This is a genomic window from Bacteroides sp. GM023 (genome assembly GCF_014750685.1).
In the GTDB taxonomy this organism is placed as follows: domain Bacteria; phylum Bacteroidota; class Bacteroidia; order Bacteroidales; family Bacteroidaceae; genus Bacteroides.
Genome location: NZ_JAAXGE010000009.1, coordinates 288,357 through 346,027 on the forward strand (window position 1 = coordinate 288,357; position 57,671 = coordinate 346,027).

The window sequence follows — 57,671 nt, forward strand, 5'->3', positions numbered from 1 at the left end:
AGAATGTGAAGACTTTCAGAAAGACGAAGAATTGGAAAAGTTAGCTCCCCCAAAGCCGGAAGATTTCCCGGTATATATGACAAGAGAAGAAATGCTTGCCGAAGAGAATCTGCCTAAAGGTTTGATGTATGGAGTTGCTGCGGCTCTTATTGGGGCAGTGGCCTGGGGATTGATTTCGGTATCTACCGGTTATCAGATTGGATACATGGCCATCGCTATCGGATTCTTTGTAGGTTTTGCCATGCGTCAGGGAAAGGGGATACGCCCAATCTTTGGAATCTTGGGTGCTGCATTGGCTCTGATTAGTTGTGTGCTGGGAGATTTCTTCTCCATAATCGGGTATATTTCCAAGGATTATGAAGTGTCATTTTGGGAAGCTTTGACAGGAGTGGATTATGGCGAGATATTTACCATCATGCTGAAAAATGTGGCATCCATGACAGCATTATTCTACGGATTCGCCGTTTACGAAGGATATAAATTCTCTTTCCGCGCACAGAATCGGCCGGAGGGTGGCAAGATTTGAATTAAAATTATTAATTTTGCACCCGTTATTTTTGAATATACAATCTATCATATATATAAAACAATATGGAATTAGCAAGTAAGTACAATCCCGCTGACGTGGAGGGAAAGTGGTACCAGTATTGGCTGGACAATCATTTATTCAGTTCGAAACCCGATGGTCGTGAACCTTACACCATCGTCATTCCGCCCCCGAACGTCACTGGTGTGTTGCACATGGGACACATGCTTAATAATACCATCCAGGATATTTTAGTTCGTCGTGCCCGTATGGAAGGCAAGAATGCCTGCTGGGTGCCGGGAACTGACCATGCTTCTATCGCCACTGAAGCGAAAGTCGTAAATAAACTTGCTGCCCAAGGCATCAAGAAGACCGACCTGACCCGCGACGAATTTCTGAAACATGCCTGGGACTGGACGGACGAACACGGCGGTATCATCTTGAAGCAGCTCCGCAAACTTGGCGCATCCTGCGACTGGGATCGTACAGCCTTCACTATGGACGAGAAACGTAGTGAAAGTGTGCTCAAAGTATTCGTAGACCTGTTCAATAAAGGATTAATCTATCGTGGTGTCCGCATGGTGAACTGGGACCCGAAAGCATTGACTGCTCTTTCTGACGAAGAAGTGATCTACAAGGAAGAACACGGAAAACTGTATTATCTCCGTTACAAAGTGGAAGGTGATGCGGAAGGCCGCTATGCAGTAGTGGCAACTACCCGTCCCGAAACAATCATGGGTGACACGGCAATGTGTATCAACCCGAACGACCCGAAGAATGCATGGCTGAAAGGAAAGAAAGTAATCGTTCCGTTGGTAAATCGTGCAATACCTGTGATTGAAGATGACTATGTAGACATCGAATTTGGTACAGGTTGCCTGAAAGTGACTCCGGCTCACGATGTAAACGACTATATGTTGGGCGAAAAGTACAATCTGCCTAGCATCGACATCTTCAATGATAACGGTACATTGAGCGAAGCTGCCGGCATGTATATCGGTATGGATCGTTTCGATGTCCGTAAGCAGATCGAGAAAGACCTTGAAACTGCCGACTTGTTGGAAAAGACGGAAGACTATACGAATAAGGTAGGATATTCAGAACGTACCAATGTTGTGATTGAACCGAAACTGTCTATGCAGTGGTTCCTCAAGATGCAACACTTTGCAGATATGGCATTGCCGCCTGTAATGAACGACGACCTGAAGTTCTATCCGGCGAAATATAAGAACACGTACCGTCACTGGATGGAGAACATCAAAGACTGGTGTATCAGCCGTCAGTTGTGGTGGGGACATCGTATTCCTGCTTACTTCCTGCCGGAAGGTGGCTATGTAGTAGCCGCTACTCCCGAAGAAGCATTGGCGAAAGCTAAGGAAAAGACCAGCAACGCAGCTCTGACAATGGACGACCTCCGTCAGGATGAAGACTGCCTGGATACCTGGTTCTCTTCCTGGTTGTGGCCTATCTCTTTGTTCGATGGAATCAACAATCCGGGCAACGAAGAAATTAAGTATTACTATCCGACGAGTGACCTCGTGACAGGACCGGACATTATCTTCTTTTGGGTAGCCCGCATGATTATGGCAGGTTATGAATACGAAGGACAGATGCCGTTCAAGAATGTTTATTTCACAGGTATCGTTCGTGATAAACAGGGACGTAAGATGTCTAAATCGCTCGGTAACTCTCCTGACCCATTGGAACTGATTGAAAGATACGGTGCCGACGGTGTGCGTATGGGCATGATGCTTTCTGCTCCTGCCGGAAACGACATCCTTTTCGACGACGCGCTTTGCGAACAGGGACGTAACTTCTGCAACAAGATATGGAATGCTTTCCGCCTGATTAAAGGATGGACAAATGCCAAAGGTACTATTGAGATTCCTGCCGATGCACATTTGGCCGTTCAATGGTTTGACCAAAGACTGGATGCGGCGGCAGTTGAAGTGGCCGACCTCTTCTCCAAATATCGTTTGAGCGAAGCATTGATGTTGGTTTACAAACTGTTCTGGGATGAATTCTCTTCCTGGTTGCTGGAGGTTGTGAAACCTGCTTACGGTCAGCCTGTCAATGGGTTTATTTACGACATGGTTCTTGGCTCTTTCGAGCGTCTGCTCGAAATGTTGCATCCTTTCATGCCGTTTATCACAGAAGAATTGTGGCAACAATTGCGTGAACGCAAACCGGGTGCTAGCCTGATGGTGACTCAAATGTTCGAACCGAATGAAGTGAATGAGAAATTCCTGCAAGACTTTGAAGTAGCTAAGGAAATTATCAGTAATATTCGTAGCATCCGTTTGCAGAAGAATATCGCCATGAAGGAACAACTTGAATTGCAGGTTGTAGGCAATCATCCGGTAGAGAACATGAATCCGGTTATCATCAAGATGTGTAACCTTTCTTCTCTTACGGTGGTAGAAAGCAAGTCGGAAGGTGCTGCTTCTTTCATGATCGGTACAACTGAATTTGCCGTTCCATTGGGTAATATGATTGATGTGGAAGCGGAAATCGCCCGTATGGAAGCAGAACTTAAGCACAAGGAAGGCTTCTTGCAGGGAGTAATGAAGAAACTCAGCAACGAGAAGTTTGTCAACAATGCTCCGGCAGCCGTTCTCGAAATGGAACGTAAGAAGCAAGCGGACGCTGAAAGTATCATCAACTCTTTGAAAGAAAGTATTGCAGCTCTGAAGAAGGCATAATCCTCTGATACTTAAATTTATGTAATATAAGGCATCTCAATTAGATTTGAGGTGCCTTTCTTTTGAAAAAAAGAATTTAATACTATCTTTGTCGCTACAACTATAGAGTATCCTTAATGAAACAAACGCTACGGATTATCTTATATCTTGATTTATTCCTTATTATGGAGGGAATCTTATCGCCCGTGTCAGCTCGCTCCGGAAATTCAAATGAAGAAGTATTGGTCTTGAATTCCATTAATTTTAATCTACCATGGGCTAAAAATTTTTACTGGTATATGCATGATACACTTCAGGAACAAGGTATATCTGTCAAGGCTGAATCTCTTAGCGTAGCTGCTTTGGCAAACGAGATGGAAGTGAATGCCGTAGTCGCTCATTTGCGGCAGAAGTATCCGGTGCCGCCTACTGCCATTGTACTGATTGGAGATCCGGGATGGATTGTTTGCCGTGAGTTATTTGATGGTGTGTGGAAGGATGTTCCGGTAATCGTGACAAATGCCCGCGACCGTTTGCCTGCATCCCTGGATATTCTACTGTCCCATGCCCCATTGACAGAAACGAACAGTATCGCCGGTGAAGAATGGAGACGGGGATATAACATCACAATCTTAAAACAACATTATTATGTAAAGGAAACGATTGACCTGATTTATCAACTGATACCTGATATGGAACGCCTGGCGTTCATCTCGGACGACAGATATATTAGCGAGGAAACTCGTGACGATGTAAAAGAAGCGGTAACGGGAAACTTTCCCGATTTACAACTGGATCTTCTTTCCACTACGCATCTGTCCACGGAAATGTTATTGGATACTCTACGCAACTATAAATCGAATACGGGAATTATTTATTATTCCTGGTTTGAATCTCACAACGAGAACGATAACAATTATCTTTTTGACCATATCCAGGAGATTATCACCAACTTTACCCCATCTCCTCTGTTTCTGCTTTCTCCCGAAGATTTATCAAATAATACGTATGCCGGCGGCTATTATGTTTCAACAGAATCCTTTTGCGATTCTTTGTTAGAAACTCTTGAACGTGTTTTGAAAGGAGAGCAGGCACGAAATATTCCCGGTAAAGTGGGCGGGAAAGGAAGTGCTTATCTCTGCTATCCGGTATTGAAATCTCACAATATTCCTTCGTTCCGCTATCCGAAGGATGCTGTTTACATCAATGAACCCAAAACTTTTTTCCAGCAATATCGTGTTGAAATCCTTACGGGTTCTATATCTTTATTTGTATTGATTGTTGCCATAGCCTATTACATTCGTCTTCTTCGGAAAGCATATGGACGTTTGCATGAAGCAATGGAGAAGGCGGAACAAGCCAATCAGTTAAAGTCAGCCTTCCTGGCTAATATGAGCCACGAAATACGTACTCCATTAAATGCGATTGTCGGTTTTTCAAATATGCTTCCTGAAATAGAGGACCGCACGGAAATGCGTGAATACGCAGATATCATCGAAACAAATACGGACCTGTTGCTCCAATTGATTAATGATATCCTGGATTTATCGAAGATTGAAGCTGGAACGTTTGATTTCTGTCCTTCACTAATTGATGTGAATCAGACTCTGACGGAAATCGAACAGAGTATGCAGCTACGTTTGAAAAGGGATACTGTAACTCTCACGTTTGCCGAACGACTGCCGGAATGTGCTTTCTATATAGATAAAAACCGTTTGATGCAATTACTTTCCAACTTTGTAATCAACGCTATTAAGTTCACGCAAGTGGGAACTATCCGTATGGGGTATCGTATGATAAACGCCGGAACTATTTATTTTTATGTATCGGATACCGGCTGTGGAATGTCCCATGAACAATGTACACATGTATTCGAGCGGTTCGTGAAGTACAATCCTTTCATACAAGGCACGGGACTGGGACTTTCTATCTGTCGTACGATTGTTGAACGCTTAGGTGGGGAAATAGGAGTTGATTCGAAAGAGGGGAAAGGTTCTACTTTTTGGTTTACTCTGCCTTACCGGAAAGAATAATTTGTCAAGTCTGCTAATCTTATAAATAAGTATCTGCATGTGAAACGTTCTGTATTCACTTGCGGACTCCCCTTTGCTTTCCCCTAATCTGTTAGTAGATAAGTTCTTGTCTCCCTATTGCAAACTTCCTTCCTCTTAATAGGAAAGTTGTTCTCGACAGTAATCAAACTATAATTGCAAGCTTTGTTTTTATAAATGAAGCTTGCAATTATAAAAATGAAGCTTGCAATTATATAATCAAAGCTTACAATTATATAATCAAAGCTTACAATTGTATAATCAAAGCTTACATTTATAGTTTATATCGTGATAACTGGAAGTTTAGTATTAGGGGAAGTAAAGTTTGCTCCTAATACAAAAGAACTTATCTATTAATGATTTAATAGACAGATAATAGTGTTTGGTAAGTCTTATATACCAGACCTGTTTTATGAGATTAAAAGCGGCAGCAGTAAAGGCAGGTAATCTTTCAAATCCATACGTAGTTGTTTCAATGCCTGCTGAATACGGTAATCTACCGTTTTGGCAGATACTCCTAAAGTTTCGGCAATCTCTTTGTAACTCATATCCCGAAAACGGTGCATCACGAAGGCTTCCCGGTAACTTTCAGGCAGCTTGGCGATAGCATTCTCAATTTGTTTGGTGAGTTCTTCAATTTGATAATAGTCCGTATCTTGCAGCATTTCCTGCATTTCATCATAGAACCGTGTATCGGCACGTTGGGTGGCATCAATATGTGCAAGCTTGTTTAAAGCCCTGCGATATACCATCTTAAAAAGATACGAATTTAATGATGATTCGATAATGAATGTTTCCCGATTTTCCCAAATCCATAAAAGAGAGTCTTCTACAATCTCTTCCGCATCTTCCAAGTCAACAAAACGATGACCATAGGCACACAGTACGGGATAATATCTCCGAAACAGTGCGTCAAATGCTTTCAGATCTCCGCGTTGAACGGCTGATAATAGAAAATCATTATCCGGAGAGTGGTTCTCTTTCATGTATTAGTTTTGATAAATCAACTGCAAATATAGCTTTTTTAAAAGAAAACAAAGATTTTCTGAAAAAAAATGGATTTTAGTTTAGGAATCTCCCGTGTCTCTCCTGTCTTATAATAAAAGGCAATAAAAACAGCATATGGATCATACAGATAAAAATAAAATAGAAGAACTGCTTCCCCGTTATTGTGAAGGACTGGCAACAGAGGAGGAACGCCTGCAAGTCGAAACTTGGATGAATGAATCGGAAGAGAACCGGCGAATGGCAAAACAGGTTCATACACTTTATTTGGCTACGGATACACTTCATATCATGAAGAAAGTCGACACGGAGAAAGCCTTGTCGAGGGTAAAAGGTAGGATGACAGGTAAGAAGAAGACGATGTGGTGGGAATGGGCACAACGTGCGGCAGCCATTCTGTTCATTCCACTTCTCGTCACCTTGATGGTGCAGCATTGGGGAGACGGTGAACAAGAGTTGGCACAAATGATGGAAATAAAGACCAATCCCGGGATGACGACCTCATTAACATTACCTGACGGTACGCTTGTTTTCTTGAATTCGGAATCTACATTAAGTTATCCTTCACATTTCGACAGTGACACGAGAAATGTAACCTTGCAGGGTGAAGCTTATTTTGAAGTAGCCAAGAATCCGGAAAAGAAATTCATAGTTTCCACTTCCCATCAGTCGCAAATAGAAGTACTGGGAACCCATTTCAATGTAGAGGCTTACGAAAAAGAGAACAGAGTTTCGGCAACGTTAGTAGAAGGAAAGATTGGCTTCATCTATACAAGTGACAATACTTCGAAAAAGGTATTGCTGGATCCCGGTCAGAAGCTGGTCTATGACTCTAAGAACAGTAAGGTGCAACTGTATGCCACTTCCGGCGAATCGGAAATAGCCTGGAAAGAGGGTAAAATTATCTTCAGAAACACCCCTCTCGAAGAAGGACTGCGAATGTTGGAGAAACGGTATAACGTAGAATTTATCATTAAAAATAACCGTTTGAAAGAAGACTCATTTACAGGTACATTTACTAATCAGCGTTTAGAACGCATCCTTGAATACTTCCAGCTTTCTTCTCAAATCCGTTGGCGTTATCTTGACTCTCCAAACATAACAGATGAAAAGAGTAAGATAGAAATATATTGATTGAATAACCTTAATACCAAAATGCAATGAAAGACAACCCCCCTTAAACAAAAACATACGGGATGATATTGGCGTATCTTCCCGCATGGAAATAGGTAAATCATTTTGAGCTTGTTTGGCGACAAGCCTAGATAAACTTTTTATTAACTTTAAGTCATTACAAAATTATGCAAAATTATTTTAGCATCCAATTTTTGTGGGTGGTAAAGTCACTTTGGCTAACCTCAAAAAAAATCCCATTATCTATGAGACTATTAGTTTTGTTCTTGGTATGCTCTATCGGACTAAGCTATGCGGCCGATAGTTACGCTCAGAAAGCTATGATTAGTATTGATGCCCGTAACCAGCGGGTGGAGGATATTCTGAAAGAGATTGAAGAACAGTCTGACTTTGATTTTTTCTTCAACAACAAACATGTGGTTCTGAATCGCCGTGTATCCGTCTCGGCTGATAAGAGCAATATCTTCAGCGTACTGAAAGAAGTCTTTGCCGGTACTAATGTGAAATACTCGGTATTGGATAAGAAGATTATATTATCTGTTGAGGCACAGTCACCACAACAAGAAAAGAAAATAACAGTATCCGGTACTATATTAGATGCTCAAGGTGACCCGATTATCGGGGCTAGTGTGTTGGAAAAGGACGTACAAGGCAACGGGACAATAACAGATATTGACGGAGTTTTCACGATTTCAGTATCTTCGTCAAAAGCCCAATTAGCCATCTCTTTTATTGGTTATCAATCGCAGACTGTTACTGTACAGCCGGGAAAAAACATGAAAGTCACATTGCAGGAAGACTCCAAACAACTGGATGAAGTGGTAGTAGTAGGCTATGGTACACAGAGTAAAAAGACATTGACCGGTGCTGTCTCTATGGTAAATATGGGCGATGTAGAAATGAATACTGTACCGAATGTTTCTCGTGCATTGGCTGGTAAAGCTGCCGGATTCCGTGTGAATCAAATGTCGGCACAGCCGGGTGGCGAGGCTAAATTCCGTATTCGTGGAGAAGCTTCTATTAGTGCAGGTAATGAACCTTTATTTGTTATCGACGGTTTTCCAGTATCTTCTACTTCCAGTTTAGGTTCCGGTAATAATGGATTTTATGAATCCGGCAATATTGATAATGTATTGGAATCATTGAATCCAGATGATATTGAATCCATTTCTGTGTTGAAAGATGCTGCTTCTACAGCTATTTACGGTGCGCGTGCCGGACATGGAGTTATTCTGATAACTACAAAACGTGGTAAGAGCCAGAAACCCAGAGTGACATACTCAGGCATGGGGTCAGTGCAGGTGGCACGTTCTAACTATAAGATGCTTGATACCCGTATGTATATGGATATGTATAATAAACAACAGCATGAGGAGTGGTTGAAGCTGAACGGTATGGGAATCTATGAAGGATATGTGGAAAAAAAGGACACTCCACTCACTCCATATAAACCAACTTTCAATAATGATGAGATATTAACGGCTAGCGGTACTGACTGGCTGGATGCAGTGATGCGCAACGGATATACACAACAGCACAATCTTTCCGTGAATGGTGGTACGGAGAAAACCCGCTATCTGGCATCCGTCAACTATATGGATCAAGAGGGTATTGTCAAGAATAATGGTGTTAGCCGTTTTTCTGCCCGTTTGAATTTGGACCAGGAACTTAGTCAATACGTTTCTTTCGGACTGACTGCTACTTACTCACAGAATAAGTATGACAATGTTCCTTTGGGAAACAATGCCAATGAATATTCCGGAGTATTGACCGGTGCTATCCAGTCCAATCCTACTATTTCTATTTATGACTCTGAGGGTAATTATTATATTGATCCGAAACGTCCTTTCGTTGCTAATCCGGTGTCTTTGTTGGATATAAAAGATAACACAGTAAAAGATCGAATCATAGGATCCGCATTCGTATTAGTGAAACCATTGACAGAATTGGAAGTGAAGTTCCAGTTAGGAGTTGACCGTAGTTTCCAGAAACGTTCCAGTTATTTGCCAAAAACAACTTTGCAGGGAAAGAACAAGAATGGAAGTGCAGATATTTCGCAAGAAACAAGTACTACCTATTTGATGGAGTTGACCGCTCAATATTCCAAAAGTTTTGGTGACCATAACGTGAAAGCTATTGGCGGTTATTCGTTCCAGAAATTCAAAAATGACGGATTGAGTGCCGGAAATTCAGACTTTCTAGTGGATGGGTTTGGGTATAATAGTTTGGGAGCAGGTAATTATAAGAAACCGTCCGTAGGCTCATGGGCTTCTATCAACAGTATCGGTTCTTTGTTTGCCCGTGCCAATTATTCTTACAAGGGCAGATATCTGCTGGAAGCTACTGTGCGTGCCGATGCCGCTTCTAATTTTGCTCCGGAAAATCGTTGGGGATATTTCCCATCCGTATCAGCCGGTTGGATGATTAGTGAAGAGAACTTCATGAAAGGAACTGCCGATTGGCTGTCTATGTTGAAGTTGAGAGCGTCTTACGGACAGACAGGTAACTCTAATGTAGGTTATCGTATTTATGACTATTATGGAGTAGGAAGAAACGCTATTATCGGAGGTGCGGAATCAACGGGTGTATATGCTTCCGAGTTGGGAAACCAGAGCCTGACTTGGGAAACAACAACGGAATTTAACGTAGGTGTGGACTTCGGAATGTTCAACAATCGGTTTAAGCTGACAGCCGAGTACTTCAAACGGAAGATTACAGACTTGCTAGTGAAAGATAAACCATTACCTTTCTATAATGAGGTTAATATAATTGCAGGTAATGTAGGCTCAACGCAGAGCCAGGGTGTGGAAATCACATTAAATACAGTAAACATCGTGACTAACGACTTTGAATGGGATACGACATTGACTTTGTCACATTATAATGACCGTTGGCTGACACGCGATCCGAACTGGAAACCATATCCTTATGAAAAAGAAAATGACCCGATCCGTGCATGGTGGGAATATGAAGCGATCGGTATCCTGCAACCAGGAGAAAAAGTTCCGGATGCTCAGAAAGACCTGGTTCCGGGTATGATGAAACTGAAAGATCGTGACGGGAGCGGTACATTGGGAGATGGTGATAAAGTATATATGGGCAATGGTGATCCGAAAATTATCTACGGTCTGAACAACTCATTCAGGTATAAGAATTTCGACCTGAATATCTATTTCTATGGAGAAGCAGGCAGAAAGAGAGCAGCCAGCTATTATGAAGGTTGGACACGTATGGACAATGGTATCAACGTTTCTACTTATTCTCTGAAAGCTTTCAATAGCAATAACCTGACAGCAACTGATCCTACATACGTCAGAGGTGGCAACGGATGGGGTGATTATTACGTGAAATCCATCTATTACATTCGTTGTGGAAGCATTACGCTAGGATATAAAATACCTATCAGTCAGAAGATTGCAAAGAATCTCCGCGTATATGTAGACGTGAACAATCCGTTTGTGATTACTAACTGGACAGGTTTGGACCCGGAAACGGATAATGGAACTTATGCGTATCCGAATGTGACTTCTTATAATTTTGGTGTATCAATATCCTTCTAAATAAGTGTTGAATATGAAAAAGACAATTTATATTGTAATAGCAACTCTCTTGTTCTTCATCTCGTCTTGTACGCTGGAACAGGAAGTATATGATAAAATAAATCCGGGAATGTTTCCCAAAAATGCTGAAGACGTAAAAGCTCTGGTCAATTCGAGTGCTTATTACGTATTCTCTCCGTGGGGAATTTTTGAAGTGGCGGCTGGTTATGTGACGACTTCGGAAATGGTGACCGACTATGTGGAAAACACTTGGGGATGGACTACCGTGTACAACTCATACGAAGCTAATGACTGGCATCTCGATGGAGATTATCGTCGTGTGTATGACTATTCTCAATACTTGGCTTCCATGACATTGACAATGGAACGTATCAAGGATGTGGATATGGATGAAACCACGAAGGCAGGTTATATGGCCGAGTTAAAATGTGGACGTGGCTTTATGGCTTTTCTGATGTACGATATGTATGGCCCGATACCCATTGCCGATTTGGCGACTTTGCAGAAACCGGAAGCGGAGATTGTAATCCCTCGTTTGTCGGAAGAAGCGATGCGTGAATATATTGTTTCCAACTTGCAAGAGGCGGCCGAAGTATTACCATATAAATATGAAGATACGAATTACGGACGTTTCACCAAAGGACTGGCTAATACATTATTACTGAAATTCTATATGATGACCAAGCAATGGGATGAGGCAGAGAAAATAGGACGTGAGTTGACAAAATCAGAATACGGCTATAAACTGGTAGACGATTATCACTCTCTGTTTTCTTTATCAGGCGAAAAGAATTCGGAAGTAATATTCTCATGTGTGGCCGAGGCCGGTATTATGGAACAGAAATGGTTTGCTCACGTCTTGACATCTGACTATCCGCTTCCTGCCGGAATGTCGGTGACTGCCTGGGGTGGCTATAAAATATCTTGGCCTGCCTACGAATCTTATGATCCGAAAGACAAGAGACGTGAAAGAATTATAGGCGAATATACAGGTACGGAGGGGGTAAAGCATAGCCGTGCGCTTGACCGCGACGGTGGCACGACAGGCATACTTTTCTATGGTGCAATTCCGATGAAGTATAAAATAGAAGGAGTAATAGGAGAGAAGTGTGAAATAGATATGCCTATCTATCGTTATGCGGATGTCTTGACCTTACTTTCGGAAGCCATTGTCCGTAATGGAAACAGCATAACTCAAGAGGCGGTTGGTCTATTGAATCAAGTGCGTGTGACTCACGGCGGATTGAAGGCTTACCAATTGAGCGACTTCTCGTCCGTAGAAGATTTCTTGGATAAACTGTTGGAAGAACGTGGGCATGAATTCTATTTTGAAGGTGTACGCCGCCAGGATTTGATTCGCCACGGAAAGTTCATTGAAGCAGCGCTTGCCAAAGCAAGATTTGCCGGGCAACCGACAGGTAAAATAGAAACGAAAGTAGATGGACAATATAAATATGAGAAATTCCCATTGCCTACTCATTTGATTAATGAGGGACAAGGCATTATTACTCAAAACCCCGGTTACTAAAAATAGATCGCATTATGAAACATTTATTATATAGTCTATTAGGAATATTGTTACTTGCAGGATGTAAGGAGGACAAGTACAATGTGATTATTCCGATGTCGGATATTTACTTGAGCGCACCTCAAGATGGAACGAGCATTGATTTGAATGATTTATCAATTGATGAATATAGTTTCTCATGGGAGAAGCCTCTCGAAAAGGGAGCCAAACTGATTCTTGGTATTAACAGAAATTTTAAAGAAAGAGAATTGGTGAAAATTGATGCAGGTAAAGCTACCTCTTTTTCGTTGTCTGCATTGACTGCTGATCAGTATTTTTCTCAGTTAGGAATTAAGGCAGGGCAGGAAGCGGTGTTATACTGGACAGTCAAAGAAACCGGTAACACTGCGGCAGCCGCCTCGGATGCTCGTTCCATTCGTATCAAACGTATGTCTACCAAGTTGATACAGCCGGAAGACCTGACTCCAATTTCTTTGGCTGAAAATGCTCCCGAGACAGCAGTACAGTTTGAATGGGATACCCAGGAATGGCCTGAATCAACATCTTACTCACTTTGTCTCTCACTGGATCCTGAAATGAAACAAACTGTTGCCGAACAGAGTGTGGGAGTTGTGAACGGTAAATCTTCCTTGACTCATGAAGAGCTTCAAACATTACTCGATAAGCTTTCCATCAAACGTTGGACTTCAAATTCTGTGTACTGGAATGTGAAGACGGATGGCGGACAACTGGTATCGCGTTCTTCCGGAGTATTGAATATGACAGAAATGATGCGCTTTATCGATGTTCGCGGTGATGAAAAGATTACTTATCGTGTTGCCCGCATTGTCTTTAGTGATGGGAAATCGCAAGTCTGGTTGGCTGACAATCTGCGTACAACAAAGTATCCTGACGGAACAAATATTGAGACAGATAAATATATGAATACGCCGGCATCTTTGGGAGAAGGAAGAGTGAAAGCTTATGGAGTTCATTATCATTATAGTCTTCGGGATAAAATATCACCAACTGGATGGCATATGCCGACCGTTCAGGAATATCAAAATCTGTTTATCGAAGCTGGACTTGCTGACGGGCAATGGAATGTTTTGAAAGATCCTGAATACTATGAATCAGTAAAAGGAAAGGCGCATTTGAATGAATGGAAATTCAACTTGTGTGCTGCTGGTCAGTGGAATGGTGATGCTGTTCAGAATCATACCGGACAGTATTGTTATCTGTTGGCGGCGGATGAAGAAGATTATAAATGTCTGCTTCATGACGGTGGAGCAACATTGTGGCATCCTTGGACAACAGGTGCTCCTGCACGTTTTATTTACAATGAAAATTAATCAGGTGAATAATTAAAAAAAGTATATCAATCATGTTAATCAATATAAAGAAAACTATGGCCATATTATCTACCTTATTATTAGGTATTATGTGTAGCTTTTGTTCCGATACGATAGATGTATATGTCGGACAATATGGAGAAGGAGAAACGGATGAGACGGAAACTCCGGTTATTGAAGGTAAAATTATTGATATTGAATCGTTGAGAAATCCCGATAGAGGGTTTCATCTGGAATGTAATCTGCTTGCTGACGAGATGAAGAGTCCATATAATGATTATGAGGTTTATGGCAATGAGTTGTATTCGAAGAATGTAGAACAGTTCGGCGCGCAGGAAGACAACTTGACCCTTGTACAGCAGTATATCTATTTAACTAAGTGGGTGAGTAAGGATCTGGATGCTGAAGCTCTGGCAAATATTCGTAAGGTATTCGAATTGATGAAAGCACAGGGATATAAAGCAATTCTTCGTTTTGCATACAACCATGCCGGACTGAATACTTCCGGTGGTGAATCCAAACAATGGATTCTCAGACATATCGAGCAATTGACCCCTCTGTTGAATGAATACATTGGACAAATTGCTACCATGCAGGTTGGTTTTATTGGTGCCTGGGGAGAGTGGCATACTTCTCCCTTGATGAGCGATCAGAGTGCGAAGAATGCAGTTGTCAGCGCTTTATTGAGAGCTTTGCCTGCGCCCTATTGTGTAGAAATGCGTTATCCGAATCATAAGAAAGCGTTGACACTGGAACAGGAAGAGTATCGTGGGCGCATCGGATATGCGAACGATTATTTTACGGCTGGTGAACATCTTCTTGCACCTGGAAATGACTTTATACCCAATACGGATGACTATAAGCAGATCGTAGAAGAAGTAAAAGCGAATAATTTTTATATGAGTGGTGAAATTCCTTATAAAGAAGATACGGAATGGGGATTGGCAAAACTGATTAGCCCGATAAAGTCACTGCGTATATTGCGCGAACACCGTTATTCGGCATTTGATGTGACACAAAACTATGAATTGAATATCATAAGTTGGAAGCAAGTGAAAGTAAATCCTGCTTTATTAAATGATAATCACATTCTATTCGATGAAAGTTATTTTAAAGATGATGAGGGTAATGATGTTATTCGTTCATTCTACCAATTTGTACGCGACCATTTGGGCTATCGTCTGAATCTCCAAAGTGAATCGAAAGTAGAAGCAAAAGGTGGAAATCTGGAATATGATCTGACGATTACCAATACAGGTTTTGCTACGGTGATTAATCCGAAAGAAGTATATCTCGTACTGGTTTCCGAAGACGGTAAGGTAGCGAAAGAATTCAAACTGGATGCGGATCCTAAGACATGGATTCCATCTACCGAACAAGAACCGAATCAGGCTGCAAAATATTCCATCAAAGGAAGTGTGGCAGCCGGTGTAAGTGGGACATATAAAGTCGGAATATGGATGCCGGAAAAAGTAGCCGATTGGAAATACAACTCAGTCTATGCCATAAAGTTTGCTCAAACAGAGAATGTGACTCATTGGTATGACGACGCAGGAAAATATGCTGTCAATCTTTTCGGAACAGTTACATTCTAATACATATTGATAAATACCTCGACCGTACGAAACAGGTTTCATGTTACGGTCGAAGTATTTGAAAACTCACATCCTACTTGAATGAAGATGAATAAAAATCGAAGAACCGTATTTATTATACTTAACTTAATGGTATCATTTCTATTTTTATCCTGTTCCTCCCCCAAGGAGCAGGTTAAAATAGAAAATGGTACTTTTAATATCAACGGAAAAGATATACAGTTGATTTGTGGAGAAATGCACTATCCCCGTATTCCGCACGAGTATTGGCGTGATCGTTTACACAGAGCGCGGGCGATGGGATTGAATACTGTATCAGCCTACGTATTTTGGAACTTCCATGAGCGTCAGCCAGGTGAATTTGATTTTAGCGGCCAGGCGGATATTGCAGAATTTATCCGTACGGCACAGGAAGAAGGACTGTATGTCATTCTTCGTCCCGGCCCGTATGTGTGTGCAGAATGGGATTTTGGCGGCTACCCTTCGTGGCTACTAAAAGAAAAAGATTTGACGTATCGTAGCAAAGACCCGCGTTTTCTGTCCTATTGTGAAAGATATATCAAGGAACTGGGTAAGCAATTGGCTCCCTTGACCATCAATAATGGTGGTAATATTATTATGGTGCAGGTGGAAAACGAATATGGTTCGTATGCGGCAGATAAAGAATACCTTACAGCAATTCGTGATATGATTAAAGATGCCGGATTTAATGTCCCTTTATTTACCTGTGACGGCGGCGGACAGGTAGAAGCAGGGCATGTTGACGGTGCATTACCTACGCTGAACGGTGTGTTTGGTGAAGACATTTTTAAAGTAGTAGATAAATATCACGAAGGTGGCCCTTATTTTGTGGCGGAATTCTATCCGGCTTGGTTTGATGAATGGGGAAGACATCATTCGTCTGTTGCTTATGAGCGTCCTGCCGAACAATTGGACTGGATGCTGAGTCACGGAGTATCTGTCAGTATGTATATGTTTCATGGCGGAACAAATTTTTGGTACACGAATGGAGCCAATACCGGAGGCGGTTATCAACCTCAGCCGACAAGCTATGATTATGACGCGCCTTTGAGTGAATGGGGGAATTGCTATCCCAAATACCATGCATTCAGAGAAGTAATTCAGAAATACTTGCCCGAAGGAACCGTATTGCCGGAAATCCCAGCCGATAATCCGACTACCACCTTCGCTACAGTCGAATTAAAGGAAAGTGCTCCCCTGACTACGGCTTTCCATCAAACCACACAGTCAGAAGAGGTTCTGTCAATGGAAGATTTAGGCATTGATTTCGGATATATTCATTATCAGACAACCATTCAAAAAGCAGGGAAGCAGAAACTTATCATACAGGATTTGCGTGACTATGCAGTTATCCTGATAGATGGCAAGCAAGTAGCCAGTTTGGATCGTCGTTACAATCAGAATAGCGTAATGCTGAATGTTCCGAAAGCACCTGCAACTTTAGAAATACTTGTTGAGAATACCGGTCGCGTGAATTACGGCCCTGATATACTATTCAATCGTAAAGGTATCACCAGCCAAGTTTTGTGGGGCGATGAAAAACTGACCGGATGGTCTATTACTCCGCTACCTCTATATAAAGAAAACGTGTCGGAAATAGAATTTGGTAAAACAATCAAAGGTGTCCCGGCTTTTCATAAAGGAATATTTACGATTCAGAAGAAAGGCGACTGTTTTATAGACATGAGCCAGTGGGGGAAAGGAGCAGTTTGGGTTAATGGCAAATCACTCGGACGTTTTTGGAACATCGGCCCTCAACAAACGCTATATCTACCCGCTCCCTGGTTGAAGGAAGGAGAAAATGAAATCGTAGTCTTTGAAATGGAAGATACAGGTAATCGTTCTCTGCAAGGATTGAATCAACCTATCCTGGATAGTTTGGGCATAGACAAGAACTATCAGAAAGGACAACGTCGTACAAGATTAGGCACTCCGATTCTGGAAGACGGTGATATCGCATTGAAAACTACTTTACAAGAAACCAATGAATGGCAGCCATTTGATTTCCCTGTTGCAACTACACTCCGTCACTTCTGCATCGAGACGCTTTCTTCTTACACGGAAGATAACCAAGCCTGCATTTCAGAAGTCGAACTGATAGACGATAAAGGACAGCCGATTGATAAGAAGAAATGGGAAGTCATTTATGTGAGCAGCGAACAGGCGGATAAGAATTTGGGAATAGCAGAGAATCTGTTTGACGGGGATATATCTTCCTTTTGGCATACGGACGCAAGCGTAGAACCCAATCATCCTCACCGTATTATCGTTGATATGAAAGAAATATATAAAGTTTCAGCCATCCGCTTCAAAGTTCGTAAAGGTTCATTCTTATCAGGAAAAGTGAAAGACGTAACCATCTATGGTCGTCCGCAGTTCTTCTTGTTCCATTGATTAAAATGTGACTGATTGAAAAGAATCTGACTCTTATTTACTATATTTGAAGCATTAAAAATACAACACTATGCATATGCGCTTTTTGTTAATTTTATTACTCGGAACTATCATGTTATGTAGTTGTCAGTCAGAACAACTACCAGTCAATTCTTTAGCAGATCGTGTGACGGAAGGTACTTCGAAAGACCGGATCCTTTTCCAACTTATTGTTGATGAGAATAATCCCTCGAAAGATTACTTTGAAATATCTTCCAAAGACGATAAAGTCTTGATAACCGGAAACTCCGACATATCTTTATCCACCGGACTGAACTGGTATCTGAAATACGTAGCCGATATCCATCTCTCCTGGAATAATCCGTCTCAAAAGTTACCGGAAGTACTACCACTTCCACAAGAGAAAATTCGCCAAGAGACATCCATGCAAAACAGATATTACCTGAACTATTGTACCTATTCCTACTCCATGGCCTTTTGGGATTGGGAGCGTTGGGAGAAGGAAATAGACTGGATGGCAATGCACGGAATCAATATGCCTTTGAGTATTACCGGAATGGAAGTCGTTTGGTACAACCTGCTGAAACGTTTGGGATATACCACAGAAGAAATCAATGAGTTTATTTCCGGCCCGGCTTTTATGGCTTGGTGGCAGATGAATAATTTGGAAGGATGGGGTGGACCCAATCCCGATAGTTGGTATCAGCAGCAGGAAGTACTTCAAAAGAAGATCATATCCCGCATGCGTGAACTAGGCATAGAACCTGTATTCCCCGGATATGCCGGAATGGTTCCTCGTAATATAGGTGAGAAGCTAGGCTATCAGATTGCCGACCCCGGCAAATGGTGCGGCTTCCCCCGTCCCGCTTTCCTTTCTACGGAAGATGAACACTTTGACTCTTTCGCAGCCATGTATTACGAAGAACTGGAAAAACTGTATGGAAAAGCCAAATATTACAGTATGGATCCCTTCCATGAAGGTGGAAATACAGAAGGAATAGACTTGGCGAAAGCCGGAACATCCATCATGGCGGCAATGAAGAAAGTGAATCCGGAAGCCGTTTGGGTGATTCAAGCCTGGCAGGCGAATCCACGGGAAGAAATGATTTCTTCTCTCGATCAAGGAGACTTGATGGTACTGGATTTGTATAGCGAGAAACGCCCTCAATGGGGTGACCCGAATTCAATGTGGTTTCGCGAAAAAGGATTTGGCAAACATGACTGGCTCTATTGCATGCTGCTGAATTTCGGTGGAAATGTAGGCTTGCATGGTCGAATGGAGCAACTGATAAATGGCTACTATGACGCATACGTACACCCCAATGGAAAAACATTGCGCGGAGTAGGAGCAACCCCTGAAGGAATTGAAAACAATCCTGTAATGTTCGAACTGCTTTATGAACTTCCCTGGCGTGAAGAACGATTCTCTTCCGATGAATGGTTGCAAGGCTATTTGAAAGCCCGTTATGGTGGAGAGGTCTTTCCGGAAGTAGCAGAAGCGTGGCGTGCCTTGGAACATACCGTTTACAATGCACCGAAAGACTACCAGGGTGAAGGAACTACCGAGTCTTTGCTATGTGCCCGTCCGGGATTTCATTTGGACAGGACATCTACCTGGGGATATTCCAAACTATTCTACTCTCCGGACTCAACAGCAAAGGCGGCTAATCTACTGCTTTCTATTGCTGGTCAGTATAAAGGAAACAACAATTTTGAATATGATTTAGTGGACATAGTGCGTCAGAGTAACGCTGATAAGGGAAATATATTACTCGAAGAAATATCTCAAAGCTACGACCGGAAAGACACAGAGAATTTCCGGAAACAGACACAGCAATTTCTGGAACTCATATTATCTCAAGATAGTCTCCTGTCTACCCGGAAAGAGTTCTCCGTTTCTTCTTGGCTGACTACTGCACGTTCTTTAGGCACTACCGACGAAGAAAAGAAACTCTACGAATGGAATGCTTCTGCATTAATTACAGTTTGGGGGGATAGTATTGCTGCCAATCAGGGTGGACTACATGATTATTCTCATCGTGAATGGAGTGGACTTTTGAAAGATTTGTATTATCCGCGTTGGAAAGTGTTCTTTGAACAGCAACAACTGGAACTGGACGGTAAACCTGTTGGAGAAGCAATTAATTTCTATGAAATGGAAAAAGCCTGGGCAGAGAAATCCCATGGATATTGATTCAAAATTATGCTATAAGCAAAAGTAAATAAGGTAATGCTAACTCATTTATCCAATCAATATATTAATAGTTGAGTGGTCGAAGATTACTAGTTGAAATGTTGGGCATATATAGCTGATACATTGGACATATAGATCCAGTACATTGGCTATTTATATCCAACGCATTGGAGCTATATGTCCAACAGCCACTAATTGTAGGGTGAATTACCCAATTCGTATTTCGTATATATTCTGAAAGTAGCTATTACTCCTTTATGGTCAGAAGGCCATATACCTTTGGGAGTGATAAAGTAGTCTTTCGTATTTTCTTCAATTCGCTGGCTTCTGACAATGGAACGGGATGGACCGAGAATGATTGAGGATATGGGAGTAATGTTCTGATTCGGATAAAAATAAATAAAATCAATCCGGTCTCTTTCATCCGCATCGGGTGCCCAGGTTAATTTGCTGACGGGCATCTTGTCGTTATCGGAAGGGAAAGTAAATCCCGGGTGGGTGATCGGGTTTGGATAGAGAGTTCGATATATATCCTTGAATCCTTCTTTGTGGAGTATACTTGAACAATCCCAATTGATAACCACTCCGTTATGATCCCATAGATTTTTCGTATCTTCCTGCCAGTCGAGGTGAGAAGGTTCGTTGAAATCTCCTCCTAATAACACAATAGATCCTTTTGCAATGTCTTGTTGTGCACTTTGGATGAATACTTCGATGGCTTCTTCACGAAAAGCAATACGGTTGGCCGCTAAAATAGAATCTGCATTATGAATAGGTTTTGCCATCTTTTTCCAGGTACTTCCATCATAACCACGTGGTAAGTAACAAGCGTAATTCTTATAATCCAAATGGGCTGAATAAGCAGCAATAGTGTGTCCGGCCATGTGGATAGTTGCTTTTAAGATAGAACCACAGCCATTATTCTTTGGGTAGACTACTTCTTGATGGTCTATGCCATATTTGGATAAGATGCCTACATCCAGTGAACTATGTTCTCCATAGTAAGTTCTTCCATGTTTTTTGAGTGCCTCTATTATGCGGGATATAAACGAGGTTCCATTATAATTGCGAACTTCACTAAAGAAAACGATATCAGCATCGACTTGTGCCACTTCATCGGCTATGGCTTCAAATCCTCCTTCTACGATGCTTCCTTCATGCCAGATGTTGAGTTGTAAGACGGTGAGATGGGAAGTTGGGGTCGCACTGCGACCCCAACTTGTTATTCCTATGTTACTTAAGCACAAGAGTAGAATATAAAAAAATAGTTTCATGCCACTCTTATTTATTTTTGTAGAATCCACATTAGCTTGTTTACTTCATCCGAACCGTTGAATTGCCTTTGTACGGCTGCTTCTACATTTGCCTTGTTATAATCATATTCCGCACTGGGATATAACCATCGCATCGGCATTTTGGTAGGTTCGTTAGGATTCTGGTTTGTCGTTGGGTTGATCGGAAATTCCGGATAGCCAGTTCTTCTATAGTCATAATACGCTTGATAAGGTGACTGCATAAAATTGGCCAGGTATTTCTGAGTTATAATCTTTTTGAGGTCTTCCTCGAAATTTCCATTTAGCTGGATGCTAGGTTTTGCTAATGTTTGGGCAATTATATCATTAGTCATTTTGCGTCCATGATGATATTTCTGTTCATCCGGTGTATTGTCGGCAACGAATTGCATACTTGCTTCGATCCCTTTCTTATAATATTCGGATGCATTTCCGGTTATCCATGTGCGTAGTGCTGCTTCGGCGAGAATCAAATTTTGTTCAGCGTAGCCTATACGAATATAAGGCTCTCCGAGTTCATAGGCTGTATATCGATTATTGAATGGACAGAATTCTTTTGTTTTATCAGCTATTAGCTTTAACTCGTCTATCGGATCCGATGGATCAATTCCTACGTATGCATCCCAGTCATTTTCTAGCTTGCCGGAATTTAATTTTCCTTCGGCAGGATTTGCATAATAAAAGAGGCGATAATCTTCATTAGTTTTCAGTGCATCGATAACCAAACCGGATATCATTACATATTGTTTATAGGAATGTAATGACTCATTAAATGGATATAGCTGTCCTTCTTTGGTGGAAAAAGTGATTTGTAAATTATCTGAATTAGAACGTAACAGTAAGTTACGATTGAGTATTTCATTAAATTTAGATTTAATATTGATGTCAGTCGAATTAACCTTTTTGGATAAGTTAATTAGAATTCTCAATTCTAAAGCATTAGATACTCTGTTCCATTGCTCTACCTTTCCGCCAAAGATAGGATCTCCATCAAATGTTGTCTGATTGGCATTCTGGAAGTACTCGTGGGCTTTATCCAGATCATTGAGCAGGAATTTGAAAACATCTTCCTGTGTGTTGTAGGCTACAGTCAGATTCCCTTCCTTGCCTTCGAGGATTCCTTCGTAGGGAATATCGCCTACGTTAAGAGTATATTCGAATAACCGATAAACTTTCAGGAAAAGCGCCAAACCTTTATATGCGTTCTTTTTATCTTCATGCATTGTTTCATCTTTGTCTGTTAATTCCGCCATAAGTTTATAATTGGTCAGCGAAGTGTAACCACTGAAACTTTCGCGTCCGAAGTTGTTATACTGTGTTCCTTCCAATGCTTCCGACCAGCCGATATATTTGCAGGTCATTTGATTATAAATGAAGTTTTTACCTTTGGACGGTTTCATAAGCCCTACTATGGCACCTGTTGCCAGAAGTTTAGGGGATACTTTGGTAATTGAGTCCGGATTCGTGTTGACATCCTCAAAGTTGTCACAAGAAAATAGTGTAATTCCGGCGAGCAGACACGCAATATATTTTATTGTTTTCATATAATTCTTTTTTTAAAAGTCAAACTTAACATTAAATCCCATATAACGGATAGAAGGTGAGCTTAGCGCGTCCTGCACTTTATCGGGATCGCTAAAGCGAAACTCTTTTGCCCACATCAGTAGATTCTGTCCGACAAAACCGACGGAAGCGCCTTTCATACCTATTTTTTGGCAAATAGGCTGTGGTATTGCGTAACTGATAGATAAATCGCGAAGTTTAATAAATGTCTTATCAAACCAGTTCTGGTTTCTTTTGTTATCGCCCGATGCGTATGGATTAGTATTCATCATATAGTCTTGATACGAAATGACTTTATCATTGGGAGCAAATACCCGGTTGTCCATAATCACATTTCCGTCCGCATCCCATTCAGCTTTGCCTGATACCACTTTGACTCCTTGGCCTATGAATGTCTTATTATTGTTTACAACTTCTTCATATCGATATGGGTTGTCACTGTCTATATGCGCGCCTGAATTCCACATGGCCTGGTCTGTCATAGAATAGCCGACACCACCTACACGTCCGTCAATGGTGATACTTAGTGTTATCCCTTTCCAGTTGACTGATGTACTGAGTCCCCATACCCAATCAGGCTCGCTATATCCTTTGGGTGTTGTGAATTTGTTGACAAGAGGAAACCCGTCATTTCCGTGTACGATATTTCCTTCGGGATCTCTTTGATAGTCATAGATTGCCACCCAGTCCCAACGTTTACCTTCGGCTACCCACGGTTTTTGGGTCGAGTATACCGGGTCTATTTTGTGGTAATAGTAGCGGTCGCGTGACCAGTTGAACATGGCCGACCAAGTTAATTCCTTGTTCTTTATAATATCACCGGAGATGGAGATTTCCATTCCTTTTCGTATTTGTTCTTCGTCCATGTTGACTTGCGTATTGCTGTATCCGCTTACAGAACTAAGACCGGCGTTTCTGGTGTTGTTAAATTTGAGTGTATTGTAATATGTATAATCCAGGCGCAAACGGTTTCCAAATAAATGAATGGCTGTACCCAATTCGTATGAGCGTGTTTGAGAAGGTGAAAGCAGACTGTTTCTAATCGTTGTGGGGGAGTAGGCTGCACTCATGTTGTCCCATACGTTGGTACTGATAGAATAAACATCATTGATGGCATATACATCCATATCATGTTTGGTTGTTGTCCACGAACCCCTTATTTTCCAAAAGTCGATAACTTTGGGCATTTTGATAAATTCGGAAAGTACTACACTTCCGGAAACGGCCGGATAGAAATAAGAACGGGTTTCTTCCGGTAGGGTTGACGACCAGTCGTTACGGCCTGTAACTTCTACAAAAACAGCACTTTTATAAGCTAATCCTATTTTTCCGTAGATGGAATTGGTTTGTTTACTATTGTAGGTTTTACTCGTTTCGGCAGGGTCCACAGATGCTTTCAGTGAATAATACCCCGGAATGATTAGTCCGCCGGCAGTATTTGAACCTAAGTAGTCATTTTGATAATAGTAAATATTTCCTCCGACGAATCCGTCTACACTGATATCGCCAAATTTATGTTCGGCAGTCAACATGATATCATTATTGGTACTGAATCCTCTTTTCTGGTATATAGAGTAATATCCTTTTTTCTCTCCTTTGCCGGTCACAGAACCTACAGGAGCTTTGGTCTCGCTTTTTTCCGTATACATATCAGCACCCGAACGCAAAGATAGTTTCAACCAGGAAGTAATATCATAAGAAGCATTGACAAAGGCATTGACTACATCATAATTGTCCGAGCTCGTTAATTCGTTGGCTATATAATATGGATTATCATACCAACCGCCTTGATCCCACCAATTGGATTGTTCATCTTTTATCCGCCAGTAATTCTTATAATCCCGTATGTCATATTCGCTACCTGACCATACCAGAAGATTGTATATATATCCTGTACCATGATAGCTGGAACCACCCATATTGGGATAGAATCTCTTGTTGTAAGTGATTCCGGCTTCAGAACTGAATTTTTTATATTTCATATCTCCCGATACGGTATAAGTTATTTTGTTTAACTTCTCGTTGGGCCATTGTCCTTTATTGTAAACGTGTGTCAATGAAGTACGGATACTCCCATATTTACCTTTCTGAGTGACGCTTACGTTGTTGTTGGTGATGAAACTAAGTTCTTGAAAATTTTTCAGATTATTCTTTCCTCTGGAAGTCAATTCTGTCATTTCCCGTTCTTGAGTGTAGGGGTTGTATTGCATAGCTTCATTGCCGATGTCTAGTTTGGCTCCCCATACATAACTGGAGTTATCGCTATATATACCATTTTTTCCCGAACTATAGGATGTTTGCACTTCTGGCATTTTTAAATATCCGGCATTAAACATCGTACTGCTGTTTACGGTTACTTGCAACCCTTCTTCTTTTCCTCTTTTGGTGGTAATCATGACAGCACCCGAACCACCTCGCGCGCCATATAAGGCGGAGGCTGTAGCTCCTTTCAGTACATCAATAGATTCTATATCATCCGAAGCGATATCCCGCAACGACATATTTTTATAAGGAACCCCGTCAATGACGATCAATGGGCTTTCACCACGCAATTTTAGATTGGGAGCTTCATTAAATTCCGTACTGTTTTCTACCTTCAATCCGGCTATTTTACCGTTTAGTCCGGAAGCCACATCTACGCTTTTAATGGTGGTTAGTTGATCGCCGCTAACTTTCTGTACAGCGTATCCCAATGCTTTTTCTTCTCTTTTGATACCCAAGGCTGTTACTACAACTTCATCCAGGGCTTCGGCATCATCCTGGAGTTTAATGGTAAGTGATTTGTTGCTTGTGACCCTTATTTCCTGGTTCTTATATCCGATATAGGAAATCAAGAGGATAGAATTGGCAGGGACTTCCAGTGTGAAGCGGCCGTCAATATCTGTGATTGTTCCGGTGCCGGTTTGGTTTTTTACGGTTATATTAGCACCGATAACAGGGACTTCTGCCTGATCGACAACTGTGCCTGTAATCTTGATTCTGTTTTGTTGGTTGATTGCAGTGTGTGCTTTTTCAGTCGGATGCTCTATGGCTTCTGCCTGTGCCGTGATACCAAAAGAAAATAGTATCGCCATTGAGAGTTGCATTATTCCGGATAATGCACCACTCTTTTTTGAGTTGGGAACGCATGACGTTCGTTGGGTGTTGTTCTTCATAAGTTTATAATTTAAAAATTAGTTATAAGTATGGTTTATAATTATAATTCTTTTCGGATGATTAATGATAGTGCAAAGATTGCTTATTTATAGATAGGTATCCAAGGAAGATTGTACCGAAAGTAGGGTAATTTTGTCATGAGGTACAATTGTATATGCTTTATTTTATGGGGATAAACGCAACAGAGGCCGAAAATGATAACATCTCCGGTCTCTGTTGCGTAAAGGAATGGATAGGGGGGACCACCCTTTATTCTGTGTTAAGTTCTGATTTTAATATTCTGTGAAAAGCTTATCTTATACCTTTTGAGTTCTTATATCTGTGGAGTGCTTCCAAAAAGTAATAATCGGCATATACCAGGGGTACATCAATTTCGTTTTTATGTGGGATACTTCCCACGCAATGTTTTAATAGAAAGTTCCCGTTGGTTCCCGGAGTCGCCAGATAACTTGGTGAAGCCAATGATTCCAGAGTTTTCACAGCTGCCCGGTAGTATTTCTCTCCTGTTTTCTTATCCACATATTGGCAAAGTTCGAATAATGCGGAAGCTGTGATAGCTGCTGCTGAGGCATCTCTTGGTATCTCTTTGAAGTCTTTTGCGTCATATTCCCATTCGGGGACGTATCCTTCTTGTCCGGCATTGAAATCCCAGTAGGGCACCATGTCTTTGGGTAGATTGGGATGATTGAGCCAGAATTCGGCGGTATGTTGTGCCATTTCCAAAAACTCAGGTTTCTTTGTTTCTCTATAAGCCATTGTGTATCCATAAATAGCCCATGCTTGTCCACGTGCCCATGCGGAATTGTCAGAGAATCCCTGGCAAGTTTGTTTATGGAGTGCCTTTCCTGTCTCCGGGTCATAGTTGACTACATGATAGTTGCTGTAATCTTCACGGAATTGTTCCCGTGCGGTGGTGATAGCGTGCGAATTGGCTATTTCAGCATAATGTGGGTTACCGGTCATTTTACTGGCGAAATAAAGTAATTCCAGATTCATCATGTTGTCTATGATAACGGGGTAAAACCATTCATCTTTACCATTCCATGATTTCCGGTAATTCCATGATTTGATACAACCTGTCTTCGGGCTGAAACGGCTGCAGAGTGAGTTTGCTGCCTCTATGATGATATGTTTGTATTCTTCGTTTTTCGTAAGGCGGTATGCATTTCCGAAACTACAATAAATAAGGAAGCCGATATCATGATGTTCTTTCTGTTTCTTTAGCGGTTCCAAGGCTTCCGTCCAGCGGATTGCTTCTTGTTTCCACGTCTTTTGCCTGTTGTTTTCATAGATATACCAAAGGCTGCCGGGGTAGAAGCCTTCCGTCCAGTCATTTAGTGGGGTGGTGCGCAGCTTTCCGTCGTTATCGGTAGTGCGTGGATAAGCAATTGGCTCAGGTAAGGCTTTCAGCATGGCGGTATATTGTTGCTCTGCCCGGTTGAAGGATCGGGTGATGGCTTCATTATCTTCTTTGCCATGCAATGATGAAAAGTTTGACAATAAGAAAAAAGAAAATAGAATAGACACTAGCTTCATATATTTTAAGTTTTTCGTTAGTTAATGGTGCAAAGATTGCGTATTTGTTACTTGTAGGGTATACAAAATCGTCCCGAATGTAAAGTGATATTGTCCTCGGGAATGATAAATTATGTTTTATTGGATTTAGGCAGGCGTATCCGGTGTAGCGGAATTGGATTTCCGATATGTGAGCGGTGCTATTCCGAAGACGGATTTGAAGCATTTACTAAAATATTGGGTAGTTGAGAATCCTAATCTGTCGGATATTTCAGAAATATTCAGTTCCGGATTATTTTTGAGTAAGCGCATACTTTCTTCGAGCTTCATTTTAAGTGTAAATTCGTTGGGAGTCAGACCTGTAATCTCTTTCATGCGTGTATATAGCTTGTTGCGTCCCAGTCCCAGTTCGGTGGCGAGCGTATTCATATTGAACTCTTGGTTTTCAAAGTTTTTGGAGATGATTTCTGTAGCCTTCTTAATCAGTTCCTGGTCGGCTTGATTGATGGCAATATCCGGCATGGGTGCTGGCTGTTGACTTCTGAACTTCTCAATAAGTTTTCTTCGGCTTTTTACCAGATTATTGCAGCGTGAAACGAGTAATTTTACGTTAAATGGTTTCGTGATATAGTCGTCCGCTTCATACATATATCCTTCTATCGTATATTCTACTGATGTCTGTGCTGTCAATAGTACGACAGGTATATGTGACAGGTTAACCGTGTTCTTTATCTTATAACACATTTCTTTCCCCGACATTTCAGGCATCATGACATCGCTTAGTACAATATCAGGCTGTATTGTCAAAGCCTGTTCAAATCCCTCTTTTCCGTCTTTGGCAGTATGTACTTCATAAATGGGATTAAATATTTCTTTCAACATTTCCAGGATATCGTCGTTGTCTTCTACTATCAGTATGACTGGCTTTTCCCTGAATGTGTTTTCTACTGTTTCTTCTTCCTGTGGTTGTTCTTCCAGTGAAATCAATTCAGTACTAATCATACATGTAGATGTATTTTCTGTTTGCAGTTCATTCGCTTCAAAATGACTGTTACCTGTTTTCAGAGTTACGGTAAAACAGCTCCCTTCGTCTACTTTGCTTTCTACACGGATAGTTCCTTTATGCAATTCCACAATGTTTTTACTCAAGGTCAGTCCGATACCTGTTCCTAAGGATAATTTGGATCTTTGACCGTCTATCTGATAGAATTGGTCGAATATTTTATGAATCGACTCTTGTGGGATACCGACTCCGCTATCCTTGATTTGGAGTAATACTTGTTGAGAATGCGTACGAATACTGACTGTGATATTCCTTCCGCGAGTATACTTGAAAGCGTTGGATAGCAGGTTGATAATAACTTTCTGCATCTGCATCGGGTCGAACCATAGATTAATGTTTGGCTCGGAAGTTTCGAAACGGTATGTGATGTGATGTTTGAGTGCGTATTCGTAGAATGACATATAAACTTCCTTGGTGAAGGCGACGATATCCCGGCATTCTACTTTTAGTTTCAGATATCCCTGTTCTTGTTTGCGGAAATCCAACAGCTCGGAGATGAGCGTGCGCATATGGTTGGCATTCTTATAGATACGCAGCAAACGGTTATACATGGATGGAGAGAGTTTGTTTAATTGTAATAGGTTCTCTATTTGTCCGATGATAAGCGTTAGTGGGGTACGGAACTCGTGTGAGATATTTGTGAAGAAATGTAGCTTAACCTGGTTCAGTTCGTTAATTCTTTCTTTTTCTTTTTTCTCAAATTCCAGCGATGCTTTCAGTTTTGTCTGTCGGGTATTAAAACGGATGATGGCATACAGTACAATACAGAGAATCAGTATATATAATATATAGGCATAGAAATTAGCATAGAATGGAGGACGGATATATATGTTAAGCGAACGCTCACCGCAGATAGTTTGTGAATCGTTCTTCTCGCGTACAGTCAGTTTATAATGTCCCGGGTCAAGGTTTGTATATACTATTTTCGGGGAATGTAATGGGAGCCATGTCTGGTCGAATCCTTCCAGTTGATATTCGTATTTATACTTGTTTTGTGTATAATTGGATGTAGCTACTTCCAGAATGAGACTATTCTGGTTGTGTGTCAGCCTGATAGATTCTGTATAGGGCATAGTTTGTGATAAGATGTGCGATTCATCTTCGGGGTGTATCACTTTATTGTTGATAATCAGTTGGTCAAAGTAAAATTGGTGATCGTTCGATGTAGGAAGATTTTGCATCCTAGGCAAAGAAATCAAGCCGTTGGTTCCTCCGAGAAACAGTTCTCCGCTTTGGGAAAAATAGATACTTGAGCCTTGTCCGAAGCTCATGTGTGGAATGACATATGTGTATGTAAGTTCTTTCTTATCGGAATTCAGGCAGGAGATACCTCGGTTGTGGAGTACGAACAACTCGTGTGAAGGAGATTCGGCAACATAATAACAATAATTACTCATCAAGAGATTGTCCTCCATGGCGAAACGGAAGAAAGAATCTGTTTCCGGTTCATATTTGAATAGCCCGGAACCTGCTGTGCTGAAGAATAACTCGCCTGAATGGTTCTCAAAGATATGTAACACCTTGAAACGTCCTATGTTTTGTTCCTTTTTGAGATCGTGTCGGTAATTCTGCCTTTTTCCGGTCACCAGATTCACTCGGGTCATTCCACCGTTGCCATTGGCTAACCAGATGTTGTCATTCCGGTCGATGTGAAATGTTACATAGATATAATCTTCTATAAGACTCCGGATGTCCGGCTGTGTGGATAATGGCTCGAAATTCTCCGTTTCAAGATTCATGGCTGTGATTCCTGCCTGAGTAGAGAGAACGAGCCTTCCTTTATAGTGTTGTAAGTCATTTATCACATTGTTGGGTAAAGAGTTGGCTTTGTCAGGAATATTTCTGAGCGTATGTGCCGTTTTTCTTCGGGTGTCAAAGACGGTAAGTCCTCCTGTGTGCGTGCCGATATACAATTGTCCTGTTTCCTGACGTAACCAGATACATTTCAGATTATTGTGCCCGATTCCGGATAAATCTCCCTTCTTGTGAACATATCGGGTGAATTGCCGGGTTGGTCGGTCTAAGAAATTCAGTCCTCCACCTTCAGTACATATCCATAAATTATGTTCGGAGTCTTCCTGCATTTTGCCGACAACGGGAAAGCTAAGTGCATGGGGGATGTCAGGATTGGCTTCGTAATATCTGGTATGCTCATTGGTAGGGTTGTAATAGTTGACACCTCCGAAATAGGTTCCTATCCAAATTCCTCCTTGTGTATCTTTGTAGAGTGCGAAGATAGATGAGTGGCTCAAACTGTGGGATATATTATTCTGATGGACATAGTTCTCCCATATCTGTGTTGACGGGTTATATTTATTGAGTCCATAGAATGTGCCGAACCATAGATTCCCTAAATCATCCTCAATGGCACAGCGTACATCATTGTTTGATAGTGAATTGGCGTTGTCGGGAATGTTGCAGAAGTTGAGAACGGAACCGTCGGGAGCCAGTCGATACACCCCTTGCCGGGAAGTACATATCCATAAGTTCTTTCGGGAGTCCTGATAAAGGCTTTGTACTTTGATGCCAGGTAGGAGGGATTGCCGGCGTTCGGGCCGTGTACGGTCGATTCGCATGAGTCCCTTGTTCATACCTATGTATATATATCCGTCATCAGTGCTACAGATAGGTGCAGAGGTTCTTGTGTTTTCTTCAAAAGTGGTGAGCAGGTGAATGGCAGAGTCTCCTTCCACTCGGAATTCTAGTTTATTACGTCCGGCAATCCAGAGCGTATCGTTGTGGAAGTATATGTTAGAGACATTGTTGGTGCATAATTTATGAAACTGCTGTGTGCGGGTATTGTAGCAAACCAAGTCATGCAGTGCTTGTATGTATACATTTCCTCTCTTATTGCCGCAGATGGCCATTATTTCGTTCTCGGTCAAACCTATATCACCTTGAGAGGGGTGGAATACAGTAACAGACTGCCCATTATACCGGTTGATTCCTTCAAAAGAACCAAACCATAATGCTCCTGTTTCGTCTTGATAAATAGATATTATATTAACCTGTGACAGGCCATCCTGTACACTCAGATGCTTGAAATACGCGGTGTTTGCATAGGTCGGTATAAGCAGAAGTAAAAAAGAAGCTAATAACAGAATCTTTTTTATTGCCATATATTAGAACTTTACTTTTCCAACAACTCTTTCAGAAAATCATCCAACTCTTTATCCAATCCTTTCAGTAGCTCATCATTTACCAATATCGTATCATCATCCACCAACAGCAACTCTGCCACCGTTTCCTTATCTTCGTCCACCAACACGAACGAGTAAGGTTTCAGGATTGTAACCTTGTCGAAGTCGCCTGCATCCTTCATTCGGCAGAGGATATTGCGTAAGGAAGGTTCCACGATTTCCAGGAAATCATCACTGTCATACGTAGTCCATTCTTCTACCATGATGTTTGCCAATTCTTCATCATCATCGTTGTAAACAGTCAGTTGTCCCGAAGTCTGATCCGGTTGAAGATGAATGTCAGTAACAGCGGTTTGTTCACAGTTACATGTATATTTAGCGACAGCCTTTTGGATAGCCGCTTCGATAATCGATAGTGATTGTTGGCTCAATTTCATGGGTTGCTTCTTTTTGTTAGTCAAAGGTATAAAAAAAATAAGATTTGATACAAGATTTCCTTAAAAATCATCATTAAATCGGCTCATTTGCATCTTTAGCTTGGGTAATTGAGCATTTCTCTCCTTCAATTCCGCCAAATAGAGACTGGTAAGATAATAATTCGGCACATCGTCGATCGTGGCGTGCATATTATCAGATACATTTTTTTTCTCTATTTTCTTGGCTAACTGTTGTGCTTTTTCAGCCCATTCCTGCGCTTGGGGCAGACTGTCTTTCATCTCATAGTAAACAGCGATATTGAGCGCAGCCCGCATTTTTTTCTTTTCACTCTTTGTACCCTCGAAAGCCTGATGCCAAAGTTTATAGGCATTATCCCATGAATTTTCGCGTACATACACAGCAGCATCCCGCATCGGCACCGAACCACCGGTATACAAATACCGCGTTCCTTTTTTCCATATCGGAACAATATGCTTCACCGGAATCGTGCCTGCAAATTCGGCAGCTTCCTGCAACATCTCCTTATCTGGAATCATATGCGTGGCAGCTTCTACGGCCGTAACTCCGAACTCTTCCCAAAAGATACTGTCGTTAGGATGAAGCGTATTCATCGGCCTGCTCCGTTCGGGCAGATAAATTCTGACAGTAGGATAAGCCTTGACATCTACTGCCCCCTGAAAACAATTGAACTCATCCAGGTAACGGACAGTCTTGGTCGCTTTGAGTTGCAGATTTTCTACGGCAATAATTAAATCCACATTCAAATCGGAAGCCAGTTTGCGGACTTCTTCCTGACTTAATGTACTCTCCCGAGCCAACTTATCATTTGCCCGCAAAGCTGAATCGCAAATCACCACCTCATCGAAATAGTTCTGATGTGCTATTTCTTCAGCCAGTGATTCTGTTACCACTTTGGTATCCCCATTCGCATAAGCCGTTGCACGACTTACTATCGGTGAGTTCTCCTTGATTTTTTCAGCTTGTGTTATCAGTTTGTTATCCGGCGTATTGCTGGTATTATTCACGACTGCTACTTTCCTGAGTTGGGGAGGGAAGCTAAGGTCGGCAGGTTGCAGGTAATCAATGGAAATCTGCTCCAAGCTTTGGCAACTGCTCAATGCCAGCAGGAACAAAGAAACGAAAGCCAGTGAATAAGATTTTGCCATAGTTCTAATCTATTTAGTAATTTGAACAAAAGTACTATTTTGAAAGAATAAAAGAAAGTCTCAAACAGTTTTTAACCGTTTGAGACTTTCTTTTATAAATAGAGAATTAAGAAATAGAAAACTCTTGTTTCTCAATTTTTAATTCTCAATTCTCAATTTCTTCAAGCGTTTTTACCGTGACAGTTTTTGTACTTCTTACCGCTTCCGCATGGACAAGGATCATTACGTCCTACAGTCTTTTCCGCACGAATCGGTTCGCGCTTCTGCTGTTCGCGAGTATCCTGGTTGGCAGCAGCCTGCTGGTTAGGATCATTCAAATCCTGCTTGTTCTCACGATACTTGCTCATGTCCTGACGTTGCTCGGGAGCAGCCTGGCGTACTTCTACACGGCGTGCAGCTTGTTCGTCCGGAGCTTCCTGTACAGGAATTTGTCCGCGCATCAAGATAGATACAGTCTGGTTATTAATCTTGTTAACCATAGCGTCAAACAAAGTCACAGACTCCAATTTGTAAATCAACAGCGGGTCTTTCTGTTCGTAGCTGGCATTCTGTACAGAATGTTTCAGTTCATCCAGTTCACGCAAGTTCTCTTTCCATGATTCGTCGATCACGTGAAGCAGGATTGATTTCTCGAATGATTTCACCACCTCTTTAGATTCCGATTCGTAGGCCGCTTTCAGATTACAGGAAATGTTGTACATACGTTTGCCATCCGTGATAGGAATCAAGATGTTCTCATACATATGTCCCTGGTTCTCATATACCTGTTTGATAACCGGATTAGCGATTTGAGCCAAACGTTCTGTCTTGCGTTTGAAGTTCTCCATCGCAATGTTGAAAGTCTGTTCCGCTAATTTCTCCTTCTTCTCGTTGCGGAACTCTTCTTCAGTGAACGGAGTTTCCATAGCCAACGTCTGAAGCAGTTCCATCTGACAACCTTCGAAATCATTGTTTTCGATAGCGTTGGCGCAACGGTCCCAAATCATATTCACGATATCCATACCGATACGTTCACCCATCAAAGCGTGGCGACGTTTCGTATAAACAACCGTACGTTGCTTGTTCATAACGTCGTCATATTCCAACAGACGTTTACGAATACCGAAGTTGTTTTCTTCCACCTTCTTCTGTGCACGTTCGATAGAATTGGAAATCATCTTGTGCTCGATCATCTCGCCTTCCTGGAAACCGAGTTTGTCCATAACACTTGCGATACGGTCGGAAGAGAACAGACGCATCAAGTCATCTTCCAGTGACACGAAGAATACAGAAGAACCCGGGTCACCCTGACGTCCTGCACGACCACGCAACTGGCGGTCTACACGACGTGATTCGTGACGTTCCGTACCGATGATGGCCAAACCGCCCGCAGCTTTCACTTCCGGACTCAGCTTGATGTCGGTACCACGACCTGCCATGTTGGTAGCAATCGTTACCGCGCAACTGAAACCGGCTTTCGCAACAATCTCAGCTTCTTTCTGGTGCAACTTCGCATTCAAAACGCTGTGATCGATCTTACGCATGGTAAGCATCTTGCTCAGCATTTCGGAGATTTCTACCGAAGTAGTACCTACCAGTACCGGGCGTCCTGCCTGAACCAACTGCTCGATTTCTTCGATTACAGCTTTATATTTTTCACGTTTAGTCTTGTAAACGCGGTCATTCATATCCTTTCTTGAAATCGGGCGGTTAGTCGGGATAACGACAACATCCAGTTTGTAGATGTCCCAAAGTTCGCCTGCTTCCGTTTCGGCAGTACCGGTCATACCGGACAACTTGTGATACATACGGAAGTAATTCTGCAAAGTAATCGTGGCAAAAGTCTGCGTGGCAGCTTCCACTTTTACATTTTCTTTAGCTTCAATAGCCTGATGCAAACCGTCAGAGTAACGGCGACCTTCCATGATACGACCCGTCTGTTCGTCTACGATCTTCACTTGTCCGTCGATAACTACATATTCGTCGTCTTTTTCGAACATCGTGTAAGCCTTCAGCAACTGGTTGATAGTATGTACACGCTCCGATTTAACCGCATAGTTAGTCAGTAACTCATCCTTCTTTTGAAGTTTTTCTTCGTTAGTCAGGTTTGGCACATTTTCCAGTTCCGAGAGTTGTCCGGCGATGTCAGGAAGTACGAACAAGGTCGGATCTTCTGAATTACCGGTAATCAGGTCTACACCCTTATCTGTCAGGTCTACACTGTTCAGCTTCTCGTCGATAACGAAATACAACGGGTCAGTAACTTCGTGCATACGCTTGTTGTTCTGCTCCATGTAGATCTCTTCCGTCTTGAGCATACCGGCCTTGATACCCTGTTCACTAAGGAACTTGATTAAAGCCTTGTTCTTCGGCAGACATTTATGGCTACGATATAAGGAAAGGAATCCTTCTTCCACCTCTTTCTTGTCATTCGATGCGATCAGTTTCTTGGCTTCTGACAGGTATTTGGTTGCCAATACCTTCTGTGCTTCTACCAGGCGTTCTACCAACGGACGAAGTTGCTCGAACAGTTGGTCGTCACCCTTCGGCACAGGACCGGAGATAATCAACGGAGTACGCGCGTCGTCAATCAATACGGAGTCAACCTCATCGACGATAGCATAGTTGTGCGGACGCTGTACCAAGTCTTTCGGACTGATAGCCATATTGTCACGCAGATAGTCGAAACCGAATTCGTTGTTCGTACCGAAAGTAATATCAGCCATATATGCCTGACGGCGTGCGTCGGAGTTCGGCTGATGACGGTCGATACAATCCACGCTCAAACCGTGGAACATATAAAGAGGACCCATCCATTCGGAGTCACGTTTTGCCAGATAATCATTCACGGTTACCACGTGTACACCGTTTCCGGTCAATGCGTTCAGGAATACCGGGAGAGTAGCCACCAACGTCTTACCTTCACCGGTTGCCATTTCCGCAATCTTACCTTTATGCAGAACAACACCACCAAACAACTGTACGTCATAGTGAACCATGTTCCACACTGTGTCGTTGCCGCCGGCTAGCCAGTGATTCTGATAAATCGCCTTGTCACCTTCGATGCGTACAAAATCCTTTGTAGCAGCAAGCTGACGGTCGAAATCCGTAGCAGTCACTACGATTTCTTCATTTTCTGCGAAACGTTTGGCAGTTGACTTCACGATGGAGAAAGCAACGGGCAGAACTTCGTCCAGTGCTTTTTCATATTTTTCCAGAATTTCCTTTTCTGTCTTGTCTATTTGTGCAAAGACTTCTTCGCGGTCTTCCAGTTCGATGCTTTCGATACCCGCTTTCAGTTCTTCCACTTTCGCACGTTCGGCGGCAGCCGATTCATAGATGTATTTTTTGATTTCTTCCGTTTTAGCACGGAGTGCGTCGTTGTCCAGTTTTTCAATCTCCGGGTAAGCAGCTTTAATTTTCTCTACCCAGGGTTTGATTTCTTTCATGTCTCGCGTGGATTTGTTTCCGAAAATCGAGCTTAAAATTTCATTAAATCCCATTTGTATAAGTATGTTTATTATTTATCTATTTAAAAATTCTTGCGCAAAGTTACATTAAAATGCTGATTTATTAATGTTTTGCACCCTGTTTTTGTGAGTAAACTTTTACCGTAAGTCGGTAATGGGTGCAGCCGAACAGGCATTGGGAGCCCGAATGCGCATGAAATGTGCCAGTGTAGGCGCGATATGTTCAATAGTTACAGGAGTCTGTATGATAGCCGGTTTCACCGAGTGACCGATGAAAATCAGCGGTGAAGGAATAAAAGAATGGCGTACTACCTTGTTTTCGCTGCTGTTTTCGTCCACCATGGTCCATCCGGGAAGGACGTCGATCACCAGGTCGCCCGAACGTTTGCGATGGTATCCATTGCGAATCTTATAAATTTCCGGAGTCCATGAACCCAGTAAAAGTCTGTTGGCAGAATATGCTTCGTTCACTCCGCTGAATTGCATAAGGAATTCGGCAGACTTCTCTTGTATTTCCGTCAGGTTCAGTTGTTTTTGTTCCAGCAACTTATGGTTCAGATAGATTTGCTGATTATGATACGTCTCCACATACTTGCCGTCGCCATATGTAGCCATCAGATACATATTCAACAAAGCTGCGCAACGGTTCAGGTAAAACTCTCCGCCGGGAATCTTATAAAGTCCCGAATCAGCCGATTCGCTGTCCGTATATCCGGTAGAAGTGATGAAGACAAGTACATTCTGTAAGCCAACTTTCTTGTCGAGCAATTCGAGTAAGTCAGCGATGCTGCGGTCGAGACGTACGTACGTATCTTGCATCTCCATGGCACATTCCTGTACGGATTTATGCGCATAGTTGCCGGCATAATAGGTGATTGCCAATAAGTCAGTAATGTCATCCATGCCGATTGAGCTTTTGTTCAGTGCTTCTTCGGCAAGCGCATTTACTTCATCGTTCACAAAAGGACTGGTGATGAAGCGTCTGTACTTATTGTTACGGTCGTCGTCAAATTTATATTTAAAAACCATATCCCGCCAATCTGGCAGGAAAGTGTACATTCCACGAGGGTAAATTGGTTCCCAAGTCATATTGGCAATACGGAAATCAATGGCTTGGCGGTCATTGTACTGGCTTGCCCACCAGGGAAATTCTCCGTAATAAGTTGTCCCGCTCCATTTTCCTGTGTTGGGATTCAACCAGAAAGCAGCATTTCCGGCATGTCCGGCGGCAAGAATAGCCGCGTCGCATTTGGGGGCGATGGCATATACAAGCCCTTTGCCTTGTGTCGCTATTTTAAGTTCATCGGCAATGGTAGAAGTTAGTAATTTGCTGGGCGAACACGTTTGGTCGGTATAGTAGCCCATGAATGCCGTATCGTCCGTGCTGTTGACAGGACGCAGGGTTGACGCATCCATCCATCGTTTGGAGATGATTCCGTTCATGGAAGGAGTCGTACCGCTGTAAATGGCAGCTATGGCCGAGGAACGGTCTACACCGCTGAAAGTATATTGGGCATTATAGAACACTCTTCCCTCTTTCCAAAGGCGCTTGAAGCCCTTCTCGCCGTAGAGTGACGAAAATGCTTCCAAGTAGTCCGTACGCAGTTGGTCAATTGTCAGCCCTACCACAAGTTTAGGCGCGGTAGGCAGCGACTGTGCTTGCAGCCCTGTGAAGGTGAGTACGGTGATGAGGGAAGTTAGTAGTCCTTTCATTATTTCTTTTTAGATGTCACTATTAAGTTGCTCGCTGAACGTATCAGCAAACAGAGTGCCAAAGGTACAACAGCAAAGTCAAATCTCTGCGGAATTAGTGGAAAAAGCGCTATAAAAAGTGTTAAAACGACTAGATTCAGGGTCAAATACCAACATTTCTTCCCTTTTCGGACACAATAAATGATGTAGGGAAGGAAAAGAAGTTGTCCAGGATGAAACACCAGCAACAAGAAATTGGAGCTGACAGCCGGATGTTCAGAGAAGAGGGCAAGAAAAGCAAGAACGCATCCCACGATACCTGCCGCACCGAAGAGAAGCAAATCTACGCCCCATAATCCGGTTCTTCGCCGGATACCGTAGATAGTAGCACCGGCCGTTAGTATAAATAAAAGTAACGCGCACTGTAGAGGAGTGGGTATCCATCCGCTTTCATCCTCTTCGGGAGTCGCGTCTACGATCAATTCACTGGATTCTGTAAGCGGACGCTGGATAGAGTCATTCTTAATCTGCGCTCCGGCAAAGGCATCCATCAGATAAAAAGGCGCAAACATCATCTGTCGTTGCGTGATAGGCTGGTCTGCTTCGCTTCCGATACATAAGTCAATACCGAAACGTGCCCACGGATGTCCTTTGCAATATTGATGTACAATATCACGGAAAGAACGGGAACCATCCTGCGGTTCTGTGGGATAAATCACTTGCCCCGCAATGCTTTCCTCTATCTTGTCACGAGGACGGGTAGCACAATTATCGTAAAAGAAATTATAACGGTACACCCTGTTTTCAGGACGGTGATTCTCTTGCAATAACCGGATTAGGTCGATTTTTTCTTCATTAGTCAGGTTCAATGTCTGTTGCCACACACTACGTCCGAAAAAAGCATATTCCCCTGCAAAATGGGAGTAATTGGTAGCTCCCAATTGATAATCAGTCTCTCCGAGAGAGAAACGGAAAATGAAGTTTGGGGTATCGAAGCTGAATAAGCCGTAGTTGAAAACAACATCTACGCCTTGTGAAGGATTTTCGTAACGGATGGCTGTGTGTCCGAACAAAGAATATATCTCTTCTCCGGGAGCACAGGTCAGCAGGCTGAGACGGATGGAGTCATTGCTGTTGGCATAAGTGTGTCCAAAGGGCAGGAGCAACAGGCAAAAGGAAAAAACTACATATAAAAAAGACCGTTTCATTAGTAGGCTCGTTTTATTTTGGCAGCGAATATACGAAGATTTGTCGGAATAGGGAAATAGAGCGTCTGTTTTATCTGAATAGAGCCTCTGTTTGGGGTAAATAGACGCTCTGTTTGAGTGAAACGGAACCTCTGTTTTTATGAAAAATAGACACAAAATAGTGGAACACTAAGTGGAACGCTGATATTTCGTCACAATGTGTTGCTAATCAAAGATTTGATGTGTAAAGAAAAAAGCTGCTTGAACGCACAGTGGAACACATAATAAATAATAATAATAAATTATCTATTTAAAAATAGATAGTTCGATTTTCTTTCTTTTTTGAATTATTCAAAATGAAAAAATAAGATATTTCCTTCTATATGCTTCATCTTTTCTTTTTTTACTATACCTTTGCGCCCGCTAAAGATAAAAACGCATTGAATTTAATTATCGACATAGGAAATACGATGGCGAAAGTCGCTCTCTTCAATAATGGGGAGATGGTGGAAGTGCTTACCGAATCCAATCAATCGCTGGATTGTCTGAAAACACTTTGTTCCAAGTACCCGATAGAACAGGGGATTGTGGCTACTGTCATTGATTTAAGCGAACGGATACTTGCCGATTTGGCAGCTTTGCCGTTTCCTTTACTGTGGCTCAACTACAAAACGCCTTTACCGGTGGACAATCTGTACGAAACTCCCGAAACGCTGGGGTACGACCGTATGGCTGCTGTGGTAGGTGCTCATGAACAGTTTCCTCACAACGATATATTGGTCATTGACGCAGGGACTTGTATCACTTATGAATTTATTGACTCGAAAGGGCAGTATCATGGTGGTAATATTTCTCCCGGCATGCAGATGCGTTTCAAGGCACTTCACCAGTTCACCGGACGCTTGCCGCTTGTGGACACCAACGGGCGTAAACTCCCGATGGGACGGGACACCGAAACCGCTATACGCGCCGGAGTGTTGAAAGGCATGGAATACGAAATTTCAGGTTATATTGAGTCTATGAAGCATAAATATCCTGAACTTTTGGTTTTTTTAACGGGCGGAGATGATTTTTCTTTTGATAGCAGCGTAAAAAGTATCATCTTTGCAGATAGATTTTTAGTGTTGAAAGGATTAAATAGAATTTTAAACTATAATAATGGTAGGATTTAAACACACACTATGTGCGCTTTTGCTCACGATGGTTACCGGAATGGCAATTGCTCAAAATAATACAAACTCTCCTTATACACGATATGGCTATGGCGATTTGTCCGATCAAAGTTTCGGAAATAGCAAGGCGATGGGAGGAATTGCTTTTGGACTCCGGGATGGAGCACAGATCAATCCATTGAATCCTGCTTCGTATACAGCCATTGATTCGTTGACTTTCCTATTTGAAGGGGGTGTCAGTCTACAAAATATGAATGTTAATGGCGGCGGTGTGAAACTGAACGCCAAGAACTCTAGTTTTGACTACTTGGCTATGCAGTTTCGTTTGCATCCCAGAATAGCGATGAGTGTAGGTTTGTTGCCATTCTCTAATGTGGGATACAGTGTGTCTGATAGTGGGTCTAAAAACGGTGTCAGTCAGACTCGGAGCTTTACTGGTGACGGAGGTTTGCATCAGTTGTATGCCGGACTAGGTGTGAAGGTGCTCAAGAATTTATCAGTAGGTGTAAACGCTTCTTATTTTTGGGGAGATATCACACGCACGACGACTATTCTTTATCCGGCGACTTCAGAATCTTACTCTTTTATACAGCAAAGAGGAGTTTCGATTTCTGATTATAAACTGGATTTCGGTGCGCAGTATACATTGAATTTTAATAAGAAACATTCAGTGACAATTGGAGCCGTATTTTCTCCGAAGCATAAACTGAATAATGATTATACAGTAGTGACTCAAAACAGTACGACGGTCTCTAATGATTTTGATGCAACTTTTGAACTGCCTAATATGTTTGGAGGAGGATTAACATATAACTATGACAAACGTCTGACTGTTGGTGTGGATTATAGCTTGCAACAATGGTCAAAAACAAAATTCGGTATCAATGCAGTTGGCAATGAAGGTGTAAATGAAGATTTTAACGAAACTTATGCATATTGCGACCGTCATAAAATCTCAGTGGGTGCGGAATACATTCCTAATTTAATAGGACGTTCTTACTTATCCCACATCAAATACCGTCTGGGAGCTTATTATACGACTCCGTATTATAAGATTGACGGCAAAAAGGCTGCCCGCGAATATGGCGTAACTGCCGGTTTTGGTTTGCCTGTACCCCGTTCACGTTCTATCCTTAGCATCAGCGGACAGTTTGTTCGTGTAAGTGGACAGGAAACAAATTTTGTGAACGAAAATATCTTCCGTGTGAGTATCGGATTGACGTTCAACGAACGTTGGTTCTTCAAACGTAGGGTAGAATAATTAAGTTGAAACAAAGTGAGAGAGAATAGACGACTTTATAATAACAACTAAAATTTAAATACAATGAAGATTAAAACGCTTGTGGCTATGTTGGTCCTTTCAGCAGGGGCAACCACTGCAATAGCACAGGATGCGTCTAACTGTAATTCGAACAGTAGTATTTCGCATGAAGCTGTGCGTGCAGGTAATTTTAAAGATGCGTATACTCCTTGGAAAGCTGTGTTGGAAAACTGTCCGACGCTTCGTTTCTATACCTTTACTGACGGATATAAAATTCTGAAAGGCTTGATGGCTCAAATCAAGGATAAGAATAGTCCTGACTACAAAAAATATTTTGATGAACTGATGAATACGCATGATTTGCGTATCAAGTATACGGAAGAATTTTTGGCTAAAGGCACAAAAGTGTCTTCTGCTGACGAAGCTTTGGGTATCAAAGCAGTAGACTATATCGCTTTGGCTCCGCAGATCGATGTAAATCAGGCTTATCAATGGTTGAGCCAGTCCGTAAACGCTGTGAAAGCAGAATCGGCAGGTGCAACTATCTTCTACTTCCTGCAAATGTCCTTGGATAAGCTGAAAAACGATCCTAACCATAAGGAACAGTTCATTCAGGACTATCTGTTAGCTTCTGAATATGCTGATGAAGCAATTGCTGCTGAAACCAACGAAGCTAAGAAGAAAGCTATGTCAGGTATCAAAGACAACTTGGTTGCTTTGTTCGTAAACAGTGGAACTGCTGACTGTGAATCACTGCAAGGTATCTATGGTCCGAAAGTAGAAGCTAACCAGAAAGATTTGGAATACTTGAAGAAAGTAATCGACATCATGAAAATGATGAGATGTACTGAAAGTGAAGCATATTTGCAGGCATCTTTCTATGCTTATAAAATGGAACCGACAGCAGAAGCTGCTACAGGTTGTGCTTATCAAGCATTCAAGAAAGGCGATATTGACGGTGCTGTGAAGTTCTTTGACGAAGCAGTGAACCTGGAAACAGACAATGTGAAGAAAGCTGAGAAGGCATATGCAGCAGCAGCAGTATTGGCTTCTGCCAAGAAATTGTCTCAAGCTAGAGCTTACTGTCAGAAAGCTATCAGTTTCAACGAAAACTATGGTGCTCCTTACATCTTGATTGCTAACCTTTATGCAATGAGTCCTAACTGGAGTGATGAAAACGCTTTGAACAAGTGTACATATTTTGCAGTAATCGACAAATTGCAACGTGCAAAACAAGTAGACCCAAGTGTAGCTGAAGAAGCTAACAACTTAATCGGTAGATATTCAGGTCATACTCCGCAAGCTAAAGACCTCTTTATGTTAGGTTACAAGCAAGGCGACCGCATCACTATCGGCGGTTGGATCGGAGAGACTACAACGATTCGATAAATGTATGTTGCGAAAACGAAGTAAACGTTTATTGCATAAAAGCATGAGCATAACAATTGTCCTTGGGACAATTGTTATGCTTCTTTTATTTCCCTCATGCGGCGGTAAGACGAAAGCAGTGGGTGAGGCTATCACCGAGCGCGATTCTCTTCCCGTAATGCAGACATTAGGGGTCACTACCCTTATATCCGATTCCGGAGTGACACGTTACAGGGTGAATACGGAGGAGTGGCAGGTTTACGATCGTAAAAATCCTCCTCATTGGGCATTTGAAAAAGGAATATATCTCGAACAGTTCGACTCTATTTTTCAGGTAGAAGCCAGTATCAAAGCGGATACTGCCTATTATTACAATAAACAAGGACTTTGGAAGCTGATAGGTAATGTTGATATACAAAACCAGAAAGGAGAACGCTTTAATACGGAATTGCTTTATTGGAACGAGAATACTAAAAAAGTCTATTCGGATAAATTTATACGTATTCAGCAACCAGATAGGATCATTACTGGGCAAGGGTTCGACTCGAACCAGGAAATGACAATCTATGTTATTCATAATATACAAGGTATTTTCTATGTAGACGATGAAGCAGGTACTACTCAACCGGAAATAAAAGCCTTGCCGGACTCCGTGAAAAAAGATTCTGTGAAATAAACTATGAATATTTATATCTCTCTAATAATCACCATGGTCTTCTCCGCTTTCTTTTCAGGAATGGAGATTGCCTTTGTCTCGGTAGACAAACTGCGTTTTGAAATGGAACGTAAGGGGGGAATCACCTCTCGTATCCTATCCATCTTTTTCAAGAATCCGAATGAATTTATCTCTACCATGTTGGTGGGGAATAATATAGCCTTGGTAATCTATGGTATCCTGATGGCACAAATTATCGGTGACAATCTGTTGGCAGGATTCATTGATAACCATTTCCTTATGGTGCTGGCGCAGACCGTTATTTCTACCTTAATTATATTGGTGACCGGAGAGTTCTTGCCGAAAACATTGTTCAAGATCAATCCCAATGTGGTTTTAAATGTTTTTGCCGTTCCGCTTATTATTTGTTATGTCATATTGTATCCTATATCAAAGTTTGCTTCCGGTGTATCTTGCCTGTTCCTTCGTCTTTTCGGAATGAAAGTGAACAAGGACGCGTCCGATATTGCTTTTGGGAAAGTCGACCTGGATTACTTCGTACAAAGTAGCATCGACAATGCCGAGAATGAAGAAGAACTGGATACGGAAGTGAAAATCTTTCAGAATGCACTTGATTTCTCGAATATAAAAATCCGTGACTGTATCGTTCCGCGCACGGAAGTGGTGGCCGTTGACCTGACTACTTCGCTGGACGAACTGAAAAGCCGATTCATAGAGTCCGGTATATCCAAGATTATCGTATATGACGGCAATATCGACAATGTGGTCGGTTATATCCATTCGTCGGAAATGTTTCGTGCTCCGAAAAACTGGCATGATAATGTAAAACAGGTGCCGATTGTGCCTGAAACGATGTCTGCCCACAAACTGATGAAACTGTTCATGCAGCAGAAGAAAACGATTGCCGTGGTAGTGGACGAATTTGGTGGAACATCCGGCATTGTCTCGTTGGAAGATTTGGTGGAAGAGATTTTTGGCGATATAGAAGACGAACACGATAACACTTCCTATATCTGCAAGCAGATTGAGGAACACGAGTATGTGTTATCCGCCCGTTTGGAAATAGAGAAAGTGAATGAAACATTCGGACTGGATTTGCCCGAGTCGGACGAATATCTGACGGTGGGCGGGTTGATTCTCAATCAATATCAGAGTTTCCCGAAGTTGCATGAAATCATTCAGGTAGGGCACTATCAATTCAAGATAATCAAGGTCACGGCGACAAAAATAGAACTTGTGCGCTTGAAAGTCTTGGAATAATAGCGATAATCAAGAAATTTTTGGCTAATAAATAGATGCATATTAGCATTTTTTGTATCTTCGTGCGCTAAAACGACAAAAGAAAGAAATAATAATAAACATAAATCGTATTAATCAAAATGGCAACGTTACAAAACATTAGGTCGAAAGGACCTCTATTGGTGATTGTTATCGGCTTGGCGCTGTTTGCTTTCATTGCGGGTGACGCATGGAAGGTGATGCAGCCGCATCAGGCACATGACGTAGGTGAGGTGAACGGAGACGCTCTTTCCGCTCAAGAGTATCAGAATTTGGTAGAAGAATATACCGAAGTGGTGAAACTCATGCGAGGAGTGACCGCCTTGAACGACGACCAATCCAATCAGGTGCGCGACGAAGTATGGCGTTCCTACGTAAACAATAAACTGATTGAAAAAGAAGCTAAAGCATTGGGACTGACTGTTTCTACTGCTGAAATTCAGGACATCCTGAAGGCTGGAGTTCATCCTTTGCTGCGTCAGACTCCTTTCCAGAATCCGCAAACAGGAAACTTCGACAAGGATATGTTGAACAAATTCCTCGTTGAATATGCTAAGATGAGCGAATCACAGATGCCGGCACAGTATGCAGAACAATACAACAACATGTATAAATACTGGTCATTCATCCAAAAGACATTGATTCAAAGCCGTTTGGCTGAAAAATACCAGGCGTTGGTTTCTAAGGCTCTTATTTCTAATCCGGTAGAAGCACAGGATGCTTTCGACGCGCGCGTGAACCAATACAATGTATTGCTGGCAGGCGTTCCTTACTCTTCAGTAGTAGACTCTACTATCGTAGTGAAAGAATCGGAATTGAAAGACCTGTACAACAAGAAGAAAGAACAGTTCAAGCAATATCAGGAAACTCGTGACATCAAATACATTGATGTTCAGGTGACTGCCAGCGCTGAAGACAGAGCTGCTATTCAGAAAGAAGTAGATGAAGCAACTGCACAGTTGGCTGCTACAACAGATGATTACACATCGTTTGTTCGTTCGGTAGGTTCTGAAGCTCCTTATGTAGACCTGTTCTATAACAAGACAGCATTCCCGTCAGATGTAGTAGCTCGTTTGGACTCTGCTTCCGTAGGTACTGTTTACGGCCCTTACTACAATGGTGGTGATAATACTATCAACTCTTTCAAGATTGTAGCTAAAGCTGCCGCAGCCGACTCTATAGAATTCCGTCAGATTCAGGTATATGCTGAAGATGCATTGAAGACTAAGGCTTTGTCAGATAGTATCTACAATGCTCTTAAAGGTGGTGCAAACTTCGCAGACCTGGCTAAGAAATACGGTCAGACAGGTGACTCTAACTGGTTGACTGCTGCACAGTATGAAGGCGCACAGATCGACGGTGATAACCTGAAATTCATCTCTGCTATCAACAATACAGGTGTGAACGAACTGGTAAACTTGCCGATGGGACAAGCTAACGTAATTCTTCAGGTGACTAACAAGAAGTCTGTAAAAGACAAATATAAAGTAGCTGTTATCAAGCGTGAAGTAGAGTTCAGTAAAGAAACTTACAATCGTGCTTACAACGACTTCAGCCAATTTATCGCTGCTAATCCTTCTGTTGAGAAGATGGTAGCTAGCGCTGAAGAAGCCGGATACAGACTGTTGGATAGAGCTGACTTGAATAGTTCTGAACACGGTATCGGTGGTGTGAGAGGAACAAAAGAAGCTTTGAGATGGGCATTTGATAAAGCTAAACCGGGTGAAGTTTCAGGTTTGTACGAATGTGGCGAAAGCGATCATATGATCGTAGTGGGTCTGGTGAACATCAAACCGGAAGGATACCGTCCGTTGAAAGCCGTACAGGATCAGTTGAGAGCTGAAATCGTTAAAGATAAGAAAGCAGAAAAGATCATGGCTGACATGAAGGCAGCTAATGCAGCTTCTTTCGATCAGTATAAGTCTATGGCTAACGCTGTAAGCGACTCTTTGAAGATGGTTACATTCGCAGCTCCTGCTTACGTATCTGCATTGCGCAGCAGCGAACCGCTGGTAGGCGCTTATGCTTCTGTTTCTGAAGTGAATAAGTTGAGCGCTCCTATCAAAGGTAACGCCGGAGTATTTGTTCTGCAAGTATATGGCAAAGACAAACTGAACGAAACATTCGACGCAAAAACAGAAGAAGCTACATTGGCTAACATGCATGCACGTTTCGCCAGCCGTCTGATGAACGACTTGTATCTGAAAGCAAATGTGAAAGATACACGTTTCCTGTTCTTCTAAGAATTAATCGTATAAACGATAACTGCAAAAGGTCGTTCCTCTTTCGGGAACGACCTTTTTTGTTAACTTTTACATTATCGCTATACGGAAATCGACTTTATTTCCTTACATTTGCAAATATAAACCATGAACGGAAAGAATAATGTCTAAATATCCTCTTTTAGGAATGAACCTTGTGGAGCTTCAATCGCTGGTGAAAAGACTGGGTATGCCCGGCTTTACCGCCAAGCAGATTATGGAATGGCTTTACGAGAAGAAAGTGACTTCGATTGATGAAATGACTAATTTGTCATTGAAGAACCGGGAGTTGCTCAAGCAGAACTATGAGGTAGGGGCAGCGACTCCGGTAGATGAAATGCGTTCTGTGGACGGCACGGTGAAGTACTTGTATAGAGTTGGCGATAATCATTTTGTAGAATCCGTTTATATTCCCGATGATGACCGGGCGACGCTCTGTGTCTCTTCACAGGTAGGCTGCAAGATGAACTGCAAGTTCTGTATGACCGGAAAGCAAGGCTTTACAGCACACCTGACCGCCAACCAGATAATCAATCAAATCCATTCATTGCCCGAACGCGACAAACTGACCAATGTGGTGATGATGGGCATGGGCGAACCGCTCGACAACCTCGACGAAGTATTGAAGGCATTGGAGATACTGACCGCTCCTTACGGGTATGCATGGAGCCCGAAGCGCATCACTCTTTCTACAGTCGGACTACAGAAAGGACTGCAACGCTTTATCGAAGAAAGCGACTGCCACCTGGCTATCAGCCTGCACTCCCCGGTGACTGCACAACGTTCCGAACTTATGCCGGCGGAAAAGGCGTTCTCCATCACTGAAATGGTGGAACTGTTAAAAAACTATGATTTTAGTAAACAGCGCCGACTTTCGTTTGAATATATTGTTTTTAAGGGGCTTAATGACTCGCAAGTCTATGCCAAAGAGTTGCTGAAACTTCTTCGCGGACTGGATTGCAGGGTGAATCTGATTCGTTTCCATGCCATACCGGGAGTCGAACTCGAAGGGGCGGATATGGATACGATGACCCGTTTTCGTGACTATCTGACGTCACACGGGCTTTTCACCACGATCCGTTCTTCAAGAGGAGAAGATATTTTTGCGGCTTGCGGCATGTTGTCGACAGCGAAACAAGAAGAAAATAATCAGAGTTAATATATAAAACCGAACATCATGAAAAAGTACTTTTTTTATTTGAGCATCACTTTGGTAGCCTTTGTTGTTGCTTCTTGTGGTCTGAAAGGAAACCACACTTCTAGTGGACGTGCATACGAACTTTTGGTAGTAGTAGATCACGGTGTTTGGGATCGTGCGGCCGGAAGGGCTTTGCATGATGCACTCGATTCTGACGTGCCCGGCTTGCCGCAATCGGAACCTTCTTTCCGTATCATGTACACTTCACCGAAAGATTATGATTCTACGCTGAAGCTGATACGTAACATTATTATTGTAGACATACAGGATATATATACGAAAGGCTCTTTCAAGTATGCGAAAGATGTGTATGCCAATCCGCAGATGATTTTGACTATCCAGGCTCCGAACGAAGAAGAGTTCGGGAAGTTCGTGGAAGAAAATAAAAAAACGATTGTCGATTTCTTTACCCGTGCGGAAATGAACCGTCAGATCACTTTGCTCGAAGACAAGCATAGCAATTTCATCTCAAACAAGGTGGATAGCCTGTTCGGATGCAACATTTGGCTGCCTTCCGAGTTGACTAACTCCAAGACCGGTGAAGATTTCTTCTGGGCTTCTACCAACACAGGTACTGCCGACCAGAATTTCGTAATGTACTCTTATCCTTATACCGACAAGGATACCTTCACCAAAGAATACTTCGTTCACAAACGTGACTCTGTGATGCAGGCCAATATCCCCGGATTCAAGGAAGGCGTTTTTATGTCAACTGACAGTCTGTTGACAGATGTACGCCCAATCAACGTACAAAACAGCTACACATTGGAAGCACGCGGACTATGGCGCATGAAGGGTGACTTCATGGGTGGCCCGTATGTATCACACACTCGCCTGGACGAGAAAAACCAACGGATTATTACAGCAGAAATATTTGTTTATTCACCTGATAAAATGAAACGCAACCTGGTTCGCCAGATGGAAGCATCTCTTTACACACTGAAACTTCCGAATGAAGTTCAGCAGAATCAGATTCCATTGGGCGGTGTATCTAAGGAAGCGGAAAAAACTAATAAGTAAAGAAATGGAAGATAGCAAAATAAGAATCGGCATCACCCAGGGAGATATAAACGGGGTAGGCTATGAAGTGATTTTAAAGACATTTTCAGACCCTACCATGTTGGAACTTTGTACTCCGATTATTTACGGTTCGCCGAAAGTGGCTGCTTACCATCGGAAAGCGTTGGATATTCAGACTAACTTCAGTATTGTCAATACGGCTTCCGAAGCGGGATATAACCGTTTGAGCGTAGTGAATTGTACGGACGATGAAGTGAAAGTGGAATTTTCCAAACCCGATCCCGAAGCGGGCAAAGCAGCTTTGGGAGCATTGGAACGTGCCATCGAAGAATATCGTGAAGGGCTGATTGACGTTATCGTGACGGCTCCTATCAATAAACATACCATCCATTCGGAAGAATTTTCATTCCCCGGACATACGGAATATATCGAAGAACGTTTGGGCAATGGCGACAAGTCATTGATGATTCTGATGAAGAATGATTTTCGCGTGGCTTTAGTGACGACCCATATTCCCGTAAGAGAGATTGCAACTACGATTACCAAGGAACTGATTCAGGAGAAATTGATGATCTTCCATCATTGCCTGAAACAGGATTTCGGTATCGGTGCTCCGCGCATTGCAGTGTTGTCCCTCAATCCTCATGCCGGAGACGGTGGTTTACTGGGAATGGAAGAACAGGAAATAATTATTCCTGCGATGAAGGAAATGGAAGAAAAAGGAATCCTCTGCTACGGTCCTTATGCGGCCGACGGCTTTATGGGTTCAGGCAATTATACTCATTTCGACGGTATCCTGGCTATGTATCACGACCAGGGACTGGCTCCGTTCAAGGCGTTGGCGATGGACGACGGAGTGAACTATACGGCAGGTCTGCCGGTAGTGCGCACTTCTCCGGCTCATGGTACTGCCTATGACATTGCAGGTCAGGGAGTGGCAAGTGAAGATTCTTTCCGTCAGGCAATCTACGTTGCCATTGATGTGTTCCGTAATCGCCAGCGGGAGAAAGTAGCCCGTGCGAATCCGTTGCGGAAACAATATTACGAGAAACGGGACGATAGTGATAAACTAAAACTGGATACAGTAGACGAGGATTAAAAGAGTGATGACAAGAGCGGAGATACAACAAGTGAAACAGCGTTTCGGTATTATTGGCAATACCGAAGCATTGTCACGTGCCATCGATGTTGCCATTCAGGTAGCTCCTACCGATTTGTCCGTGTTGATAACCGGAGAGAGCGGTGTCGGAAAGGAGAGTTTTCCACAGATCATTCATCAATATAGCCGGAGGAAGCACGGGCAGTATATTGCTGTCAACTGCGGAGCTATCCCGGAAGGTACGATTGATTCCGAACTGTTCGGTCATGAGAAAGGCGCGTTTACCGGTGCTATTGGCGAACGGAAAGGATATTTCGGTGAAGCCGACGGTGGTACTATTTTCCTCGATGAAGTAGGGGAGTTGCCGATGCCTACCCAGGCGCGTTTGCTTCGTGTGCTGGAGAGCGGTGAATTTTTGAAAGTAGGTTCGTCAAGGGTACAAAAGACCGATGTGCGTATTGTGGCAGCTACCAATGTCAATCTAGTGCAGGCTATTTCAGAGGGGCGTTTCCGTGAGGACTTATATTACCGGTTGAACACCGTGCCCATTCAGATACCGCCTTTGCGTGAACGGGGAGAAGACGTGCTTCTGCTGTTCCGTAAGTTTGCCGCGGACTTTGCTGAGAAATACCGGATGCCGGCTATCCAGTTGACAGAGGATGCGAAGAAGGAGTTGCTGGCTTATTCATGGCCGGGCAATGTGCGCCAGTTGAAGAATATCACGGAGCAGATTTCGATTATCGAAACGAACAGGGAGATTAACGCTGCTATCTTGCAGACTTATCTTCCGACACAAAATATGCAACGCCTTCCGGCATTGATGGGAACGCGTGAAAGTAAAGGCTTTGAAAGCGAACGGGAAATACTTTATTCCGTCCTGTTCGATATGCGTCAGGAAGTGGCCGAACTGAAGAAGATGGTACACAACATGATGGCTGAACGTGCCGGACAGGTAAGCCAGGTGGGAACGGTGGTTACTACTCCGGTGGTGACGGCTCATCAGCCTTCCGTACCTGCCATTATTCATGCCGTGCAACCCACTCAACCGGCTGTTCGCAGGGACGATGACGATATACAGGATACGGAAGAATATGTGGAAGAACCTCCATTGTCGCTGGATGAAGTAGAAAAAGAAATGATACGCAAGGCACTTGAGAGACATCACGGAAAACGGAAGAGTGCGGCAAAAGATTTGAATATATCAGAGCGTACGCTTTATAGAAAAATAAAAGAATATGATTTGGATTAAGAAGATAACACGCCCTCTGTTACTGGTTGTTTTGCCGGTTGTGGTCATAGCGTGTACTGTTTCCTATAAGTTTAACGGTTCATCTATCAACTATGATAAGGTGAAGACTATCTCCATTGCCGACTTCCCGATTAAGTCGGAGTACGTATATGCTCCGTTGGCGACGAGGTTCAATGAAGACCTGAAAGATATATTTGTCCGTCAGACCCGCCTGCAATTGCTGAAACCGAATCAGAATGCAGATTTGCAGATCGACGGAGAAATCACGGGATACAATCAGTACAACCAGGCAGTATCCGCCGATGGTTATTCTTCGGAAACGAAGTTGACCATAACAGTCAATGTACGCTTTGTCAACAACACAAATCACGCCGAAGACTTCGAACAACAATTCTCCGCTTTCCGTACCTACGACTCCACTCAGTTGCTGACTGCCGTACAGGATGGATTAATTGCCGAAATGTCTAAAGAGATAACCGACCAAATATTCAATGCAACCGTAGCAAACTGGTAATATAAATGACTTCTGTTAACTTTCAACAATGGATTCAGCATCCTGAGACGCTGAATAGGGATACCTTGTACGAACTGCGCAATCTTCTTGCAAGATATCCGTATTTTCAGTCGCTCCGCTTGTTGTATCTCAAAAATCTGTATATTCTCCATGATATTAATTTCGGCGGGGAACTGCGGAAAGCCGTTCTTTACATTGCCGACCGGCGGAAGTTGTTTCAACTGATAGAAGGCAGCCGTTTCGATCTTCAGTCCCGGAAAAAGGGAGTGGCGCTGACGGAAGTGCTGAAAGATGAGCCATCCGTAGACCGCACACTGGCATTGATTGATGCTTTCCTGTCCACAGCTCCCGAAGAGGTGACCGCACAGACCGGATTTGACTATTCGATGGACTATACCTCTTATCTGCTCGAAGAGACTCCCGCTACGGACGAAGTAGCAGAGGAAACGCCCAAGCTGAAAGGCTTTGAACTGATTGACGACTTCATCGAAAAGAGCGAAAGCGACTCTCCTCTCTACATGAAACCTTTGCGGGAAGAAGCGGAAGCATCCGCTGTTCCTTCGAACGAAGCAAGTGCGGAAGAAGAGGAGGATGATAGCTGTTTTACAGAAACTTTGGCAAAAATCTATGTTAAACAGCAACGATATTCAAAAGCTCTTGAAATAATTAAAAAATTAAGCTTGAAATATCCAAAAAAAAATGCTTACTTTGCAGACCAAATCAGATTTTTGGAGAAATTGATTATTAACGCTAATTCAAAATAACTAAAGATGTACTTATTATTCGTTATCTTAATGGTGATTGCAGCCTTGTTAATGTGCTTCATCGTGTTGATTCAGAACTCAAAAGGGGGCGGACTTGCTTCCGGTTTTTCTTCATCTAACGCTATTATGGGCGTACGCAAAACTACAGATTTTCTGGAAAAAGCAACATGGGGTCTGGCTATCTTCATGGTTGTAATGAGCATTGCTACCGCTTATGTTGTTCCCCGTTCGGCTGTTGCTACAGACGCAGTGTTGGAACAAGCGCAGAAAGAACAACAGACTAACCCGTATAACTTACCCGCAGGTACGGCTGCGCCTCAATCTGAAGCTCCTGCTACTGCACCTGCTACAGAAACTCCGGCACCGGCTGCTGAAACTCCTGCTCCTGCAGCAGAGTAATTCACTCCGGACACTGTAAGACTATTTGGGTAAAACCATTTAAGAGAAGATGGGCTGAAGCCGCACTTCTCTGATATTTAAGTGCGGATTGCGCAGATTACACGGATTTTCAATGTTCCGCGTAATCAGTGTAATCCGCACTTAACTTTTTCTTGTAAAAACAATCTCTTTGTGATGAAAACAAACAAGATTTAACTACCTTTGTTGGCTGTATAAGATTATTAATCACTTTTTAAATATAACAATGACAGAACAATTGAAAAAGAAGTTGAATGACTCCGCAGTGCTACGCTGGAGTGTTCTAGCATTGGTCGCGTTTACTATGTTATGCGGCTATTTCCTCACCGACGTAATGTCTCCGCTAAAACCCATGCTCGAGAAAGAATTATTATGGGATAGCCTTGATTACGGTTTCTTCACAAGTGCTTACGGCTGGTTTAATGTATTCCTGGTGATGCTGATTTTGGGTGGTATCATCCTGGATAAGATGGGCGTCCGTTTCACCGGAATGGGAGCTTGTCTGTTGATGGTGCTGGGCTGCGGATTAAAATATTATGCGATTTCGACTACTTTCCCGGAAGGAGCTATGCTTTTCGGATTCAAGATGCAGGTCACTTTGGCGGCATTGGGATATGCGATCTTCGGCGTTGGTGTGGAGATTGCGGGTATCACTGTTTCCAAGATTATCGTGAAGTGGTTTAAAGGCAAGGAAATGGCATTGGCCATGGGGCTTGAAATGGCTACGGCACGTATCGGAACAACCCTGGCAATGGTGTTGACAGTACCTTTGGCAGACTTCTTCGGATATACGGACGAGAGCGGTGCGTTCCATACCAATATTCCTGCTCCGATTCTGTTTTGTCTGATTATGTTGTGTGTAGGTACGATTGCTTTCTTCATTTATACTTTCTATGATAAGAAGCTGGACGCGTCTTTGGATGCGGAAGGTTTGGAGCCGGAAGAACCGTTCCGCATGAAAGACATTGTTTATATTATCACGAATAAGGGATTTTGGCTGATTGCATTATTGTGTGTATTGTTCTATTCGGCAGTATTCCCGTTTATCAAGTATGCGGCGGATTTGATGGTGCAGAAATACAATGTAGATCCGAAGTTGGCGGGAACAATCCCCGGACTGTTGCCGATTGGCGCTATTATATTGACTCCGTTGTTCGGTTCGCTCTATGACCGTATCGGTAAGGGAGCTACGTTGATGGTGATTGGTTCTGTCATGTTGATTTTCGTACATACGATGTTTGCTTTGCCTATTTTGAATATATGGTGGTTTGCTACCATTATTATGATTATCCTGGGTTTTGCTTTCTCATTGGTACCTTCGGCTATGTGGCCTTCTGTTCCGAAGATTATCCCGGAAAAACAGTTGGGTACGGCTTATGCTCTGATATTTTGGGTACAGAACTGGGGATTGATGGGTGTACCTTTGTTGATTGGATGGGTGTTGAACTCTTATTGCAAAGGCCCGGTAGTAGACGGTGCACAAACTTATGACTATACGCTGCCGATGAGTATTTTTGCTCTCTTTGGTGTATTGGCTTTGATTGTTGCTTTGATGCTGAAAGCAGAGAACAAGAAGAAGGGTTACGGTTTGGAAGAAGCAAATATTCAGAAGTAACGGTTCGTATTTGCAAATAATCATTCGTATTTGAAATAATCAGTATTTATACTGGGATAAAAATAAAAAACTATGGCTGCCAAAGAGAAAATAAACCTGTTAGAGGTCATTCCCTGTCGCAGTGAACATATTACAGCAGAACGGGAAGGGGAGACAATTATGCTCTCCTTTCCCCGTTTTAAGTATTCGTGGATGCAACGCTTCCTTGTGCCAAAGGGGATGTCGAAAGACCATCATGTGCATTTGGAGGAACACGGTACGGCTGTATGGGAACTGATAGACGGAAAGCGCACGGTTCGTGAGATTATAGAAAAACTCGCAGACCATTTTCAGAATGAAGCGGGCTACGAGTCGCGTATATCTGCTTATCTTTTTCAGATGCAGAAAGATGGATTTATAAAGCTAATCACTATTATTTGATAAAGATTGCCCAAAGTATCACGGCAATCACAATCAGTACACCCATGATGATGAGTGTTCCCCATACGAAATAGTTGCTGTCTTTCTCCTTTTTCTTTTCGGAGTTTTTGATGATGCGTTCCATTTCTTCCGGGGTAGTGTCGGGCAGTGAGTAATGGTCGTTGGCCCGGTTCATATGCTTCAACTTCTGGCTGGTACGTTCGTGCCATAGGCGGGATGCTTCCCGCCCTTCGCTTAACCGGCGTATCATGTCGAGCATGTGTCCTTCACCGCCCATATTCTTTTCTTTTTAAAGGTTCTTTATTTGCCTTCTTCTCTGTCTACTTTAAGCAAGCCACCTGTATTCGGGTCGAAGTACACTTTGATAGTAGAGTTCTTGTTGAACAATACCGGAGCCAGGTATTCTATTATACCGAATTGAGTGACAGGAAGTTCACCCTCGTATAGTTTCTTCTTGCCATCGGTCAGGGTAACCAATGCTTGTCCGGGTACGTTGTAGGCAATTCCGTCCAGATCTTTCTTTTTCTTTCCGTCCTCTTGTGGCATCTTGACAGTCTTCAAGTCTTTCAGGCTGATATAGAACGGAGTTCCTGCCAGGTCATTGTTGGCAACCACACCCAGTTTCTTGGAGAAGCGGAAAGCCACTTCATTATTAAATTCCTTGTCAGGAGTGAGACGAACGGTGAATGTCTTTTCTTCCTTATCCTGTATGCCGGAGAACATTTTGGTCATGGCATCTTCCTGAACGTTCAGATTGTCGAGCATGATTTTAAGCTGTGCACCGTCTGACGGCATATTGTCTGCCTGTCCGCGTAATAAGGCATTTTTGCTTTCACGGATATTGTAGATTTCTTTGGCTACCAGTTCCGCCATCTTGGCGGTAGAGCTTGCCATCAGTATTTCCTCGGTCAAAAAGTCGCGGGGATTCGCGCTCTTTTGGAGAGCGGGAGTCGTTGAAGCGCTTTTCTGCGTGGAGTTGTTTTGGCTGTAAGGCACGTTGATAGATTTCACTATACCGTCTTCAGTCAATTCCATGAGAGGAGCTACGGTTTTATCTTTCAGCTTTACGAAGTAAGTAGCTTCGCTGTTCGGTACTCCTACTGATTTTACTTTTACGCCAGTCAGTTCCCAGTACACTTCGGGGTCGGCGGAGACATTGCTCAATCGCAGATAGCGGTCGGCATATTTGCTGAATTCACCCGGAGTATAGTTGACTTTATTGGCTTTTATCTCTAGTTCTATTTGAGTTTTGGGAAGGCTATATACGACTCCGTAGTCCTTTCCACGGGTAACGCCCGTCAGCACTTCGGTTTGTGCGTAAGCGGAAGTTGCCATAAGTAGGCCCGCTGCTATAATCAACTTTTTCATATTCGGTTCTCTTTTAACTGATTTTGAAAACAAAGTTAATGAAGTTATTGAAAAAACTGTAAGTTCTTAACTTTTATTCGCTTACGAGTCGCCAGGCTGTGGGCAGGCAGGTGATAATATCACTTGCTATCAGTCCGATCATTCCTTGCTTCTTTTGGGCGATATCTCCGGCTAATCCGTGGATGTAAGTACCTATTTTCGCAGCTTCTTCGGTGGGATAGCCTTGTGCCAGTAAAGCAAGGATAACCCCGGTCAGAACATCGCCGCTGCCACCGGTTGCCATTCCCGGATTTCCTGTCGGGTTGAAGTA

Annotated in this window: 39 protein-coding genes (2 of these 39 cut by a window edge); 25 read left to right on the forward strand and 14 right to left on the reverse strand. The window is 42.6% G+C overall.

What is annotated here, in order from left to right:
* From HC965_RS19330 to HC965_RS19340, 3 genes are all read left to right on the forward strand, one after another.
* Positions 1 to 526: the 3' portion of a hypothetical protein gene (locus tag HC965_RS19330; RefSeq protein WP_191032986.1), read on the forward strand. The gene continues 113 nt to the left of window position 1, outside the view; 526 of the gene's 639 nt are visible here — the last part of the coding sequence; its start codon lies off the left edge, out of view; the stop codon is at positions 524 to 526.
* Between the two features lie 65 nt (positions 527 to 591).
* Positions 592 to 3,228, forward strand: a complete 2,637-nt coding sequence (locus HC965_RS19335; RefSeq protein ID WP_191032987.1) for a valine--tRNA ligase — start codon at positions 592 to 594, stop codon at positions 3,226 to 3,228.
* Positions 3,229 to 3,344: 116 nt separating this feature from the next.
* Positions 3,345 to 5,240 (forward strand): ATP-binding protein, encoded by a 1,896-nt coding sequence (locus tag HC965_RS19340; RefSeq protein WP_191032988.1) that lies wholly within the window; start codon positions 3,345 to 3,347, stop codon positions 5,238 to 5,240.
* A gap of 428 nt (positions 5,241 to 5,668) precedes the next feature.
* On the opposite strand, the gene HC965_RS19345 is transcribed toward HC965_RS19340, so the two are convergent.
* Entirely contained in the window at positions 5,669 to 6,244 is a 576-nt protein-coding gene (locus tag HC965_RS19345) for an RNA polymerase sigma-70 factor (RefSeq protein ID WP_191032989.1), read from the reverse strand.
* A 136-nt stretch (positions 6,245 to 6,380) separates the two neighbouring features.
* Between HC965_RS19345 and HC965_RS19350 the strand changes: the two genes are divergently transcribed.
* From HC965_RS19350 to HC965_RS19380, 7 genes are all read left to right on the forward strand, one after another.
* A complete protein-coding gene (locus tag HC965_RS19350; protein ID WP_191032990.1) occupies positions 6,381 to 7,397 on the forward strand; it encodes a FecR domain-containing protein in 1,017 nt (338 codons plus the stop codon).
* Positions 7,398 to 7,564: 167 nt separating this feature from the next.
* Positions 7,565 to 10,957, forward strand: a complete 3,393-nt coding sequence (locus HC965_RS19355) for a TonB-dependent receptor (RefSeq protein WP_191032991.1) — start codon at positions 7,565 to 7,567, stop codon at positions 10,955 to 10,957.
* Positions 10,958 to 10,970: 13 nt separating this feature from the next.
* Positions 10,971 to 12,485: a RagB/SusD family nutrient uptake outer membrane protein gene (locus tag HC965_RS19360; protein WP_191032992.1), complete on the forward strand. Its 1,515-nt coding sequence runs from the start codon at positions 10,971 to 10,973 to the stop codon at positions 12,483 to 12,485.
* Between the two features lie 14 nt (positions 12,486 to 12,499).
* Positions 12,500 to 13,816 carry an FISUMP domain-containing protein gene (locus tag HC965_RS19365; RefSeq protein WP_191032993.1) on the forward strand — a complete coding sequence of 439 codons (1,317 nt, stop codon included), beginning with the start codon at positions 12,500 to 12,502 and terminating at the stop codon, positions 13,814 to 13,816.
* Positions 13,817 to 13,848: 32 nt separating this feature from the next.
* A complete protein-coding gene (locus HC965_RS19370; RefSeq protein WP_191032994.1) occupies positions 13,849 to 15,411 on the forward strand; it encodes a DUF4874 domain-containing protein in 1,563 nt (520 codons plus the stop codon).
* Positions 15,412 to 15,498: 87 nt separating this feature from the next.
* Positions 15,499 to 17,826: a beta-galactosidase gene (locus HC965_RS19375; RefSeq protein ID WP_191032995.1), complete on the forward strand. Its 2,328-nt coding sequence runs from the start codon at positions 15,499 to 15,501 to the stop codon at positions 17,824 to 17,826.
* A gap of 70 nt (positions 17,827 to 17,896) precedes the next feature.
* Positions 17,897 to 20,020 carry an alpha-N-acetylglucosaminidase gene (locus HC965_RS19380; RefSeq protein WP_191032996.1) on the forward strand — a complete coding sequence of 708 codons (2,124 nt, stop codon included), beginning with the start codon at positions 17,897 to 17,899 and terminating at the stop codon, positions 20,018 to 20,020.
* A gap of 191 nt (positions 20,021 to 20,211) precedes the next feature.
* Here HC965_RS19380 and HC965_RS19385 read toward each other — a convergent pair whose 3' ends face one another.
* The 10 genes from HC965_RS19385 to HC965_RS19430 all read right to left on the reverse strand — a co-directional run bounded on the left by HC965_RS19385 (position 20,212) and on the right by HC965_RS19430 (position 39,702).
* Entirely contained in the window at positions 20,212 to 21,294 is a 1,083-nt protein-coding gene (locus HC965_RS19385) for an endonuclease/exonuclease/phosphatase family protein (RefSeq protein WP_191032997.1), read from the reverse strand.
* Between the two features lie 11 nt (positions 21,295 to 21,305).
* Positions 21,306 to 22,856, reverse strand: coding sequence for a SusD/RagB family nutrient-binding outer membrane lipoprotein (locus HC965_RS19390; protein WP_191032998.1), 1,551 nt, complete (start codon positions 22,854 to 22,856; stop codon positions 21,306 to 21,308).
* A gap of 12 nt (positions 22,857 to 22,868) precedes the next feature.
* Positions 22,869 to 26,030, reverse strand: a complete 3,162-nt coding sequence (locus HC965_RS19395; RefSeq protein ID WP_191032999.1) for a SusC/RagA family TonB-linked outer membrane protein — start codon at positions 26,028 to 26,030, stop codon at positions 22,869 to 22,871.
* Between the two features lie 292 nt (positions 26,031 to 26,322).
* Complete coding sequence (locus HC965_RS19400) at positions 26,323 to 27,567, reverse strand: glycoside hydrolase family 88 protein (RefSeq protein WP_191033000.1); 1,245 nt, start codon at positions 27,565 to 27,567, stop codon at positions 26,323 to 26,325.
* Between the two features lie 126 nt (positions 27,568 to 27,693).
* Positions 27,694 to 31,728, reverse strand: coding sequence for a two-component regulator propeller domain-containing protein (locus tag HC965_RS19405; protein ID WP_191033001.1), 4,035 nt, complete (start codon positions 31,726 to 31,728; stop codon positions 27,694 to 27,696).
* Positions 31,729 to 31,739: 11 nt separating this feature from the next.
* Positions 31,740 to 32,186, reverse strand: coding sequence for a hypothetical protein (locus tag HC965_RS19410; protein ID WP_191033002.1), 447 nt, complete (start codon positions 32,184 to 32,186; stop codon positions 31,740 to 31,742).
* 60 nt (positions 32,187 to 32,246) lie between these two features.
* Positions 32,247 to 33,353, reverse strand: a complete 1,107-nt coding sequence (locus tag HC965_RS19415; RefSeq protein WP_191033003.1) for a DUF6340 family protein — start codon at positions 33,351 to 33,353, stop codon at positions 32,247 to 32,249.
* Between the two features lie 161 nt (positions 33,354 to 33,514).
* Positions 33,515 to 36,835, reverse strand: coding sequence for a preprotein translocase subunit SecA (gene secA / locus HC965_RS19420; protein WP_191033004.1), 3,321 nt, complete (start codon positions 36,833 to 36,835; stop codon positions 33,515 to 33,517).
* Positions 36,836 to 36,940: 105 nt separating this feature from the next.
* Positions 36,941 to 38,515 carry an alkaline phosphatase family protein gene (locus HC965_RS19425; RefSeq protein ID WP_191033005.1) on the reverse strand — a complete coding sequence of 525 codons (1,575 nt, stop codon included), beginning with the start codon at positions 38,513 to 38,515 and terminating at the stop codon, positions 36,941 to 36,943.
* Positions 38,515 to 39,702: a DUF4105 domain-containing protein gene (locus tag HC965_RS19430; RefSeq protein ID WP_191033006.1), complete on the reverse strand. Its 1,188-nt coding sequence runs from the start codon at positions 39,700 to 39,702 to the stop codon at positions 38,515 to 38,517. Before HC965_RS19430 ends, HC965_RS19425 begins: the two co-directional genes overlap by 1 nt.
* A gap of 362 nt (positions 39,703 to 40,064) precedes the next feature.
* Between HC965_RS19430 and HC965_RS19435 the strand changes: the two genes are divergently transcribed.
* The 15 genes from HC965_RS19435 to HC965_RS19505 all read left to right on the forward strand — a co-directional run bounded on the left by HC965_RS19435 (position 40,065) and on the right by HC965_RS19505 (position 55,993).
* On the forward strand, positions 40,065 to 40,853 hold the full coding sequence (locus HC965_RS19435) for a type III pantothenate kinase (protein ID WP_191033007.1): 789 nt from the start codon (positions 40,065 to 40,067) through the stop codon (positions 40,851 to 40,853).
* Positions 40,840 to 42,114, forward strand: coding sequence for an outer membrane protein transport protein (locus tag HC965_RS19440; RefSeq protein ID WP_191033008.1), 1,275 nt, complete (start codon positions 40,840 to 40,842; stop codon positions 42,112 to 42,114). Before HC965_RS19435 ends, HC965_RS19440 begins: the two co-directional genes overlap by 14 nt.
* Before the next feature lie 63 nt (positions 42,115 to 42,177).
* Entirely contained in the window at positions 42,178 to 43,503 is a 1,326-nt protein-coding gene (locus HC965_RS19445; RefSeq protein ID WP_191033009.1) for a hypothetical protein, read from the forward strand.
* 43 nt (positions 43,504 to 43,546) lie between these two features.
* A complete protein-coding gene (gene lptC / locus HC965_RS19450) occupies positions 43,547 to 44,158 on the forward strand; it encodes an LPS export ABC transporter periplasmic protein LptC (protein ID WP_191033010.1) in 612 nt (203 codons plus the stop codon).
* A 3-nt stretch (positions 44,159 to 44,161) separates the two neighbouring features.
* Positions 44,162 to 45,418 (forward strand): hemolysin family protein, encoded by a 1,257-nt coding sequence (locus HC965_RS19455; RefSeq protein WP_191033011.1) that lies wholly within the window; start codon positions 44,162 to 44,164, stop codon positions 45,416 to 45,418.
* Positions 45,419 to 45,537: 119 nt separating this feature from the next.
* Positions 45,538 to 47,679, forward strand: coding sequence for a peptidylprolyl isomerase (locus HC965_RS19460; RefSeq protein ID WP_191033012.1), 2,142 nt, complete (start codon positions 45,538 to 45,540; stop codon positions 47,677 to 47,679).
* 142 nt (positions 47,680 to 47,821) lie between these two features.
* On the forward strand, positions 47,822 to 48,856 hold the full coding sequence (gene rlmN, locus HC965_RS19465; protein WP_191033013.1) for a 23S rRNA (adenine(2503)-C(2))-methyltransferase RlmN: 1,035 nt from the start codon (positions 47,822 to 47,824) through the stop codon (positions 48,854 to 48,856).
* Positions 48,857 to 48,874: 18 nt separating this feature from the next.
* Positions 48,875 to 49,915: a DUF4837 family protein gene (locus tag HC965_RS19470; RefSeq protein ID WP_191033014.1), complete on the forward strand. Its 1,041-nt coding sequence runs from the start codon at positions 48,875 to 48,877 to the stop codon at positions 49,913 to 49,915.
* Between the two features lie 4 nt (positions 49,916 to 49,919).
* On the forward strand, positions 49,920 to 51,014 hold the full coding sequence (gene pdxA / locus HC965_RS19475; RefSeq protein ID WP_073347862.1) for a 4-hydroxythreonine-4-phosphate dehydrogenase PdxA: 1,095 nt from the start codon (positions 49,920 to 49,922) through the stop codon (positions 51,012 to 51,014).
* A 7-nt stretch (positions 51,015 to 51,021) separates the two neighbouring features.
* Positions 51,022 to 52,263, forward strand: coding sequence for a sigma-54-dependent Fis family transcriptional regulator (locus HC965_RS19480; RefSeq protein ID WP_191033165.1), 1,242 nt, complete (start codon positions 51,022 to 51,024; stop codon positions 52,261 to 52,263).
* Positions 52,250 to 52,777, forward strand: a complete 528-nt coding sequence (gene lptE / locus HC965_RS19485; RefSeq protein WP_191033015.1) for an LptE family protein — start codon at positions 52,250 to 52,252, stop codon at positions 52,775 to 52,777. Before HC965_RS19480 ends, lptE begins: the two co-directional genes overlap by 14 nt.
* A gap of 5 nt (positions 52,778 to 52,782) precedes the next feature.
* Positions 52,783 to 53,541 (forward strand): tetratricopeptide repeat protein, encoded by a 759-nt coding sequence (locus tag HC965_RS19490; RefSeq protein ID WP_191033016.1) that lies wholly within the window; start codon positions 52,783 to 52,785, stop codon positions 53,539 to 53,541.
* Between the two features lie 6 nt (positions 53,542 to 53,547).
* The gene (gene secG, locus HC965_RS19495) at positions 53,548 to 53,940 is read left to right on the forward strand and encodes a preprotein translocase subunit SecG (RefSeq protein ID WP_191033017.1); all 393 of its coding nucleotides are present in this window, start codon (positions 53,548 to 53,550) and stop codon (positions 53,938 to 53,940) included.
* Between the two features lie 244 nt (positions 53,941 to 54,184).
* Positions 54,185 to 55,573, forward strand: coding sequence for an MFS transporter (locus HC965_RS19500; protein WP_191033018.1), 1,389 nt, complete (start codon positions 54,185 to 54,187; stop codon positions 55,571 to 55,573).
* Between the two features lie 72 nt (positions 55,574 to 55,645).
* Positions 55,646 to 55,993 carry a PqqD family protein gene (locus HC965_RS19505; protein WP_191033019.1) on the forward strand — a complete coding sequence of 116 codons (348 nt, stop codon included), beginning with the start codon at positions 55,646 to 55,648 and terminating at the stop codon, positions 55,991 to 55,993.
* On the opposite strand, the gene HC965_RS19510 is transcribed toward HC965_RS19505, so the two are convergent.
* The 3 genes from HC965_RS19510 to HC965_RS19520 form a co-directional block, all read right to left on the reverse strand.
* Entirely contained in the window at positions 55,986 to 56,270 is a 285-nt protein-coding gene (locus HC965_RS19510) for a hypothetical protein (RefSeq protein ID WP_191033020.1), read from the reverse strand. The genes HC965_RS19505 and HC965_RS19510 overlap by 8 nt on opposite strands.
* Positions 56,271 to 56,293: 23 nt before the next feature.
* A complete protein-coding gene (locus HC965_RS19515; RefSeq protein WP_191033021.1) occupies positions 56,294 to 57,361 on the reverse strand; it encodes a DUF4831 family protein in 1,068 nt (355 codons plus the stop codon).
* Between the two features lie 73 nt (positions 57,362 to 57,434).
* On the reverse strand, positions 57,435 to 57,671 hold the 3' portion of the coding sequence (locus tag HC965_RS19520) for an NAD(P)H-hydrate dehydratase (protein ID WP_191033022.1). The gene runs 1,275 nt beyond the window's last position; 237 of the gene's 1,512 nt are visible here — the last part of the coding sequence; the start codon falls outside the window, past its right edge — the gene reads right to left on this strand; it ends in the stop codon at positions 57,435 to 57,437.

Coding starts and splice junctions, on each gene's coding strand:
- HC965_RS19460 (WP_191033012.1), top strand. CDS start 45,538: ATGGCAACGTTACAAAACATTAGGTCGAAAGGACCTCTATTGGTGATT.
- HC965_RS19435 (WP_191033007.1), top strand. CDS start 40,065: ATGCTTCATCTTTTCTTTTTTTACTATACCTTTGCGCCCGCTAAAGAT.
- HC965_RS19440 (WP_191033008.1), top strand. CDS start 40,840: ATGGTAGGATTTAAACACACACTATGTGCGCTTTTGCTCACGATGGTT.
- HC965_RS19415 (WP_191033003.1), bottom strand. CDS start 33,353: ATGGCAAAATCTTATTCACTGGCTTTCGTTTCTTTGTTCCTGCTGGCA.
- HC965_RS19470 (WP_191033014.1), top strand. CDS start 48,875: ATGAAAAAGTACTTTTTTTATTTGAGCATCACTTTGGTAGCCTTTGTT.
- HC965_RS19400 (WP_191033000.1), bottom strand. CDS start 27,567: ATGAAGCTAGTGTCTATTCTATTTTCTTTTTTCTTATTGTCAAACTTT.
- HC965_RS19425 (WP_191033005.1), bottom strand. CDS start 38,515: ATGAAAGGACTACTAACTTCCCTCATCACCGTACTCACCTTCACAGGG.
- HC965_RS19355 (WP_191032991.1), top strand. CDS start 7,565: ATGCAAAATTATTTTAGCATCCAATTTTTGTGGGTGGTAAAGTCACTT.
- HC965_RS19480 (WP_191033165.1), top strand. CDS start 51,022: ATGACAAGAGCGGAGATACAACAAGTGAAACAGCGTTTCGGTATTATT.
- HC965_RS19490 (WP_191033016.1), top strand. CDS start 52,783: ATGACTTCTGTTAACTTTCAACAATGGATTCAGCATCCTGAGACGCTG.
- HC965_RS19375 (WP_191032995.1), top strand. CDS start 15,499: ATGAATAAAAATCGAAGAACCGTATTTATTATACTTAACTTAATGGTA.
- HC965_RS19410 (WP_191033002.1), bottom strand. CDS start 32,186: ATGAAATTGAGCCAACAATCACTATCGATTATCGAAGCGGCTATCCAA.
- pdxA (WP_073347862.1), top strand. CDS start 49,920: ATGGAAGATAGCAAAATAAGAATCGGCATCACCCAGGGAGATATAAAC.
- lptE (WP_191033015.1), top strand. CDS start 52,250: ATGATTTGGATTAAGAAGATAACACGCCCTCTGTTACTGGTTGTTTTG.
- HC965_RS19405 (WP_191033001.1), bottom strand. CDS start 31,728: ATGGCAATAAAAAAGATTCTGTTATTAGCTTCTTTTTTACTTCTGCTT.
- HC965_RS19360 (WP_191032992.1), top strand. CDS start 10,971: ATGAAAAAGACAATTTATATTGTAATAGCAACTCTCTTGTTCTTCATC.
- HC965_RS19390 (WP_191032998.1), bottom strand. CDS start 22,856: ATGAAAACAATAAAATATATTGCGTGTCTGCTCGCCGGAATTACACTA.
- HC965_RS19340 (WP_191032988.1), top strand. CDS start 3,345: ATGAAACAAACGCTACGGATTATCTTATATCTTGATTTATTCCTTATT.
- HC965_RS19345 (WP_191032989.1), bottom strand. CDS start 6,244: ATGAAAGAGAACCACTCTCCGGATAATGATTTTCTATTATCAGCCGTT.
- HC965_RS19380 (WP_191032996.1), top strand. CDS start 17,897: ATGCATATGCGCTTTTTGTTAATTTTATTACTCGGAACTATCATGTTA.
- HC965_RS19430 (WP_191033006.1), bottom strand. CDS start 39,702: ATGAAACGGTCTTTTTTATATGTAGTTTTTTCCTTTTGCCTGTTGCTC.
- HC965_RS19515 (WP_191033021.1), bottom strand. CDS start 57,361: ATGAAAAAGTTGATTATAGCAGCGGGCCTACTTATGGCAACTTCCGCT.
- HC965_RS19335 (WP_191032987.1), top strand. CDS start 592: ATGGAATTAGCAAGTAAGTACAATCCCGCTGACGTGGAGGGAAAGTGG.
- HC965_RS19505 (WP_191033019.1), top strand. CDS start 55,646: ATGGCTGCCAAAGAGAAAATAAACCTGTTAGAGGTCATTCCCTGTCGC.
- HC965_RS19455 (WP_191033011.1), top strand. CDS start 44,162: ATGAATATTTATATCTCTCTAATAATCACCATGGTCTTCTCCGCTTTC.
- HC965_RS19510 (WP_191033020.1), bottom strand. CDS start 56,270: ATGGGCGGTGAAGGACACATGCTCGACATGATACGCCGGTTAAGCGAA.
- secG (WP_191033017.1), top strand. CDS start 53,548: ATGTACTTATTATTCGTTATCTTAATGGTGATTGCAGCCTTGTTAATG.
- secA (WP_191033004.1), bottom strand. CDS start 36,835: ATGGGATTTAATGAAATTTTAAGCTCGATTTTCGGAAACAAATCCACG.
- HC965_RS19385 (WP_191032997.1), bottom strand. CDS start 21,294: ATGAAACTATTTTTTTATATTCTACTCTTGTGCTTAAGTAACATAGGA.
- rlmN (WP_191033013.1), top strand. CDS start 47,822: ATGTCTAAATATCCTCTTTTAGGAATGAACCTTGTGGAGCTTCAATCG.
- HC965_RS19350 (WP_191032990.1), top strand. CDS start 6,381: ATGGATCATACAGATAAAAATAAAATAGAAGAACTGCTTCCCCGTTAT.
- lptC (WP_191033010.1), top strand. CDS start 43,547: ATGAGCATAACAATTGTCCTTGGGACAATTGTTATGCTTCTTTTATTT.
- HC965_RS19365 (WP_191032993.1), top strand. CDS start 12,500: ATGAAACATTTATTATATAGTCTATTAGGAATATTGTTACTTGCAGGA.
- HC965_RS19445 (WP_191033009.1), top strand. CDS start 42,178: ATGAAGATTAAAACGCTTGTGGCTATGTTGGTCCTTTCAGCAGGGGCA.
- HC965_RS19370 (WP_191032994.1), top strand. CDS start 13,849: ATGTTAATCAATATAAAGAAAACTATGGCCATATTATCTACCTTATTA.
- HC965_RS19395 (WP_191032999.1), bottom strand. CDS start 26,030: ATGAAGAACAACACCCAACGAACGTCATGCGTTCCCAACTCAAAAAAG.
- HC965_RS19500 (WP_191033018.1), top strand. CDS start 54,185: ATGACAGAACAATTGAAAAAGAAGTTGAATGACTCCGCAGTGCTACGC.